At 70.9% G+C, this 53,427-nt stretch carries 55 protein-coding genes and 3 tRNA genes (1 of these 58 only partly in view); 26 read left to right on the forward strand and 32 right to left on the reverse strand.

The genetic code is table 11. The features are described 5' to 3' along the window. Window positions 1-94: 94 nt before the first annotated feature. The 7 genes from DEIPH_RS00870 to DEIPH_RS00900 form a co-directional block, all read right to left on the reverse strand. Entirely contained in the window at window positions 95-598 is a 504-nt protein-coding gene (locus tag DEIPH_RS00870; RefSeq protein ID WP_034352363.1) for a CarD family transcriptional regulator, read from the reverse strand. A gap of 295 nt (window positions 599-893) precedes the next feature. Further along, complete coding sequence (locus DEIPH_RS00875) at window positions 894-1,643, reverse strand: ABC transporter permease (RefSeq protein ID WP_034352366.1); 750 nt, start codon at window positions 1,641-1,643, stop codon at window positions 894-896. Continuing rightward, the gene (locus tag DEIPH_RS00880) at window positions 1,640-2,587 is read right to left on the reverse strand and encodes an ABC transporter ATP-binding protein (RefSeq protein ID WP_034352368.1); all 948 of its coding nucleotides are present in this window, start codon (window positions 2,585-2,587) and stop codon (window positions 1,640-1,642) included. The genes DEIPH_RS00875 and DEIPH_RS00880 overlap by 4 nt, the downstream gene beginning before the upstream one ends. Next, entirely contained in the window at window positions 2,584-3,774 is a 1,191-nt protein-coding gene (locus tag DEIPH_RS00885; protein WP_407636485.1) for an ABC transporter permease, read from the reverse strand. The genes DEIPH_RS00880 and DEIPH_RS00885 overlap by 4 nt, the downstream gene beginning before the upstream one ends. A 52-nt stretch (window positions 3,775-3,826) precedes the next feature. Then, the gene (locus DEIPH_RS00890) at window positions 3,827-4,729 is read right to left on the reverse strand and encodes an ABC transporter substrate-binding protein (RefSeq protein ID WP_034352371.1); all 903 of its coding nucleotides are present in this window, start codon (window positions 4,727-4,729) and stop codon (window positions 3,827-3,829) included. Between the two features lie 125 nt (window positions 4,730-4,854). Further along, window positions 4,855-5,235 (reverse strand): HU family DNA-binding protein, encoded by a 381-nt coding sequence (locus DEIPH_RS00895; RefSeq protein WP_034352373.1) that lies wholly within the window; start codon window positions 5,233-5,235, stop codon window positions 4,855-4,857. Between the two features lie 150 nt (window positions 5,236-5,385). Next, entirely contained in the window at window positions 5,386-6,123 is a 738-nt protein-coding gene (locus DEIPH_RS00900) for a HesA/MoeB/ThiF family protein (RefSeq protein ID WP_034352793.1), read from the reverse strand. A gap of 90 nt (window positions 6,124-6,213) precedes the next feature. On the opposite strand from DEIPH_RS00900, the gene DEIPH_RS00905 reads away from it, so the two are divergent. From DEIPH_RS00905 to DEIPH_RS00915, 3 genes are all read left to right on the forward strand, one after another. Beyond that, on the forward strand, window positions 6,214-6,780 hold the full coding sequence (locus tag DEIPH_RS00905) for a glycerol-3-phosphate acyltransferase (protein WP_034352374.1): 567 nt from the start codon (window positions 6,214-6,216) through the stop codon (window positions 6,778-6,780). Next, entirely contained in the window at window positions 6,777-8,912 is a 2,136-nt protein-coding gene (locus DEIPH_RS00910) for a hypothetical protein (protein ID WP_034352377.1), read from the forward strand. Before DEIPH_RS00905 ends, DEIPH_RS00910 begins: the two co-directional genes overlap by 4 nt. Before the next feature lie 113 nt (window positions 8,913-9,025). Next, complete coding sequence (locus tag DEIPH_RS00915; protein ID WP_034352380.1) at window positions 9,026-10,795, forward strand: stalk domain-containing protein; 1,770 nt, start codon at window positions 9,026-9,028, stop codon at window positions 10,793-10,795. A 61-nt stretch (window positions 10,796-10,856) separates the two neighbouring features. Here DEIPH_RS00915 and DEIPH_RS00920 read toward each other — a convergent pair whose 3' ends face one another. The 3 genes from DEIPH_RS00920 to DEIPH_RS00930 are packed head-to-tail and all read right to left on the reverse strand — an operon-like array spanning window position 10,857 to window position 13,000. Then, complete coding sequence (locus DEIPH_RS00920; protein ID WP_034352383.1) at window positions 10,857-11,726, reverse strand: 4-(cytidine 5'-diphospho)-2-C-methyl-D-erythritol kinase; 870 nt, start codon at window positions 11,724-11,726, stop codon at window positions 10,857-10,859. A 15-nt stretch (window positions 11,727-11,741) separates the two neighbouring features. Beyond that, complete coding sequence (gene ispD / locus DEIPH_RS00925) at window positions 11,742-12,425, reverse strand: 2-C-methyl-D-erythritol 4-phosphate cytidylyltransferase (protein ID WP_034352386.1); 684 nt, start codon at window positions 12,423-12,425, stop codon at window positions 11,742-11,744. Next, window positions 12,422-13,000: a UbiX family flavin prenyltransferase gene (locus DEIPH_RS00930; RefSeq protein ID WP_034352389.1), complete on the reverse strand. Its 579-nt coding sequence runs from the start codon at window positions 12,998-13,000 to the stop codon at window positions 12,422-12,424. Before DEIPH_RS00930 ends, ispD begins: the two co-directional genes overlap by 4 nt. A 44-nt stretch (window positions 13,001-13,044) precedes the next feature. On the opposite strand from DEIPH_RS00930, the gene DEIPH_RS00935 reads away from it, so the two are divergent. Then, window positions 13,045-14,286, forward strand: coding sequence for a cytochrome P450 (locus DEIPH_RS00935; RefSeq protein WP_034352391.1), 1,242 nt, complete (start codon window positions 13,045-13,047; stop codon window positions 14,284-14,286). A 16-nt stretch (window positions 14,287-14,302) separates the two neighbouring features. On the opposite strand, the gene DEIPH_RS00940 is transcribed toward DEIPH_RS00935, so the two are convergent. The 6 genes from DEIPH_RS00940 to DEIPH_RS00965 all read right to left on the reverse strand — a co-directional run bounded on the left by DEIPH_RS00940 (window position 14,303) and on the right by DEIPH_RS00965 (window position 18,774). Further along, a complete protein-coding gene (locus DEIPH_RS00940) occupies window positions 14,303-14,905 on the reverse strand; it encodes a response regulator transcription factor (RefSeq protein ID WP_034352394.1) in 603 nt (200 codons plus the stop codon). Beyond that, window positions 14,902-16,074 carry a sensor histidine kinase gene (locus DEIPH_RS00945; protein WP_051517050.1) on the reverse strand — a complete coding sequence of 391 codons (1,173 nt, stop codon included), beginning with the start codon at window positions 16,072-16,074 and terminating at the stop codon, window positions 14,902-14,904. Before DEIPH_RS00945 ends, DEIPH_RS00940 begins: the two co-directional genes overlap by 4 nt. A gap of 24 nt (window positions 16,075-16,098) precedes the next feature. After that, window positions 16,099-16,899, reverse strand: a complete 801-nt coding sequence (locus tag DEIPH_RS00950; protein WP_034352397.1) for an ABC transporter permease — start codon at window positions 16,897-16,899, stop codon at window positions 16,099-16,101. Between the two features lie 22 nt (window positions 16,900-16,921). Next, window positions 16,922-17,455 (reverse strand): hypothetical protein, encoded by a 534-nt coding sequence (locus tag DEIPH_RS00955; RefSeq protein WP_034352401.1) that lies wholly within the window; start codon window positions 17,453-17,455, stop codon window positions 16,922-16,924. Beyond that, complete coding sequence (locus DEIPH_RS00960; RefSeq protein WP_034352404.1) at window positions 17,452-18,360, reverse strand: ABC transporter ATP-binding protein; 909 nt, start codon at window positions 18,358-18,360, stop codon at window positions 17,452-17,454. The genes DEIPH_RS00955 and DEIPH_RS00960 overlap by 4 nt, the downstream gene beginning before the upstream one ends. Window positions 18,361-18,531: 171 nt before the next feature. Next, window positions 18,532-18,774, reverse strand: a complete 243-nt coding sequence (locus DEIPH_RS00965; protein ID WP_034352407.1) for a hypothetical protein — start codon at window positions 18,772-18,774, stop codon at window positions 18,532-18,534. A gap of 113 nt (window positions 18,775-18,887) precedes the next feature. On the opposite strand from DEIPH_RS00965, the gene DEIPH_RS00970 reads away from it, so the two are divergent. From DEIPH_RS00970 to DEIPH_RS00985, 4 genes are all read left to right on the forward strand, one after another. Next, window positions 18,888-19,490 carry a hypothetical protein gene (locus DEIPH_RS00970; protein WP_034352410.1) on the forward strand — a complete coding sequence of 201 codons (603 nt, stop codon included), beginning with the start codon at window positions 18,888-18,890 and terminating at the stop codon, window positions 19,488-19,490. Window positions 19,491-19,495: 5 nt separating this feature from the next. Next, complete coding sequence (locus tag DEIPH_RS00975; protein WP_034352413.1) at window positions 19,496-20,257, forward strand: metallophosphoesterase; 762 nt, start codon at window positions 19,496-19,498, stop codon at window positions 20,255-20,257. Between the two features lie 91 nt (window positions 20,258-20,348). Then, a tRNA-Asp gene (locus DEIPH_RS00980) sits at window positions 20,349-20,424 on the forward strand. Window positions 20,425-20,427: 3 nt separating this feature from the next. Then, window positions 20,428-20,503: transfer RNA gene (locus tag DEIPH_RS00985), tRNA-Phe, on the forward strand. A 414-nt stretch (window positions 20,504-20,917) separates the two neighbouring features. On the opposite strand, the gene DEIPH_RS00990 is transcribed toward DEIPH_RS00985, so the two are convergent. The 3 genes from DEIPH_RS00990 to DEIPH_RS01000 form a co-directional block, all read right to left on the reverse strand. Further along, a tRNA-Thr gene (locus tag DEIPH_RS00990) sits at window positions 20,918-20,992 on the reverse strand. A 157-nt stretch (window positions 20,993-21,149) separates the two neighbouring features. Continuing rightward, a complete protein-coding gene (locus tag DEIPH_RS00995; RefSeq protein WP_034352416.1) occupies window positions 21,150-21,644 on the reverse strand; it encodes a DUF4385 domain-containing protein in 495 nt (164 codons plus the stop codon). Between the two features lie 79 nt (window positions 21,645-21,723). Beyond that, a complete protein-coding gene (locus DEIPH_RS01000) occupies window positions 21,724-22,401 on the reverse strand; it encodes a Dps family protein (RefSeq protein ID WP_034352419.1) in 678 nt (225 codons plus the stop codon). A 100-nt stretch (window positions 22,402-22,501) separates the two neighbouring features. On the opposite strand from DEIPH_RS01000, the gene DEIPH_RS20055 reads away from it, so the two are divergent. After that, the gene (locus DEIPH_RS20055) at window positions 22,502-22,960 is read left to right on the forward strand and encodes a DUF6328 family protein (protein ID WP_034352422.1); all 459 of its coding nucleotides are present in this window, start codon (window positions 22,502-22,504) and stop codon (window positions 22,958-22,960) included. Window positions 22,961-23,136: 176 nt separating this feature from the next. On the opposite strand, the gene DEIPH_RS01010 is transcribed toward DEIPH_RS20055, so the two are convergent. After that, on the reverse strand, window positions 23,137-24,051 hold the full coding sequence (locus DEIPH_RS01010; RefSeq protein ID WP_034352425.1) for an MBL fold metallo-hydrolase: 915 nt from the start codon (window positions 24,049-24,051) through the stop codon (window positions 23,137-23,139). A gap of 67 nt (window positions 24,052-24,118) precedes the next feature. On the opposite strand from DEIPH_RS01010, the gene DEIPH_RS01015 reads away from it, so the two are divergent. The 3 genes from DEIPH_RS01015 to DEIPH_RS01025 all read left to right on the forward strand — a co-directional run bounded on the left by DEIPH_RS01015 (window position 24,119) and on the right by DEIPH_RS01025 (window position 28,298). Continuing rightward, a complete protein-coding gene (locus DEIPH_RS01015) occupies window positions 24,119-26,329 on the forward strand; it encodes an APC family permease (RefSeq protein ID WP_034352428.1) in 2,211 nt (736 codons plus the stop codon). A gap of 353 nt (window positions 26,330-26,682) precedes the next feature. Further along, window positions 26,683-27,897, forward strand: a complete 1,215-nt coding sequence (locus DEIPH_RS01020; protein ID WP_051517051.1) for an MFS transporter — start codon at window positions 26,683-26,685, stop codon at window positions 27,895-27,897. Window positions 27,898-27,905: 8 nt separating this feature from the next. Next, the gene (locus tag DEIPH_RS01025) at window positions 27,906-28,298 is read left to right on the forward strand and encodes a hypothetical protein (protein ID WP_034352431.1); all 393 of its coding nucleotides are present in this window, start codon (window positions 27,906-27,908) and stop codon (window positions 28,296-28,298) included. 19 nt (window positions 28,299-28,317) lie between these two features. Here the strand turns inward: DEIPH_RS01025 and DEIPH_RS01030 are convergent, their stop codons facing one another. After that, window positions 28,318-29,673 (reverse strand): S41 family peptidase, encoded by a 1,356-nt coding sequence (locus DEIPH_RS01030; RefSeq protein ID WP_034352434.1) that lies wholly within the window; start codon window positions 29,671-29,673, stop codon window positions 28,318-28,320. A gap of 100 nt (window positions 29,674-29,773) precedes the next feature. Further along, window positions 29,774-30,673, reverse strand: a complete 900-nt coding sequence (rocF, locus tag DEIPH_RS01035; RefSeq protein WP_034352437.1) for an arginase — start codon at window positions 30,671-30,673, stop codon at window positions 29,774-29,776. A gap of 213 nt (window positions 30,674-30,886) precedes the next feature. On the opposite strand from rocF, the gene DEIPH_RS01040 reads away from it, so the two are divergent. Both DEIPH_RS01040 and DEIPH_RS01045 read left to right on the forward strand, forming a co-directional pair. Continuing rightward, window positions 30,887-31,483, forward strand: coding sequence for a metallophosphoesterase family protein (locus DEIPH_RS01040; RefSeq protein ID WP_034352441.1), 597 nt, complete (start codon window positions 30,887-30,889; stop codon window positions 31,481-31,483). Between the two features lie 419 nt (window positions 31,484-31,902). Beyond that, a complete protein-coding gene (locus DEIPH_RS01045) occupies window positions 31,903-32,319 on the forward strand; it encodes a pyrophosphohydrolase domain-containing protein (protein ID WP_034352445.1) in 417 nt (138 codons plus the stop codon). Window positions 32,320-32,374: 55 nt separating this feature from the next. Here the strand turns inward: DEIPH_RS01045 and DEIPH_RS01050 are convergent, their stop codons facing one another. From DEIPH_RS01050 to DEIPH_RS01075, 6 genes are all read right to left on the reverse strand, one after another. Then, window positions 32,375-32,917: a single-stranded DNA-binding protein gene (locus tag DEIPH_RS01050; protein WP_034352450.1), complete on the reverse strand. Its 543-nt coding sequence runs from the start codon at window positions 32,915-32,917 to the stop codon at window positions 32,375-32,377. 54 nt (window positions 32,918-32,971) lie between these two features. Beyond that, window positions 32,972-33,469 (reverse strand): MarR family winged helix-turn-helix transcriptional regulator, encoded by a 498-nt coding sequence (locus tag DEIPH_RS01055; RefSeq protein ID WP_034352453.1) that lies wholly within the window; start codon window positions 33,467-33,469, stop codon window positions 32,972-32,974. Between the two features lie 10 nt (window positions 33,470-33,479). Beyond that, window positions 33,480-33,968: a DMT family transporter gene (locus DEIPH_RS01060; RefSeq protein WP_034352456.1), complete on the reverse strand. Its 489-nt coding sequence runs from the start codon at window positions 33,966-33,968 to the stop codon at window positions 33,480-33,482. Next, window positions 33,965-34,429: a DMT family transporter gene (locus DEIPH_RS01065; protein ID WP_034352459.1), complete on the reverse strand. Its 465-nt coding sequence runs from the start codon at window positions 34,427-34,429 to the stop codon at window positions 33,965-33,967. The genes DEIPH_RS01060 and DEIPH_RS01065 overlap by 4 nt, the downstream gene beginning before the upstream one ends. Before the next feature lie 65 nt (window positions 34,430-34,494). Beyond that, on the reverse strand, window positions 34,495-34,860 hold the full coding sequence (paaI, locus tag DEIPH_RS01070) for a hydroxyphenylacetyl-CoA thioesterase PaaI (RefSeq protein WP_034352462.1): 366 nt from the start codon (window positions 34,858-34,860) through the stop codon (window positions 34,495-34,497). 55 nt (window positions 34,861-34,915) lie between these two features. Beyond that, complete coding sequence (locus DEIPH_RS01075) at window positions 34,916-35,743, reverse strand: MerR family transcriptional regulator (RefSeq protein WP_034352465.1); 828 nt, start codon at window positions 35,741-35,743, stop codon at window positions 34,916-34,918. Between the two features lie 128 nt (window positions 35,744-35,871). Between DEIPH_RS01075 and DEIPH_RS01080 the strand changes: the two genes are divergently transcribed. The 4 genes from DEIPH_RS01080 (at window position 35,872) to DEIPH_RS01095 (ending at window position 40,309) form a co-directional block, all read left to right on the forward strand. After that, entirely contained in the window at window positions 35,872-36,945 is a 1,074-nt protein-coding gene (locus DEIPH_RS01080) for a M42 family metallopeptidase (RefSeq protein ID WP_051517053.1), read from the forward strand. Window positions 36,946-37,320: 375 nt separating this feature from the next. Next, window positions 37,321-38,430 (forward strand): bifunctional diaminohydroxyphosphoribosylaminopyrimidine deaminase/5-amino-6-(5-phosphoribosylamino)uracil reductase RibD, encoded by a 1,110-nt coding sequence (ribD, locus tag DEIPH_RS01085; protein WP_051517054.1) that lies wholly within the window; start codon window positions 37,321-37,323, stop codon window positions 38,428-38,430. Beyond that, window positions 38,430-39,077 (forward strand): riboflavin synthase, encoded by a 648-nt coding sequence (locus tag DEIPH_RS01090; RefSeq protein WP_034352472.1) that lies wholly within the window; start codon window positions 38,430-38,432, stop codon window positions 39,075-39,077. The genes ribD and DEIPH_RS01090 overlap by 1 nt, the downstream gene beginning before the upstream one ends. Then, window positions 39,074-40,309 carry a bifunctional 3,4-dihydroxy-2-butanone-4-phosphate synthase/GTP cyclohydrolase II gene (locus DEIPH_RS01095; protein WP_051517055.1) on the forward strand — a complete coding sequence of 412 codons (1,236 nt, stop codon included), beginning with the start codon at window positions 39,074-39,076 and terminating at the stop codon, window positions 40,307-40,309. Before DEIPH_RS01090 ends, DEIPH_RS01095 begins: the two co-directional genes overlap by 4 nt. A 59-nt stretch (window positions 40,310-40,368) precedes the next feature. Here DEIPH_RS01095 and DEIPH_RS01100 read toward each other — a convergent pair whose 3' ends face one another. Further along, on the reverse strand, window positions 40,369-41,886 hold the full coding sequence (locus tag DEIPH_RS01100; protein WP_034352475.1) for a carboxypeptidase M32: 1,518 nt from the start codon (window positions 41,884-41,886) through the stop codon (window positions 40,369-40,371). Between the two features lie 97 nt (window positions 41,887-41,983). On the opposite strand from DEIPH_RS01100, the gene DEIPH_RS01105 reads away from it, so the two are divergent. From DEIPH_RS01105 to mscL, 6 genes are all read left to right on the forward strand, one after another. After that, window positions 41,984-42,514, forward strand: coding sequence for an RNA 2'-phosphotransferase (locus DEIPH_RS01105; RefSeq protein ID WP_034352478.1), 531 nt, complete (start codon window positions 41,984-41,986; stop codon window positions 42,512-42,514). A 4-nt stretch (window positions 42,515-42,518) separates the two neighbouring features. Then, entirely contained in the window at window positions 42,519-43,256 is a 738-nt protein-coding gene (locus DEIPH_RS01110) for an SIR2 family NAD-dependent protein deacylase (protein ID WP_034352481.1), read from the forward strand. Window positions 43,257-43,363: 107 nt separating this feature from the next. Then, window positions 43,364-43,744, forward strand: coding sequence for an ArsR/SmtB family transcription factor (locus DEIPH_RS01115; RefSeq protein ID WP_051517056.1), 381 nt, complete (start codon window positions 43,364-43,366; stop codon window positions 43,742-43,744). Beyond that, window positions 43,741-44,268 carry an SRPBCC domain-containing protein gene (locus tag DEIPH_RS01120; protein WP_034352484.1) on the forward strand — a complete coding sequence of 176 codons (528 nt, stop codon included), beginning with the start codon at window positions 43,741-43,743 and terminating at the stop codon, window positions 44,266-44,268. Before DEIPH_RS01115 ends, DEIPH_RS01120 begins: the two co-directional genes overlap by 4 nt. Before the next feature lie 199 nt (window positions 44,269-44,467). Beyond that, window positions 44,468-45,934 (forward strand): DUF512 domain-containing protein, encoded by a 1,467-nt coding sequence (locus DEIPH_RS01125; protein WP_407636486.1) that lies wholly within the window; start codon window positions 44,468-44,470, stop codon window positions 45,932-45,934. 93 nt (window positions 45,935-46,027) lie between these two features. Next, window positions 46,028-46,438 (forward strand): large conductance mechanosensitive channel protein MscL, encoded by a 411-nt coding sequence (gene mscL / locus DEIPH_RS01130; protein WP_034352487.1) that lies wholly within the window; start codon window positions 46,028-46,030, stop codon window positions 46,436-46,438. Between the two features lie 259 nt (window positions 46,439-46,697). Here mscL and DEIPH_RS01135 read toward each other — a convergent pair whose 3' ends face one another. The 3 genes from DEIPH_RS01135 to fba all read right to left on the reverse strand — a co-directional run bounded on the left by DEIPH_RS01135 (window position 46,698) and on the right by fba (window position 51,272). After that, window positions 46,698-49,274 (reverse strand): S8 family peptidase, encoded by a 2,577-nt coding sequence (locus tag DEIPH_RS01135; protein ID WP_034352491.1) that lies wholly within the window; start codon window positions 49,272-49,274, stop codon window positions 46,698-46,700. 95 nt (window positions 49,275-49,369) lie between these two features. Continuing rightward, the gene (locus DEIPH_RS01140; protein WP_235183135.1) at window positions 49,370-50,092 is read right to left on the reverse strand and encodes a hypothetical protein; all 723 of its coding nucleotides are present in this window, start codon (window positions 50,090-50,092) and stop codon (window positions 49,370-49,372) included. 262 nt (window positions 50,093-50,354) lie between these two features. Then, window positions 50,355-51,272 carry a class II fructose-1,6-bisphosphate aldolase gene (fba, locus tag DEIPH_RS01145; protein WP_034352498.1) on the reverse strand — a complete coding sequence of 306 codons (918 nt, stop codon included), beginning with the start codon at window positions 51,270-51,272 and terminating at the stop codon, window positions 50,355-50,357. 90 nt (window positions 51,273-51,362) lie between these two features. On the opposite strand from fba, the gene DEIPH_RS01150 reads away from it, so the two are divergent. Further along, window positions 51,363-52,586, forward strand: a complete 1,224-nt coding sequence (locus DEIPH_RS01150) for an aminotransferase-like domain-containing protein (protein WP_034352500.1) — start codon at window positions 51,363-51,365, stop codon at window positions 52,584-52,586. Between the two features lie 68 nt (window positions 52,587-52,654). Then, on the forward strand, window positions 52,655-53,427 hold the 5' portion of the coding sequence (gene murI / locus DEIPH_RS01155; protein ID WP_034352503.1) for a glutamate racemase. The gene runs 40 nt beyond the window's last position; only the first 773 of its 813 coding nucleotides appear in the window; it begins with the start codon at window positions 52,655-52,657; the stop codon falls past the right edge of the window.

Below are 53,427 nucleotides of genomic sequence, written 5' to 3' on the forward strand. Positions count from 1 at the left end.
CACCCCCTGCATCTCCTGCCCCTTCACCCCCCGCCTCCCGCGGGGGGTGTGCGCGTTTGGGCTTCTGGACACGGCCCGCTGCCGGTTCTCGCCCTCAGGCGGGCGTCTCGTTCCAGGCATGGTCGAGCAGGCGCTGGACATCCTGGGCGTACTGGTCTTCCAGACCCCTGACTTCCTGTTCGAGGAGGCGGATGGCGCGGCGAAACGCCTGACGGTCCAGGTCAGGCAGGCCACGTTCATTGTTCCAGCGGCGCAGCTCACAGGTCAGCGTGGCCAGTTCGTAGGGGTCGCCGCCGACCAGAATCTCGGTCACGCGGCGGTGCCGGGCGGCCCACTGGCGGGGCAGGTTCAGTTCCCGGCTGATCTGGAGCCGCCTGAGCAGGTTCGGCATGTCGGCGGTCGTCAGTGCGGCGCGCATCCCGGTCCCCTGCGGGGCACTCACGGGGACAAAGGCGCGGCTGGCCGTGTTGGGAAAGTCCACCTGATAGTAGGCGTGGGTTTCCCCAGCGACCGGGCGCTGGCAGGTGCCCCTAACCACGCCGATCCCGTAGGGAGGCAGGACAACGCGATCACCGGGGCGGAAAGAAGTGCTTTTCACTGGGGTCACCTCTGCTGCGGCCGTGCAAGGGGGTGGGCCAAGTCGGGCTGAAAAGAGGACCACCGGGCGCTGTCCCACGGTCGGCGTGGGGCCGGGCCGGAGCCTCTCCCACTGAAATGAGCAGCGGCCCAGCGCAGGGCTGGGCCGGTAACACCTCAGGGGTGGGAAAGGTCAGGCAAAAAGGCCAGTGCGGGCCGGGGGTCATCGGATGAAGGTCCAGGCCGCATGATTCTCATCCTAGCAGCTCTCTATGAGAACTCCATCACAATAAACGTGGGGATGAGGCCGGTGCCCTTCACTCTGCTGGAGAGAGCGGGGAAGAGACCACCAGGCCCAGCAGTGCATCCAGGCTCAGGGCCAGGAGGGCCGCCAGCACGGCCCCGACCAGCACCAGACCCGGGTTCTGTTGCGAGAGGCCATTGATGATCGGCGCCCCCAGCCCACCGGCCCCCAGGGCCGCGCCGATCGTTGCGGTGCCGACGTTGTAGACCGTGCTGGTCCGCACGCCCGCCAGCAGAACGGGCAGGGCCAGCGGCAGTTCGACCCGCTGGAGCCGTTGCCACGGGGACATCCCCATGCCGCGTGCCGCGTCCAGCAGGTGCCCTTCCACGCTCAGCAGGCCCGCGACGCCGTTGCTGACCACGGGGACCAGCCCGTACACGATCAGCCCCAGGAGCGTGGGCGCCCAGCCGAAGCCCAGGGCGGGCACGGCCAACGCCAGGACCGCGAAGGTCGGCACCGTCTGTCCCAGGCCGACCAGGGTTTCGGTGAGGTGTCGCAGGGCTTCGCGGCCCGGGCGGGTCACCACCACCGCGAGGGGGACGCCGATCAGCAGCACCACCCCAGTGGCGAGCAGCACCAGCCCCAGATGCGTCAGCGTCAGTTGCCAGAGGGGCGGCTCGAAGGTCAGGCGTTCCCCCGCCGTCAGGGGCTGCACCAGCCGGGGGAGCACGCCGGGCAGCAGGCAGAAGGCCAGCAGCGCGGGCCACACGATCACGCCCCAGGGAACGCGGCTGGGGCGGCGCGAGGCGGGCACGCTGGTCACGCTTGGGCTTTCCGCGCCTGGGCTTCCCGGACGCGCAGGTCGTCCCAGCGCAGCACCCCCAGCGGAACACCCTCCCGCAGGACGGCCAGGGCGTCCGAACCCTCGCGCAGCATGACGCCCAGGGCGCTGCGGGCGTCCAGCGTGTCCGCGATCCTGGGCAGGCCAGCGGGGTCACCGGGCCGGACGAACTCGGCGGCGGCGCGGCCCGCGAGCTGGCGCAGCACGGCGTCCTCGCCCAGGAAGTGCCGCACGAAGGGGCTGGCGGGGCGGTGAATCAGGTCGTCCGGCGTGCCGAACTGGGCCAGCGTGCCCGCATGCATCAGGGCGATCCGGTCCCCCAGCCGCAGGGCCTCGTCGATGTCGTGGGTGACCAGCACGACTGTTTTTCTGAGGCGCTGCTGAATGTCCTTGAAGGCGTCTTGCAGGCGGTCACGGGCCAGGGGATCGAGGGCGCCGAACGGCTCGTCCATCAGCAGGACGGGCGGGTCCGCCGCGAGGGCACGCGCCACACCCACGCGCTGCGCCTGGCCGCCCGACAGCTCGCCCGGTTTCTTGGCCCGGTAGACGGCGGGATCGAGGCCCACCAGTTCCAGCAGGTCGTCCACCCGCCGGGCGGTTCGGCGGCGATCCCAGCCCAGCAGTTCGGGAACGGTCGCCACGTTCTGCGCGACCGTGAGGTGCGGGAACAGGCCGATCTGCTGGATCACGTACCCGAGACCCCGGCGCAGCTCCTCCGGGCGGAGGTCGCGGGTGTCGCGGCCCCCCAGCAGGACGCGGCCCGCACTCGGTTCGGTGAGGCGGTTGATCATCCGCAGCGTGGTCGTCTTGCCGCAGCCGGAGGGGCCGAGCAGCGCCGTGAGTTCGCCTTCCGGAAACTTCAGGTTCAGGTCACGGACGGCGTAGGCGTCGCCGTAGCGCCGCTCCAGATGTTGCAGTTCGATCAAGGCCCCCTCCCGAAGTGCCTGCCCAGCAGCCGTTCCAGCCCCCGCAGCGCCGCGTCCAGCCCCAGGGCGAGGAGGGCGGCGGGCACCGCGCCGAGCAGGATCAGGTCGGTGGCCGCGCTTTGCAGCCCCTTGAAGATGTAGGTGCCCAACCCGCCCGCGCCGATCAGGGCCGCCACCGCCGCCACACCGACCAGCAGCACGGCAGCCTGCCGGACGCCGCTCAGCCACACGGGCAGGGCCAGCGGCAGCCGCACGCGCCAGAACAGTTGCGCGGGGGTCATGCCCATGCCCCGCGCGGCGTCCAGGGTCCCGGACGGCACGCCCCGCAGCGCGACCACACCGTTTCGCAGGATGGGTAGCAGTGCGTACAGTGTCAGGGCCGTCAGGGCCGGGGCCACCCCGATGCCGCTGATCCCCAGTGCCCGGAGCGCGGGAAAGGCGTTGGCCAGGGCTGACAGCGGCGCGATCAGCAGGCCCAGCAGCGCGAGGCTGGGCAGGGTCTGCACCGCGTTCGCGGCGCCCAGGACGGTGCCCGCCGCCCGCTCGCGGCCCGAGGCCCACACCGCCAGCGGCACGCCGATCAGGAGGGCCAGGCCCAGCCCCTCTCCCACCAGCCGCAGGTGCTGCCCGAGTTCCTGCACCCAGCGCGGCCCCTCGCTGCGGCCCTCGATCAGCACCGACCAGGCGTTCAGGTGCCCGGACAGGAACAGCGCCGCGACGGGTGGCCCCCAGGCCCACGCCAGCCACCGCTCCGGGCGCGACCGGGTCAGAAGACCCGCGCCATACGTTGCGATGCCCGCGCCCAGCCAAAACAGCCACACCCCGCTTGCCGCACTCGCCCGCGCAAACGGGGCCTGGCCCGCCACCGCCGCCTGGGTTTGCGTTCCCAGCGCCCAGAAGCCGGCGACGACGGCCAGTGAGGCGGCCAGCCCGGTCAGGCGCGGGAACAGGCGGGCCGTGAGGAGGGGCAGCGCGGCCAGCAGCAGGCCGGCCCCCACCAGGGCAGGGGGCAGCCGCAGAGAGTCACCGGGGGCCAGCCGGTTGGGGCGCAGCAGCACCCAGGGCAGCAACGTGCCGGCCAGCATCGGCAGGGTGGCCAGCACCAGGACGGTGCCGGTGCCGCCGGGAACAGACCAGGGGGCGTAGGCCCCACGGACCCCGGCCCCCGGCTGGCCGGAAACGCTCACGCGAGGCGCTTGTCCCAGCGCGGGAAGAAGGCGCCCAGTTTTGCTGGAGAGGTCACCGGATCAGCCCTTTGCCCTTCAGGTAGCCCTCGGCGACGGCCTGCGCGGTGCGGCCCTCCAGCGCGACCTGGGCATTCAACCCCTGCAACGTGGTCTGGGTCAGGCCCGCGAACACCCTGTTCAGCAGCGCCGTGATCTGTGGATTGGCCTTCAGGACAGAGGTGCGGATGATCGGGGCGGGCTGGTACACCGCCTGCGCGCCTTTGGGGTCCTTCAGGGCCACCAGCTTCAGCGCAGCCAGGCTGCCGTCGGTGCCGTAGGCCATCGCGGCATTCACGCCGCTGGTGCCGTTCGCGGCGGCCTGCTGCGTCTGGGGCGGGGTGGCGCCCGCCAGCACCAGCTTCTGATCGGGCCGCAGCTTGAAGCCGTAGGCGGCCTCGAAGGCGGGCATGGTATCGGGGCGGTTGAAGAACTCGGGGCTACCCGCGATCTTGAACTTGCCGCCGCCCTTCAGGTACCGCGCGAGGTCGGCCACGCTGCTCAGCTTCTGGCCCTGCGCCAGCGTCTGCGGCACCGCGATCACCCAGGTGTTGTTCACGTTCGCGGGCTTCAGCCAGGTGATGCCGTTTTTCAGGTCCAGTTGCCGGGCGTAGCCGTAGATCTTGCCGGGATTGCCCGCCTCCTTCGCGCTGATTTTCGCCTGGGGAAAGAGGTACACGGCGTTCCCGGTGTACTCCGGGTACACGTCGATCTCGCCCGCCAGGATCGCCTTGCGGTTCACGCCCGTATCGCCCAGGTTGGTCCGGTCGGTGACCTCCAGCCCGGCGTTTTTCAGCGTCAGGACGATCATCTGACCGAGAATCTGCGCCTCGGGGTCGAGCTTGCTGCCCACCACGATGGGTTTGGCGGCGGCGCTGCCAACCAGCACGGCCAGCGAGAGACACAGGACGGTTTTCATCGTGAGGCTCAACGTACCCGCCCCCCGCCCGCCTCCGGGTAGGGCAGATTACAAACTCTGTCCAGGCAGCAGGCCGCCCCCCTGGAGCGGCCCGTTCAGAAACAGTCCCTTGTGAACGGTGCGGCTTAGAGGCTGCCCTTGAGAGGGGTGGCGAGCTTGAACCGGATCTTCTTGCCTGCGGGAATCTGGATGCGTTCGCTGGTGCCGGGGCGCACGCCGGTGCGGGCCGCCGTCGGCGTGACGCTGAGGGTGCCCAGGCCCGGCAGGCCCACGCTTTTGCCCTCGCGGAGGGCCTGCGTGACGGCGTTCAGCAGGGTCGCCACGGCCTCGCCCGCCTGCTTGCGGCTCAGGCCGGTGCGCTCAGCGACCTGCTCGATGATCTGCGTCTTGGCGATCTTGCCGCTGTCGGCGCGGCCCCCTTCTCTCTGTCCGGCTCCTGCGGCGGCGTCTCCGGCGTTGCGGCGGGCGGTTCCCCTGGGAGCGGCAGACTGGGTCGTTCTGGCCATGCATGGACCTCCGTGAGGTGGATTCGAGCTGAGTTGTTGGCTCAAATGCACAGTAACACACGTTTGGCGGGACGCCAGCCGGGAAACGTGCGCTGATGGGGGCTTTCCCCGGTTCTCCCGCCGGCCCCGCGAGGACGGCAGGCGGCAGTCTCAGCCTTCCCTGGCCGCGCCCCTCAGGTTCAGGACGCGGACGCGCCCGGTCAGGGCCTCGAAGGTCCACAGCCGGCCCCGCAGGGCCTCTCCCACGCCGCCCAGCACCTTGAGGGCCTCCAGCGCCATGACGCTGCCCACCACGTTCGGCAGCGGCCCCAGCACGCCCGCCTCGTTGCAGGACTCGGCCTCGCCGGGGTCGGGGAACACGTCGCGCAGGCCGAGGGCTGGCCCGAAGACGCTGACCAGTCCGCTGGTGCCGCTCGCCGCGCCCCACACCCACTCGCGGCCCGCCCGCTGACAGGCGTCGGCCAGGTTGTAGCGTGTCCCGAAATTGTCGGTGGCGTCCACGACGAGGTCCACCCCCCCGACCAGTTCGGCGGCGTTGTCGGCGGTCAGCCGGGCCGCGACCTCCACCCGCACGTGGGGATTGAGGGCCTGCGCGCGCGCGGCGGCCACCCCGGCCTTGGGCCGCCCCACGTCCGCCAGGCCGAACAGGGTCTGGCGGTGCAGGTTGCTGAGGTCCACCGTGTCGTCGTCGGCGATCACCAGCCGCCCGGTCCCGGCTCCGGCGAGCTGCGCGATCACCGGGCCGCCCAGGCCCCCCGCGCCGACCACCAGCACCGAGGCGGCCCGCACCCGTTCCTGCGCGCCCGCCTCCAGCCATTCGGGCACCAGCAGTTGCCGCGAGTAGCGCCGCAGTTCGGTCCGCGAGAGGGGAGCGGGTGGGGGCGTCATCATGCCGGGAGTCTAGAGTGCCGCCAGCCCGGGGGAGGCCCGCGCCCTGGCCGCACGCCGGGGCCGCCCGGCACTCTAGAATGCGCGCACATGCTCCTCCTGGTCGCGCTCGCCTCGTATCTGCTCGGTTCCCTCGTGGCGGGCGTGCTGTACTCGCGCGCGCGCGGCGCGGACATCCGTGACCGGGACCTGCCCGGGGGGAGCGGGACCTACCGGCAGCACGGGCTGGCAGCGGCGCTGCTGGTCACCGCCTGCGACGTCCTCAAGGGCGCGGCCGCCGTGCTGCTGGCGCACTGGCTCACGCCGGACTTCACCTGGGTGGCCACCCTGTTCGTGGTGCTGGGGCACTGCTATCCGGTGTTCTTCGGCTTTGCGGGCGGGGGCGGCATCGCGCCGCTGATGGGGGCGCTGCTGGTGGCCGCGCCGATCACGCTGGCGGGGATGCTGGCCGCCGGACTGGCGCTGATTCCCCTCTACCGGGCGACCTTGCAGGCCCGCCTGGGGCTGAATGCCGTGCCCTTTGCCACCGCTGTGGCCGTGCCGCTGGGCGTGCTGCTGGCCCTGCGCTACGGGGGCCTGCCCGACCTGCTGGCGGGAGGCGCGGCGATGGCGGCGCGCGCCCTGCACCTGCTGACCGCACAGAAGCGGCCCGCATGAGGCGGACGGAGCGCTGCGTGGTGCGGCTGGTGCTGGTGACGTTGGCTGCCCTGCTGGGAACAGCGGGGGCCGACGCCGTGCTGGAGGGCCGCACGCTGCGCTACGAGGACGGCGCGAACCTCCGCTGGTCGCGCAGCTACCCCGCCGCACTGGGCGACCTGACCGGCCCGGTCACGCTGGGAAAGACCACCTATCTGGGGGTCGGCCCGGTGGTGTACGCGCTGGGGGGAGCAGGAACCTTGCAGGCCCGCTACGACCTGCCGGGAGCCGTCACCTCCCTCGACGCGACGGGCGGCACGCTGCGGGTCAGCACGCGGGGCGAAGGCTACACCGAACGTTTCACGCTGGGGGACCCGCAGGGCGGCGGGCGCGTGCAGGAACGGGTGGTCTTTCCCCCTGACCCGGAGGTGACCGGGTGGCTGGCCCGGGCCGCCAGCCTGGTGCCGCCGGAGGACCTGGCCCGGGCGGCGCGGGAAGACCCGCTCAATCCCTTCCTGACGCTGCGGGAGGCGCAGCAGGCGGGGCGGGGCGGCGACCGCTACGCTGCCCTGAATGCGCTGCGGCGCACGCTGGGCAATGACTTGCCCTTTCCGGTCTGGGTGCAGCTGGCGGCGGCGCTGGACGCCGGCGGGTTCCCTGCCGCCGCCGATCTGGCGCTCGACCGTGCCCGCCGCGACGCCGCCGCGCGCGGCTACGACCCCGAGGTCAGCGTGAGCCGGGAGGCGCTGTTTGCCTACGGGAACCCCAGCGGGTACGTGGGCACGCTGCTCGACCAGGGCCGCCTGGGGCGGGCAGAGGCGTGGATGCGCTACCTGCGCGACCTGCATCCCCGCTTCGAGGGTGGGGGGGCGCTGTACCTCCGCTACGCGCAACTGCTCGACACGCAGGGCCGCAGCGGTGAGGCGGAGGAGTGGCGGCAGTTTGCCCGTGGGCTGCGGGCCGGGACGCTCTACAACCTGGGGCCGGAAGCGCCGCGCCGGGTCCGCGACGCCATGCGGCTGGTCACGCTGGCGCTGCTGCTGGCGCTGGGGGCGGCGCTGCTGGCCATGACCGTCCGGGCCTGGCGCGTGCAGGGCGAGGACACCCGCCCGCTGGGAGGCCGCTGGGCCGCCTGGCTGCGGCACCCGCTGGCCCGGATGCGCCGGGCCGCCGTCCTGTACGCCCCCGTGGGAGAGCGGCTGGGGCTGGTGGCGCTGGCCGCCGGGCTGGTCGTCAGCGTGGTGGGGTGGCAGTGGGCCAACACCACCGCCGCCCGGCTGGCCGCCCCCGCCCTGAACATCGGCACCTACGGGGGGGGGTGGTACGCGGCCCGCCTGGACGACCTGGACCTGCGCCCCACGCCCGATACCGCGCTGCTGGCGGGGCTGGCCGCGCAGCTTGACGGCGACGACAGCGCCGCCCGCGACCGCTACGCCCGCGCCCCCGGCGACGCCTGCGCGCTGAACAATCTGGGGGTGATCGCGCAGGAACGCGGCGACGCCCCGCAGGCGCGCGAGCAGTACCGCGCCGCGCTGGCGGCCCGGCCCGATCTGACCGCCGCCGCCTACAACCTGGGGCTGAACCCGGGCACTCCCGGCAGCGCCTTCCAGCGCAGCTACCGGCCCGGGGAACCCCGGCTGTGTTACCCCGACGACCGCAGTCTGGCCCGCGCGGTGAACGGCGACCTCAGCGTCACGCTGGCCCGCGACCTGCGCGATCCCCTCGCCGCCCTGACCCCGGCGGCCGGTCCGGGCGTGCAGACCGGCAGCGTGCGGCTGGGGTGGGCCTTCCTGGGTGCCCTCGCCTTGCTGACGTTGCTGGCCCTGTCGCTGCTGATCCCCCGCCCGGCCAGCGCCGCCCGGCAGGGCCGCCCGGCCGGTTACCGGCTGGCCGCGCTGCTGCTGCCGGGGACCGCCCTGCTGGAAGGGGCCTGGGGCGGCGTGTTGCTGCTGGCCTGGGCCGCTGCCCTGGCGGGCCTGGCCCCGCTGGCCGGGCTGACGCGTTTCGGCACGCCCCTCGACCCCACGCAGCCCGGCACCCGCACCGCCCTGCTGACGCTGCTCGCCGTGACCTACGCCCTGAACACCGCCGCGTTCATCGGCGCGGAACTGCGCCGGACCAGGTGGCGGCGGCGCGAGGGGACAGGGGGCTAGGGCGGCAGCAACGGGGCGGGCCAGCTCCGCCTCCTCACGCCGCCTTCATCGTCAGGCGGAACAGGGACAACCGGGGGCAGACAGCGGTCAGGTTGGGCGGGCATACTTCACGGATGTCTGTGCCCGCCCTGCCTGTTGTTCTGTCCCGTGCGGCCCGCCGAAGGTGGCGTGCCGGTGGCCGGGCGCTGCTCGCCGCGCTGGCCCTCGGCCTGGCGGCCGTGCCCGCCTCGGCCCTGGGGGCCGTTCAGCTCTCGTTCTCGCCCGACCAGACCGCCGCCTACGTGAACGGCGAGGCGGCCCAGTACCTCGCCCCGCCGCGTGTGGTGAACGGCCGGACCCTGCTGCCGCTGCGCGAGACGGCGGCGCTGCTGGGCCAGACGCTGACCGAGGCGGGCGGGCAGGTGCAGCTGGGCCGCCTGACGGTGGACACCGCCCGCAACGTCGCCTTTCTGGCCGGTGCCGCGCAGCCCGACGGGAGCGCCCTCCTGATCGGAACCACCCTGTACGTCAACGTCCGGTTGCTGGCCGACGCGCTGAACGCGAACCTGACGGTGGAAGAGGGGGGCCGCACCCTCACCCTCACGGCGCTGCGCGAGGGCGGCAATCCGCTGGCCCCGCAGGCGCGCTTCTCGACCGACAAGACCACCTATGCGCCCGGCGAGCGGGTCATCTTTACCGACTACCCCTTCGACCCCGACGGCGCGGACATCGTCAGCCGCAAGTGGACGAACCGCCAGGACGTGTACTTTCAGCCGGGCACCTATACCGTGTCGCTTCAGGTCACCAACAGCCGGGGCCTCCAGAGCCAGCCCTTTTCGCGCACCATCCGGGTGGAGGGGGCGGCGGTGGACACGCCGCTGAGCTACGCCCTGAAGTACGCCGAACCCGGCGACCGTTTTCCCGACCCGCTGGTGACCGGCTACCCCGCCGTGACGGCGCTCGCGGTGCCCAGCGCCAGCTCGCCGCTGCTGTTCAGTGACAGCCCGGAAGCCCCGGCCCAGAGCGGCGTGCTGTATCAGGACAGCGTGTCGGGGCGGGCGCGGCTGCTGGCGTACCATCTCAACGCGCTCGGCCGGCCCGCGCGGCTCTATGTCCTGGCCCGCAATCTCGAAGCCCGCGCCGTCGAGGTCCGCACCGAGCGTCTGGGCGAGACGGCCCCCACCCGCATCGAGGGCCTGCTGGGTCAGGTCACGCTGCTGGACTATTTCGCCAGCACGGGTGGGCACGTCCTGACCCTCGCGCCCGGCCAGAGCGCCGCCGTGTATGCCAGCCCCACGCTGGGCGTGGGCAGCGGCGTGAACGTGATGCAGGACCTGATCACCTCGGGCCGGGTGGAGCTGACCTTCGTGATGCTGGAAGACGCCCTGCCGCCCACCGCGCAGGTCGTGCAGCAGCTGCCCTACCTCCAGCCCGATGGCCGCCACGTGCGCGGCACCTTCCCGAACGCGGTGCGGTCGCTGCGCGTGAACCTGAGCACCCTGCCCGCCCGCATCGTGATCGGGGACGGGCAGGTGGACCCCGCCCTCACGGGCACCGACATGCTGACGGGCCGCCCCCAGCGCCTCAGCGGCAACTACGGCGTGCTGTACGACCTGGAGGTCAGCGGCGTGGCCGGGACCGCCGTCGCCCTCAGCCCGCGCGGCGGCCTCTACCGGGGCGCGATGAATGTCGAGGACGGGCCGATCAGCCAGACCATCAAGCTGCCCCGCAGCGGCAATGCCCTCACGCCCGACCAGCCCGTGCTGCTGTGGCGGCCCCGCACCGACCGCCTGAACATCGACTTTGTGCCCGCCAGTGGCAGCAATCTGCCGATCAGTCTGGTGTTCTACCGCACCGGGCTGTCTGCCGGGTTCGGCGGGGTGCTGAAGACGTACCAGCCCTGAAGGGGTGCGGAGAGCGGAAGGCAGCGGGCAAAGAACTTTTTCTGCCCGCTGCCTTCCGCCCCTACAGCGTGCAGGTCGCCGTCACCCACCACCCCGGATGGCGGCTCTGGAGAGTCCGGGCCGCGTCGTGGGCCTGATCGTCGCTGGCGGCCAGGGCGAAGCAGGTGGCCCCGCTGCCGCTCATCAGGGGCGAGCGCAGGCCCGCGCCGGACAGGGCGGCCAGCGTCTCGCGGACCGGCGCGTGGCGGGCCGCCACCGGCCCTTCCAGGGCGTTGAGGTACGGCACGGCCCGCCCGTCGGTGAGCGCGGCGAGGACGGCCTCCACGTCCAGTTTGGGGGTGAAGGCTTCCTCCTCGTCCAGCCAGGTGTAGGCGTCCCGGGCGCTGACCTCCACGCCGGGGTTCACCAGCACCAGCGGCACGCGCGGCACCGGCAGCGGCGTCAGCACTTCCCCGACGCCCTGCGCCAGCGCCGCCTGTCCCAGCAGGAAAAACGGCACGTCCGCGCCGAGCGTCAGGGCCAGCGCCCCCAGGTTCACGCCTGAGGGGTACAGCCGCGCCAGGGCCATCAGCGTGGTCGCGGCGTCGCTGCTGCCGCCGCCCAGGCCGGACGCCAGCGGAAGCCGCTTGCGGAGGGTGATCGTGGCCCCGCCGCCCACGCCCGCCGCCTCCAGATAGGCCCGCGCCGCCCGGTAGACCAGGTTGCGTTCGTCGGTGGGGAGGTCCGCGCCCTCCACCCGCAGCGTCAGCGTGTCGGCGGGCGCGATGTCCAGCTCGTCACCCACCATCAGCGGCACCATCACCGAGTGCAGCTCGTGATAGCCGTCGGCGCGCAGGCCGCGCACGCTGAGGCCCAGGTTGACCTTGGCGGGGGCGAAATAGGTGGCGGGGGCGGCGGCTGGAAGCGTGCGGGTCGGGGAGTCTAGGGGCATCGGGCACCTCGGCGCTCAGGTGGCATCCCGCCCAGCATCCCACATCGCGGCCACCGCCTGCGCGAGGGCCAGGTCGCCGGGGGCCGTGACCTTGAACAGCCGCGCGTCCCCGGGCACCAGCGTCACGGGCAGGCCCAGCCGGGCGACCAGCCCCGCGTCGTCCGTGGCCGTGTGGCCTCCCGCCTGCGCCGCCGCGTGTGCCCGCAGCAGCACTTCCCGGCGAAAGCCCTGCGGGGTCTGCACCGCCCAGAGGCCGTCGCGGGCCACGGGGTCCGCCCAGCGGCCCGCCGCTCCCCGCACCAGGGTATCCGCGACGGGCAGGGCGGCGGTGGCCGCGCCCGTCTCGGGAATGGCCTCCAGCAGCGCGTGAACCACCTGCGCAGGCAGAAAAGGCCGCGCCGCATCATGCACCAGAACCACCTCTGCCGTGGTCGCCCGCAGCAGGCGCCGCACACTTTCCTGCCGCGTCGCGCCGCCCCCGATGGCGCGCGCGGGGACGCCCTCCGGCAAGGTCAACCCCTCCGGGAGCGCCACCAGCACCTCGTCCACCAGCGGGGCGAGGGCCGCCACGCTGCGGGCCAGCAGGCTTTTCCCCGCCACCTCCACGAAGGCTTTCGGTCCCCGGCCCAGGCGGGTGCCCGACCCGGCGGCGGGAATCAGGGCGGCGGTGCGGCCCGCCAGGAAGCACAGGCCCGTCACGACGCCTCTTCCTTCCAGCGCCGGAAGCCCGGCACGTCCAGCCCGAACTGGTCCAGCACGCGGGCGGTGACGAAGTGCAGCAGTTCGTCCACCGTGTCCGGCGCGTGGTAGAAGCCGGGACTGGCGGTCATGACGGTCGCGCCCGCGTCATGGGCGGCCAGCATGTTGGTCAGCATCGGGCGGGGGAGGGGGTCTTCGCGCAGCACCAGCACCAGCCGCCGCCGTTCCTTGAGGGTGACGTGCGCGGCCCGGGCCAGCAGGTTGTCGGCAAAGCCGCCCGCCACCTTCGCCAGTGTTCCGGCGCTGCACGGCACGATCAGCATCCCGCCGGTCCGGAAGCTGCCGCTGGCGACGCTGGCCGCGAGGTCGCGGTCATCGTGGGTGACGTGCGCGAGGGCGGTCAGGTCCGCGAGTTGCGGGCCGCGCTCGGCCGTCATCACGCGCTTGGCCCCGCTGCTCACGATCAGGTGCGTCTCCACGTCCAGCGCCCGGAGGGCCCGCAACACCGACAACGCGTAAGGCATCCCGCTTCCGCCACTGACGCCCACCACCAGCCGCCCCACGCCCGCCGACATAGGGGGCAGGGTAGCAGGCCCGCGCCCCGGGAGTAGGCTGGAGCATGACCGCGACCGCCGCTGACGCCGCCGCGCTGCTGCAAGGGTACTGGCAGGGCGCGCACCTGGCCGACCCGCCCGCGTATCTGGACCGGATGCGCGCCGTTTCCCCCGTGCTGTACGCCCCCGGCGCGGGCTTCGCCCTGCTGAGCGGGCACGCGGAGGTCGCTGCGGCCCTGAAAAGTCCCCACGTCCGGACGGGCAAGTACGACGGTGATCCCGCCTTCCAGGCCACCGCCAGTCACGCGCTGATGTCCCCGATGATGCTGTTTCACGACGGCCCCTCGCACACCCGGCTGCGTTCGCTGGCGCAGCGGGCGTTCACGCCGCGTGTGCTGGAGGAAAGCCGCGAGTTCATCACCGGGCTGACCGATGAGCTGCTGGACGGGGCGGCCCGGCAGGCCCGCGCGGGCGGGGGAGAGGTGGACGCCGTGCGCGCCCTGGCCGTGCCGCTCCCCGTGTCGGTCATCGTGCAGATGCTGGGCCTCCAAGGGACCGACGCCGACCGCTTCAAGACCTGGGCGGGCAGTGTGGCCGATCTGCTGGGCGGCCTCAACGTCACCCTCGAACGCTGGGCACAGGTGGAGGCCGACGCCGCCGCCATGCGCGCCTACTTCCGCACCCTGGCCGACGACCTGCGCGCGCACCCCCAGCCGGGCCTGCTCTCGGCCCTGGCCGCCGCGGAGGCCAGCCCCGAGGAAGGGGGCGGACGGCTCAGCGGCGAGGAACTGCTCGCCAACGCCGTGCTGTTGCTGGTCGCCGGGCACGAGACCACCAGCAACCTGATTTCCGGCAGCCTGCACGCGCTGCACGAGTGGCCGCAGGAGCGCGTCTGGCTGGCGGCGGACCCCGAACACCGCGCCGCGAACGCGGTCGAGGAACTGCTGCGCTTCGTGTCGCCCGTGCAGGGGACCGGGCGCTTCACCACCACGCCCCTGACGCTGGGCGGGGTGGAGCTGCCCGCCGGGCTGCACCTGGGCCTCAGCCTGGCCGGGGCGAACCGCGACCCACGCGTGTATGACGACCCGCACCGCCTGAACCTGGCCCGCGAGAACGCCCGCACCCACCTGAGTTTCGCGGCGGGGGCGCATTACTGCCTGGGCGCGAGCCTCGCGCGGATGGAGGCGGCGATTTTCCTGACGCGCTTCCTGGGCCGGTTTCCAGAGTACGGCGTCCCCGAGCAGTCCCTCGCCTACCTGCCGAACTTCACGTTGCGGGGGCTGCGGGAGTTGCGGGTGCGGCTGTAGCGGCCTACCGCTCCCCCTACAGCCACCCCCGCTCCCGCGCCTGCCGCGCCGCCTCTACCCGGCCCCGCGCCCCCAGTTTCCCGATGGCCTCCGACAGGTAATTCCGCACGGTGCCCTCCGAGAGCTTCAGGGCGCGGGCGATGTCGGCGGTCGAGGCCCCCGTCTCGGCCTCGCGCAGCACCTGCCGCTCGCGGTCGGTCAGAGGGCTGCGGTCCCCCCACGCCTCCGCCGCGAGGCCCGCGTCTACCGCGCGGCCCCCGGCCTGGACCCGGCGGATGGCGTCCGCGAGGTCGGCGGCGGGGGCGTCCTTGAGGAGGTAGCCGCGCGCCCCCACGTCCAGCGCGCGGCGCAGATACCCGGCGCGGGCGAAGGTCGTCACGATCACTACCCGGACCTCCGGGCACGTCTCCCGCAGGCGCTCGGCCAGGTCCAGCCCACTCAGGCGCGGCATCTCGATATCGGTCACCAGCACGTCGGGGCGCAGGTCGCCGGCCAGCCGCAGGGCCGAGGCGCCGTCCGCCGCCGTGCCCACCACCTCCAGGTCATCTTCCAGCGACAGCAGCGCCGCGAGCGCCCCCAGCACCAGCGTCTGGTCCTCGGCCAGCAGGACGCGGATCATTCGGGCCTCCCGCCCGCCACCGGCCTGACCGGCAACGTTCCGCCGGGGGGGGCGGCGGGCAGGGGGCGGGGGCCTCTCAGGCTCTCTGTGTCGGGGAAACTGGCCACCAGCCTCGTTCCCCGCGTCCCGTCCCGCGTGAACTCGCCGCCCAGGGCACGCACCCGCTCACGCATGGAGGTCAGGCCGGTGCCTTCCGGAGCCTCCCCGCCCACGCCGTCGTCCGAGATGTCCAGGCGGTAGCCGCCGCCCTCCTGGGTGATCGCCACCCGGCACTCCTTGGCGCGGGCGTGGCGGACCACGTTGGTCACGGCCTCGCGCAGCAGCAGGCCCATGCTGTGTTCCACCGCCGGGGGTAGGGGGCCGGGCTGGCCGCCGTAGTCCAGGCGCACGCCCGCCGCGTCCAGCGCCACTTTCGCGCGGGCGAGTTCCGAGCGCAGGCCGCTGCCCCGGTAGCCGCTGACTGCCGCCCGGACCTCCGAGAGGGCGTCGCGGCTGATGCGCTCCACCTCGCGGATTTCCTGTGCGGCGCGGGCCGGGTCGCGCCCCGCCAGTTTGCTGGCCAGTTCGCTTTTCAGCACGATGACGCTGAGGGTATGCCCCAGCAGGTCGTGCAGGTCGCGCGCGATGCGTTCGCGTTCGGCGTCGGCGGCCAGCAGCTCCTTTTCGGCCTGCACCTGCGCGAGGCGGCGACTGGTGACGCGCTGGCGGTAGCTGGCGTGGTTGGCATAGGCAGCGACCAGCGTGAAGATCATGTTCGGCACCAGCCAGCCCAGGTCACCCCCCTGATACTGCCCCGTCCAGAAGGGCAGGGCCATGACGGCACTGTTCAGGAGGGCCAGCCAGAGCGCCAGGGAAATGCGGGGCTGCACGCCGACCAGGCTGCCGCCGTAGACCAGAAAGGTGCCCGCCGTCCCGCCGATCAGCGGATACAGCACCAGGTAGGCCAGCAGCGTGTATGCCCACCCCGGCAAGGCCCAGCGTTCCGGGTCCGGCCGCAGGAAGACCCGCCAGTACAGTCCCAGAAAGCCCGCCAGCACGCCCCAGAACAGCGCCCCCTGCGCGGCGGTGCGCGCCTCCCCGAAAAAGGCCATGAGCGGAAAGGCCAGGAACACCAGCCACAACAGCGGGAACACGTCCCAGACGGTGATACGTGGTCTGAACCCCTTCATGCGCGTCCTCCTGCCTGCGGCGGCCTACTGCCCGCGTGCCTCGTCGCGGCGGTAGGCCCAGGCCGCCACCAGGCCGAAGACCAGCGTATACCCGGCCAGCCAGACCCAGTGGACGGCGTCCCCGCGCGCCTGCCCGCTCACGGCGTTCCAGCCCAACTGCGCGAGGTGGTAGCTGGGCAGGAACGGCGCGAGCGCCTGCATGAACTTCGGCAACTGGTCCAGCGGCACGAACAGCCCCGACCCGAAGGACACGATCACGCTGAGAATGTTCGCCAGGACGCTGGCGCTGGCCGGACTGGCGAGAAAGCCGATGCACAGGCCCAGCGCGATCAGCGGGATCATGCCCAGCAGCAGCTTGAGGCCGGTCAGCAGCCCCGTACCCGCAGGAAACGTCACGCCGCCCGCAAGGTGCGCGAACAGGGACAGCAGCGACAGGCTCAGGGCGCTGAACAGCAGCGCGGCGATGATCTTCGCGGCCAGGTACAGCGGCGCGGGCAGCGGGGAGGCGCGCAGCAGCCGCAGCCAGCCGCCCATGCGCTCGGTCGCCACCGCCGCCCCGAACGAGAACATCGCCACCGACAGCAGCGAGTAGGTGCCGAAACTGACCAGGATGTACTGGCCGGCATTCGCCCCGGACTCCGTCGTCTGATGGACGGCGGGCAGCCCGAACAGCGCGAAGAACATGATGGGAAAGCCCAGCGTGCCGATGGCGAACATCGGGTTGCGAACCAGTCGGCGCAGTTCGGCCAGCACGAGTCCGGCCAGCAGGGGCGGCACGGGAGCGCGGCGGGTCGGGGCGGCAGCGGTCGGGGTCAGGGTGGTCATGGGGGAACCTCCTCGGGGGACTTCAGACGAGTCGGGGCTTGCGGGCCGCGCGCAGCACCAGCCAGGAATAAGCCGTCTGATACGCCACGAACACCAGAAAGAGGCCGGTGGTCAGCGGACTGCCGCCCGCGAAGCCGGCGGGGTCGAACCCCGGCGCCCCCTGCACCTGGCCGGTCAGGAAGGGCCACAGCCGCCACAGCAGCCGCAGCACGAACAGCAGGAACACGCCGCCGCCGATCCAGGCATTGGGGACATAGCGCGTGGCGGACCCGTCCGCGCCGTACTCGAAGCGGGTGTGGTGCGCCGACCAGAGGGCCAGCCCTGCGCCGCTCACCGCACCCAGCAGCGCCGCGCCGTAACCCGCCAGCGTGTGCGGCGCAAGCAGCACCAGCCCCGCGAGGACCAGCAGGATGACCGGGCGGCGGCTCAGGCGGAGGCGGCCCCGCCCGTCCAGTGCCTGGGGCGTGGCGAACCGCTGGAAGCGGCGCAGCAGCGTCAGCCCCATGAAGGTCAGGCCCAGCAGGGACGGCACCAGCGCCGGATGCGCGGCCGTCATGCGGACACCGCCGCCGGGGAAGCCTGGGCCGTCAGGCTCAGGAAGGCGTCTTCCAGGCTGGCCCGCGTGACCTCCAGCTCGCGGAAGGGCGTGCCGGACTGCACCAGCGCCGCGACCAGGGCCTCGGGCGTGCGGGTGGTCAGGGCCGCGTGCCCCCGCTCGTCCACCCCGGCGGCCTCCACGCCCGGCAGGTGCCGCAGTTCGGCCAGCACGAGGTCCGACGTGAAGCGCACGCGGGAGGTGGCGACGCGCGCCCGCAGGCTCTCCGGCGTCCCGTCGGCCAGGAGGTGGCCCGCGTTCATCACGATCACGCGGTCGGCGGTCCGTTCGGCTTCTTCCAGATAGTGGGTGGTGAGCAGGATGGTCCTGCCCGCAGCCTTCATGCGCTCTGCCGCCGCCCAGAACGCCTGACGGCTCCCGGCGTCCATGCCGGTCGTCGGCTCGTCCAGGTACAGCACCGCCGGATTTCCCACCACCGCCAGCGCAAAGGCCAGCCGCCGCGCCTGCCCGCCCGAGAGCGCCCCCGCCCGGCGACCCGCGAGCGGCAGCAGGTCGGCCAGCGCCAGTGCCTCTGTCACCGGGAGCGGTGCGGGGTACATGCGCGCAAACAGCGTGACGGCCTCGCGCACCGTCAGCGCCCCCGGCAGCGCGCTCTCCTGGGGCATCGCGCCCACCTGTGTCCGCGTGCGTGCCTCGCGCGGGTCGCCCCCCAGCACACGCACGGTCCCCGCCGTCGGCTGCAAGAGGCCCAGCATCAGCCCGATGGCGGTCGTCTTGCCCGCGCCGTTCGGCCCCAGCAGCGCGGTGAGTTCCCCGGCCCGGATGGTCAGGTTCAGGTCGTGGAGGGCCTGAACCCGACCAAACGTCTTGCCCACCCCCCGCAGTTCAATGGCCGTTCCGTTCATGCCCCCAGCGTGCGCCCCGGTGCGCCTCTTCCCCAGTGGGGGCTGTCAGGTGGGCGGGATGACAACTGTCAGGTGAGGCAGGCGAAAAGGAGGCCGGTCCAACCGGGGCAGGTGCTGGAAGGGCAAGGGTCCTGACCGCTGGTCGCCACTGAAGCTCGCGGCTGGCCCGCTTCAGCCCTGGCCGTGGGCGGCCTTCACCCCCGCATCGTCGGCCCCCAGTTCAAGGCCGTGGTTCTGGGCCGCCGCCTGCTGTCTGGCTGCCGCAGTCTCGAAGCTGGTCTGGGCGATGCGGGCGGCGGCATTGCGCACATGTGCCCCGTCCTGGATGGGCAGGGGGCGACCGCCCTGCCGGTCGATGGACGCGAACGGCTGGTCTGTCAGCCGCTCCCGCTGCCTGTCGGTCCGTTCGCTCACGGTTCTTCCAGGCGGCCGGGTGGGGCTGAGGCGCGGGGTCCGGTTGGGTCAAGAAAGCCTCAGCGTGTGGGCCGCGTACCGGTGGCGGCCCGGCCCGGTAGACTCGGGGCTATATGGCCGACCCTGACCGCATTCGTGAGGCCCTGCGTGCCAGCCTGACCGCCTGGGCGGTGGCCGAGGTGCGCGGCGACCAGGCCCGCGTGACCCTGTCGCCCGCCCCGGAGGCGCTCGCCCTGCATCTGGAGCGCGTGGACCCGGGGTGGTCGCTGACCTGGGCCTGCGACAGCGTGGCGCCGCCCGTCGTGCGTGCCCGCCTGGACGTCCTGGGGGCGACCCGCGAAGGTGTGGGGACGGGCCACACCTTGCAGGACGCCAAGCTGCGCGCCCTGGCCGACGCCGCCCGCTTCTTCGGCGTACCGGCGCCCGAGGCGCGTTGGGTGGAGTACGACCCGGAAGACGGCCCCAACACCGCCGAATTGGACGCCGAGGCCGAGGGGGTGGCCGCGCCCGCTGTCCGCCCCACGCCCCTGCCCCCCGAGCCGCCCCGCGACCCCCAGATGGACAAGGCCCGCCGCCATATCGAGGACCTCCTGGAGCAGCTCAAGGCCGCCGGAAAGGGCGGTGAGGCCACCCGGGTGCTGCTGCGCGGCTACGGCGAGACGGTGGAGGAAAGCCGCGCGATCTACAAGGAACTCCAGGCGATTTTGAAAGGCTAGGGCGCGTGCAGAAGTTCATCGCGGTGGGTGACGTTCATGCCGACTGGGCCGGACTGTGGTCGGCCTTGCGGGCGGCGAGCTGTGCGGACGCCGACTTCCGCCCCACGCCGCCCGTGCAGGCGGGGCTGTACCAGGTGATTCTGATCGGTGACCTGGTCCACCCGAAAAACGAGCGGGATTACGCCCGACTGGCCGGCCTGGACCGCTTCGACCCACGCAGCCGTGACCACCTCTTTCTCGCCGCGCGCGAGCAGGTGAGGCACCTGGAGCGGCTGCGCGCCTACCAGGCCGCTGCCCCCCACGCCGTTCATATTCTGCTGGGCAACCACGACGACGCGGTGCTCGATCCCCGGTACGTGCTGGGCACCAGCGGCGGCCTGGTTCATGTGGAGTTCGACCCCGCGCATGGGGGCGTGCATCTGCCCGAGCATCTGCGCGTCTGGATGCACGGCTTTCCGCGTGAGCTGCGGGTCGGCACCGTGCAGTTCGCCCACGTTTCCCCGCTGCCCGCCCACACGTACTATGACGACCTGTTCTATGCCGACCCCAGTGCCAAACGCTGGTTCCGCGACACCCCCGACTACGTGCAGATGGCGGGCCTGAGTTTTGGTGTCTACGGCCATACCCAGCTTGAGGGCGGCATCCTGCTCGACGAGGAGGCGGGTCTCGCCATGATCGACGCCCTGCATGACCGTGAGTATCTGGAATTGCTCCTCGACCCCACACGGCCGAACCCGGTTCTGAGTGCGCGCGCCGTCCCGTTCTGACCTGGGGTCTCAAGTGTGGCCAGGTTGACAAGGCGCAGGGACGCGGCTATCCTTAACCCCGCTGCTTTTTGTGGCGACATTGTACCAGTGGGGTCCGGTAGTGTAGCGGTTAGCATAACTGCCTGTCACGCAGTAGGTCGCGGGTTCAAATCCCGTCCGGACCGCCATTCGGCTAGGTAGCTCAGCTGGTAGAGCAAACGACTGAAAATCGTTGGGTCGCCGGTTCAAGTCCGGCCCTGGCCACCAAGAAGAACCCCGTCTCAGGCGGGGTTTTTTCTATGTTCCGGCGCAGACCCAACCATACCTTCGGGGCTGCATGGCCCATATGTACCGGCAGACTTTTCCACCTCGTTTTCCGTCTGCATTTCTTGAGAGGTGGAGCGCTGAATACAACTTCGGAAGGTATGCCGGAGGGGAGCCTTCCCCGCCGCGTTGCTGTTGAACACGGTTCAGAAGCCGTAGATCACCCAAAGCGTTCTTGAAGCCATGCACCCCGAATCACCGCCGCTCTTGTCCACGAACAACATCTTTGGACGGAAAGTCAGGGGAAAATTGATCCCACTGCGCCCCGTGCGGCCCAGTCCCAGCAGGGCGTTGAACACTACCCGTAACGGCAGGTATAAAAAAAGCCCTCCCGAACGAACTGGAGGACTTTTCTTCTGGAGCCAGAGGTCGGATTTGAACCGACGACCTACTGATTACGAATCAGTTGCTCTACCCCTGAGCTACACTGGCGGGTTTTGCGGGCAGTTGCGCGGCGAAGAGAACTCGCCCGGACGAAAATACTGCACGCACAAGGGTAGACGATGAACCGGGGCTTGTCAAACCCTCTGGACCGAAAAGAGGCTTTTCTCTCAGGGGCGTCGCGGGCCGGCGAGGGGGTCGCCGCTTTCTACCCATACCGGGCCTGGTGTTCTTTCTTCAGCCGGGCGTAGCGCTCGTCGGCTTCCGCCTCGTCCCATTTCGCCTTGAAGATGCGGGCGGATTCGGCCTTGACGGGGTCCTCGGGGGTGCGGGGCAGCTCGGGCCGGCCATGGGCACCGCTCTGGCCCTTCTTGTCTGCGGGAACAGGTCCGGCATACTTCTTGCCGCCCTTGTGGTTGGCGTACCGCCGCGCGCGGGTAAACCCCATCTGGAGGAACTTGCGGGCCATGTCCGCCCCCACGAAGTCCCCGGCCCCGAGATAGGCGAGGAACATGCCGTAGATCGTCTCGCTGCTCGCCCGGGCGGCCTCCGGGGTGGCGAAGCGCCAGTGGGGCAGAAGCTCAGCCTTGTAGGGCTGCACGAGCAGCACCCCCTGTTCCCCCACACCCACCCGGTACAGCTCGGGGTGTGCGCGCAGGTCGAGGTGGGCGTAATCGAGGGTGTAGTCGAACCTGGGGGACATGGGGGCCTCTGGGAAAGAAGAGAGAGCAACGTGCAGAGGACCTTTCCGCTTCTGGCCCTCTGCACGCCGCTCTCCGGCCTCAGTTCATCCGGTCGTCGTCCATCATCGCATTCAGCATCCAGCGGATCTTGTCGATGGTGGCGGCGTAGCCGTTGTACATGTCGGCGGTGGCGGGGTCGTTGGCCTCGTCCACGGTCTGCGAGTCGTCGCGGTAGCCCTTGCCCACGCGGGTCAGGTCGTTTACCAGATCGGCGACCTGGGTGCGGGCGTCCCGGACCGTCTCGGTGGGCACCTGCACGATGCTGAAGCGGTCGATGTCGGCGGGCGCGGCGACGGGACTGCCGCCCAGGGCCACCAGCCGCTCGGCCTGCTCGTCGATGCTGGGGAAGATTTCCGCGATGAACTCGTCGTAGGCGAGGTGCAGGTCGCGGAAAAAGCGGCCCCGGATGTCCCAGTGGTACTTCTTGAACTTCAGGTACAGGCTGATGGTGGTGGCGAGGTTGCGTTGCAGCGTCTCACTGACGGTGCCGAACTCCTCCTCGGAGAGGTAGCCATGGTCCACCAGCTGGTTATTCACCGTGTCCAGGTGCGCGGCGTCGGCCTTGGCCTCGCCCTCGGCGGGCACGCCCTGGACCGTTTCCTGGTTCAGCTGCTCCTGGCTGGTCCAGTCCTGGGAGGTCTGGTCGTTGTCGGCCTTCTTGCGCGTCCCGCCCGTCTTGCCGCCAGTTTTGGGGGCTGCCTTGCTCTTCTGTGTCATGCGCCCAAGCTACGCCGCCCCCGGAAAGGTGCCCATACGGGGTTCCTTCACGCTTGGCCCAGAGTGGCGGGCGCAGCCGGGTGGGTATGCTGAGCCTCTCATGGCCGAGACGCCGGACACCGACAGACTGCCTTCCCTGCTGGGCGAGCTGCGGATTCTGCTTCAGGGCGCGCAGGTCCTCACGAGTTTCCTGATCATTCTGCCGTTCAATGCCAGTTTCGGGACGCTGGCGACCTCCGAACGCTGGGTGTATGCCGCGACGTTCCTCTGCTCGCTGGTCAGCCTGATCCTGCTCAGCGCCCCGGCCCTGCACCACTATCTGCGCCGCCCGCTGCGGCACCCCGAACAGTTCAAGGGGGTCACCACCACCCTGGTCCGGCTCGGTGCGGTCTTCATCTCGCTGGCGCTGGTGCTGGCGACCCGGCTGGTGGCGGCGCAGGTGCTGCCCGGCCCCTTCGGCTGGCTGGCTCCCGGCGTGATCGCCCTCCTGCTGCTCGGCGTCTGGTGGGCGTTGCCCCTGCGGCACGAACGCCGGACGTACGGTGGGCGCAAGTCCTGAGACGAACGCCGATGGAATCGTTGACGGAGTGATGCCATCCGAGCGGGAAGAGCAGCGTCCTCATGGGCGTCTGTTCGCGACGACGCGAGAAGGAGGAAAGACGGGTTCCGGGAGATGGATGGACTTCCGGCGCTGTCCCGGAAGGAAAGGAAGGGGACGGAATCCGTCTGAGAGTGTCAGGCGGACAGCGGCGAGGCGCGGAACAGCAGGCGGTTGTCCTCCACGGTCAGGCTCACGGCCCCCGCCTCCAGCAGCTCGGTCAGGTGGGCGCTTAGCACTGCGCGGTTCAGCACCACCGCCCCGGCATTCGCCATCTGCACCCCCAGGGCGCCGCACACCCGGGCGAGCAGGTCGTCGATGGGGGCCGCGCCCGCCCGCACCGCGTCCAGCACGGCCCGCGTCGTGCGGTCGTAGGCGGCCAGATTGACCGCGACCAGGCCGGCGAGGTCGTCCGCCGGGTCGCCGTGGCCGGGCAGCACCACACGCACCCCCTCCAGCGTCCCCAGCCGGGCGGCGGCCTCCTTCTGCTGGCGGGCATCGGCACAGAAGGTCAGCGGGTGCTTGGCCAGCGCGTCCGGGCCGAACAGGGCGTCGGCGGCGTACAGCACGTCTCCGGCGCGCACGGCGTACATCTGGGCCGCGTGGCCGGATACCTCCAGCAACTCCAGTTCCACGCCGCCGAGGCGCACGGGGCCAGTGTCCGGCAGGGGCCGGGCGGGGCTGGCCGGCGCGAGCAGGAATCTGGTCTGGAGGTCGCGGGGAGGCCGCGCCCCGAACAGCGACAGGGGTTCGAGGACGGGGTGGCGGATGATCGCGGCTTCCAGCGGGGGCGCGAAGACCTCCAGGTCCGGGAAGCGGTTCAGGATAAAGGCGTTTCCGCCGTGATGGTCGGCGTGGCTGTGGGTATTCAGGATGGCGGTGGGCCGCAGCCCCGCGCCCGCCAGCGCCCGCAGCAGTTTGCGCGCCTGGGCGTCGTCCAGACCGGTATCCACCAGCAGCGCGCCGCCGTGGCCGCCCTCCAGCACCACGCTGTTGACTGCGCCCGGCAGGAAGTGCACACCCGGCGCGAGGGTCAGGAGTTCAGGGGCCATGACAGACAGGGTAACCGGGCCGGGAAGGTAAAGGTGGGCGGGTGGGGGAGAGGAGTACGCTACGCCAATGCCCTCTTCGGAGCAGCCTCTTTCGCACCGCAACGCCTTCAGCCGCTGGTTTCTGGAAACCGAACCCCCCGCCAGCGACCACGAGGGTTTTTACGAGGGCGAGCAGGCGGCGCAGGCGCAGCAGCACAAGCACCCCTGGTGGCAGGTGATGTGCCTGACCGGCGTGGACTACTTTTCCAGCCTGGGCTACGCGCCGGGCATCGCCTTTCTGGCGGCGGGGGCGCTCTCGCCCATCGCCACGCTGGTGCTGGTGGCCGTGATGCTGTTCGGTGCCCTGCCGATGTACCGCCGGGTCGCCTTCGAGAGTCCCAACGGGGACGGCTCACTGAGCATGCTCGAACGGTTGTTGGCCTACTGGCCCAGCAAGCTACTGGTGCTGGCGCTGCTGGGCTTTGTCGCCACGGGCTTCGTGATCACGATCACCCTGTCGGCGGCGGACGCGGGGGCGCACCTGGTCGAGAATCCCTTTCTCAAGGACGCGCTGGCCGGCAAGCAGGTCGTCATCACGCTGGGGCTGCTGGCACTGCTGGGCGCGGTGTTCCTCAAGGGCTTCCAGGAGGCTATCGGGATCGCGGTGGCGCTGGTGGTGCTGTACCTGGGCCTGAACGTGGTCCTGATCGGGCGCGGGCTGGCCGAGGTCATCACCCATCCCGGCGTGGTGGGCGACTGGTGGACGGGTCTGCGGCACACCTATTTCTCGCCGCTGGCGCTGATCGGCGCGGCGCTGCTGGTGTTTCCCCGGCTGGCGCTGGGCATGAGCGGCTTCGAGACGGGCGTGCTGGTGATGCCGCTGGTGCGGGGCAACCCCGGCGACACCCCCGAGCGCCCGCTGGGCCGCATTCAGAATGCCCGCAAGCTGCTGACCACCGCCGCCCTGATCATGAGTACGCTGCTGCTCACCTCGTCGGTGGTGAGCACCACGCTGACGCCCGCCGCGGCCTTCTGGCCCGCCCTCACCTACACGCACGGCGTGAACCTGAACGACCTCGCGCGGGGCAGCGCGGCCGTGAACGTGCCGCTGGACGACCCGGACAGCCCCCGGCAGTTCTACACGCTGAAGCTGCCCGCCAGCACCGCGGCCGGGCCGCAGAGCTTCAATGTCCGGGCCCAGACGGCGGGCGGCCCGGTGCCCCTCGCGGTGACCGTCACGCCCACCTCGCCCGGCTCGGCCACGGTGACGGTGAACAAACCGGCGGGCGAGGCGAACGGGCGTGCGCTGGCCTACCTGGCGCACCGGCTGATGGGCGAGGGCTTCGGCACCCTCTACGACATCAGCACCATCCTGATCCTGTGGTTCGCGGGGGCCAGCGCCATGACGGGGCTGCTGAACATCGTGCCGCGCTTCCTGCCGCGCTACGGCATGGCCCCCGAGTGGACCCGCGCCACCCGGCCCCTGGTGGTGCTGTTCATCGGCATCTGTTTTCTGGTCACGCTGATTTTCCGCGCCAACGTGGACGCGCAGGGCGGGGCCTACGCGACCGGCGTGCTGGCGATGATGACCTCGGCGGCAGTGGCCGTCTTCCTGACCGAGCTGAAGCGGGGGCATAAGGCGGCGTCCCTCTTTTTCGGCGTCATCAGCGCCATTTTCATCTACGCCATCAGCGTCACGATGCTGGGGCAGCCCCAGGGCCTCTACATCGCCCTGATTTTCGTGGCGGCGATTCTGGTGATCAGCGTGGCCTCGCGCGTGAGCCGCTCGACCGAGCTGCGCGTGCAGCAGGTCAACTTCGACGAGGAGGCTACCCGCCTGCTGCGCGAGACGGCGGGGCGCGGCCTGCCCCTGCGCTTTATCGCCAACCGCCTGAACGCCGGCAATACCCGCGAGTACCGCTTCAAGGAACTGGAAGTGCGGCTGGACACCCACCTGCCCCAGGGTGAACCGGCCCTGTTTCTGGAAGTGGCCGTGACCGACCCCAGCAACTTCAGCGACACCGTGACCGTCACGGGGGCGCAGGTGGGGCGCTACGCCATCCTGCGCGCGCGGGGCAACAGCGTGCCCAACACGATTGCCGCCGTGCTGCTGCACATCCGCGACCGCACCGGCGTGCCGCCCCACGTCTACTTCGAGTGGAGCGAGAAAGGCCCCGCCGGCAACGCCCTGCGCTTCCTGCTGGCGGGCGAGGGCGATATCCCGCCCCTCACGCACGAGGTCCTGCGCCTGGCCGAACCCGAGCATGTCCGCCGCCCGGTGGTGCATGTGGGGGGATAGCAGAAGAAAACCCCCAGCGGGGGGTGGGAGAGCTTGACCAACGTGTGGCTCAGCTCTGCAAGAGCACCAATCTTTCAGTGACCCCTGCGTGCCTTCAACACGTGGGGTTGCTCCTTTTTGGAGCGGTGGTCACCCCTGGTGGGTGACCACGGGCAAGGTCATCCCTCTCTTTCTGGGATGCCCTGCCCGTTCACCCCCCCCCGACCTCCCCCCTTGAGGGCGAGGAGCAAAAAGAGATGCCTACATATCTCTGTGGTCGTCCACTGGCCTACCTGACCTGTCCAGCGGCGCGCCCCGCTGGACAGAGGGAGGCCAACGGCACCTGCCCCTCCCCCGGGTGTAGCCTCTCTCCCGTGTCCGTGCCTGCCGCTGCCCCTCCCTTCCGACTCTCGCCCGCGCAGCTGGGCCTGATCGCGGCGAACTTCCTGATGTGGGGCGGGTTTTTCGCGGTCATTCCGCTGGTGACGGTGCATTTCGTGGACGGGCGGGGGTGGGCGGCAGCCAGCGTGGGGCTGGTGCTGGGCCTGCGGCAACTGACGCAGCAGGGGCTGACCGTCTTCGGCGGGGCCTGGGCCGACCAGATCGGGCCGAAACCGCTGATTCTGGCCGGGTGCCTGATCCGCACGCTGGGCTTCATGTGGATGGGGTTCGCGGACACGCTGCCGGTCCTGCTGGCCGCGTCGGTGCTGGCGGGCATCGGCGGCGGCCTGTTCGATGCGCCCAAGAACGCGGCGATCACGGCGGTCACCCGGCCCGAATACCGGGCGCGGATGTTCAGCCTGACCAGCATTTCCGGCAACCTGGGCATGGTGACGGGGCCGCTGATCGGGGCCGCGCTGCTCGGCCTGGGCTTCCGCACGGCGGCGCTGGGGGCGGGCAGCGTGTACCTGCTGGCCTGCGCGCTGCTGGCCGCGACGTTGCCGCACCTGCGCCCCGAACGCGCGGTGGGCAGCGGCCTCTCGGGCCTGAAGATCGCCGCCCAGGACCGCCGCTTCCGCCGCTTCACGCTGGTGCTGGTGGGGTATTTCCTGCTCAGCACGCAGCTCAACGTGGTGGTGACCCTCAAGGCGGTGGCGCTGGCGGGGCCGGGGGCGACCGGGCCGCTGTACGGGCTGTCGGCGGGGCTGGCGGTGGTGCTGCAATACCCGCTGCTGAAGTTCGTGGAGGCGCGGGTGCGGACGCGGGTGGCCCTGGTCGCGGCGGTCCTGACGGTCGGCCTGAGCCTGGGCCTGATGGGCCTGGCGGTGACCTTTGGGCAACTGCTGGCCTGCGTGGCGCTGTACAGCCTGGGCACCATGCTGGTGTACCCCACCCAGCAGACGCTGACGGCGCGGCTGGCCCCGCCGGGCCTGACCGGCAGCTACTTCGGTTTCAGCGCCATCAGCCTGGGTCTGGGCGGCGCGGTCGGCAACGTGGTGGGCGGCCTGCTGCTCGATGCGGGCGAGCGGCTCGGCACGCCGCTGCTGCCCTGGCTCACGCTGATGGGCGTCGGGCTGCTCACCGCGCTCGGCCTGCGCTGGGCGCTGAAGGAGGTCCCCACGCGCGAGGAGGCCGAGCGGCAGGGGTAGACTTTCCTATGGCCTGGGTCAACGTCTTCATGCTGCTGCTGGTCGCGCTGCTGCTGGGCTGGGTGCCGGTGCTGGGGCCGCTGCTGCTGGGCGTTCTGGCGGGCCGGGCCGAAAAGGGGCCGCGGGCCGTGCTGGTGCTGTTGCCCGCCCTGGTCCTGCAAACCCTGGGGCTGCTGGGCGTGCGCTGGCTGGAAAACGCCGTGGAGGCGCGCGGTCTGGACGGCTGGCTCTGGACGGCGCTGGCGTGGCTGGGCAGTCCGCTCGCCGCCGCGCTGGGCCGGCCCCTGGGCAACGTGATCGGAGACAGCGACCTGACGGGCTTTCTGCTGCTGTTCACGCTGCCCGCCGTGCTGGGCCTGGTGCTGCGCTGGGTCACCGCCCGGCCCTCCCGGCGACTCTGAGGCGCGGGGCCGCGCGGCTTCAGGGTCGGGCGCGGTCCTGCGTGAGGGTCGGCGCGGTGGCGAGCGCCTGCACGCCCAGCGTCAGCAGAATGTCCTGTCCGCGCGTGAGCTGCCGGAGGTCTTCCTCGCTGGAGGCGTGCAGCCGGTCGGGGGTCACGTGGACCGGGTAGGGCTGGCCGCCCGGCTTGGTGTAGTGCAGGATCGTGAGCTGCACGGCGGCGTCCTCGCCCACCGGAAAGACCCGCGTGGCCGTGTTGCCCACGCCCGCCGTCGCCTCCCCAATCACGGGGCCGCGCCCGGCGTACTGGACCTCGTAGGCAAAGAACTCGCTGCACGAGGCGCTGCTCTGATCGACCAGCACCGCCAGCGGCCCCGTCCACAGTTGCGGGTTCCGCACAGCCCCGGCGTTGCGCCCGTTCTCCATGCGCACGCCCTGCCGGACCAGCGTGGACAGGTCCCCGTCGGCGGTGCGCGCCACCCGCGTGAAGGTGGGGACAAACGCGCTCACGGCGCTGTCGCAGTCGGCCAGACTGCCGCCCGGATTGCCCCGCAGGTCCACGATGATGCCCTGCACGCCGCGCTGCCTCGCCTCGCCCACCAGGTCGTGGATGCGCTGCGCGACGCTGCCGCTGGGCAGGAAGCTGGGAATCCGCAGCACCGCGACCGTGTTCTGCGGTCCGGTGAAACTCAGCCGGGGCAGGTCGAGGGTGCTGCTGTCGCGCGAGGACAGGTTGACCGTCAGCGGCTGCCCGGCCCGGTCCACGCCCAGGGTAATGCCGCGCCCCGCCAGCCGCGCGTCCCGCAGCGCGTCATACGTGTAGGGCTGGCCGTCCAGGGTCAGCAGCACGTCGCCGCGCGCCAGCCCCGCCTCCTCGGCGGCACTTTGCGGCACGACCTCCAGCACGACGCGGTTCTGGCCGTCGAGCTGCGCGAGCTTGACCCCGAACTGTTTGCGGTTGCCGCCGGTGGCGTTCGCCACGAAGTCCCGGAAGTCTTCCGGCGTCTCGAAGAAGCTGTGCTCATCGCCCAGCGCCGTGAGTTCGGCCTCCAGCACCGGGTAGGCCTTCTCGACCGGGCAGGTGACCGGCGTGGGCGCACAGACGGCGTTCAGCCGCCCCTGATACTCCCGCGACAGCGCCGCGCGGTCCACCGTGGACAGCCCGCCGTAGGCGTCCCGCAGCAGGAGATTCACCTGATCGAAGATGGCCTGCGCGGGCGACGCGGCCACGGCTGCCTGGGCCGACTCCACCGGCCCCGTGCCCTGGGCGAGTGCCCCGGAACCGCCCAGCCCTGCCGACCACAGGGCCGCGACGAAAAGAGACACACGGTGGGCCGACAGGCGGAAAGCCGGAGCGCGGCGCGGGGTGGCGTTCATGGGTCTTCTTATTCTGCTGGGAACAGATGGGAAATTGGTGGGCCAGAAAAGCCGTTTGGATCGCAATTTCAGGCCGGAAGGCGGGCCGCGCCTCCGCCCCTCAGAGGATGCGCTGGCCCAGCAGGCTGGCGGCCATGCCGACCATCACCTCGGCGGTCTGGTTGCGGGTGTCCAGCACCGGGTTCACCTCCACGATGTCCAGGCTGGTCACGCGGCCCGACTCGCTGAGCAGTTCCATCAGCAGGTGGCCCTCACGGTAGGTCAGGCCGCCGGGGACCGGGGTGCCCACGCCGGGCGCGACGGCGGGGTCGAGCGCGTCGGCGTCGAAGGACACGTGCAGCCGCTTCACGCCCGAGAGCCGCTCCAGCGTCTCCTCGGTGATGCGGGTGATGCCGAGCTGGTCCACCTCCTTCATGGTGTATGCCTGGATACCCGCCTCACGCAGCAGGTCGCGCTCGAAGGCGTCCACACTGCGGATGCCGATCATCACGATGTCCTCGGGGCGCAGCGTCCAGCCGCCGCCCAGGTCCGCGAGCCTGGGGTCGCCCAGACCGGTCAGGTGCGCCACGGGCATGCCGTGGATGTTCCCGCTGGGGCTGCTCTGGGGCGTGTTGTAGTCGGTGTGGGCGTCCACCCAGATCAGGCCGGTGCGCTCCCCCGGTCCCCCGCCGCGCAGCGCGTTCCCGGTCACGGTGCCCATGCTGACCGAGTGGTCTCCCCCCAGCGTGATGGGAAACACGTCCTCCGGCAGCGCCGCGAGCCGCTGGGCCGCGCTGCGGCAGGCTTCCAGAATCGGGTCCAGAAACACCAGCCCGGCGCTGGCGTGCTTGTCGAGCGTCTCGGGCAGCGCCACGTCCACGTCGCCGAGGTCCTGCACCGTATGCCCCAGGTTCCGCAGCGCGGCGGCCAGGTGGGCGTTTCGCAGGGCCGAGGGACCCATGTCCACGCCGCGCCGCCCCGCGCCCAGGTCCATCGGAATGCCCAGAATATTCACGTTCATAGGCCCCAGAGTAGGGCCGCAAAGGGGCTATGCCTCAGCCCTGCAAGAATATGATTCGTGTGGCGCGGGGAATGCGGCTGGCAGATATACAGGTGAATATTCATAAGGCCCCGGCCTCTCCCGTCCGGCGAACAGGCACTCTAGACTCTGCGGACGCTGCCGCCTGACCTGCCTGCCCCCACCGCTTCCGCCTCACCCCGCCCCCGGCGACTGCTGGTGGTGTCCGACCATGTCCATCCCTTCGTGTACCGCGCGGGCTTTCCGCAGGGGCTGCCCGCCGTGGACCTGGTGCTGGCGGCGGGCGACCTGCCCGGGTCCTACCTGGAATTCCTGGCGACGACCCTGCCCGTGCCGGTCGTGTATGTCCACGGCAACCACGCGAACGAGGCGGTCAGCGAGGGAGAGGAGCGCGTGCCGCCGCGCGGGGTGATCGCCGCGCATGGCCGGGTGGTCACGGCGGCCGGGCTGCGGATCGCGGGCTGGGGCGGCGTGCCCCGCTACCGCCCGGACGGTCCCGGACAGTACACCGGCGCGCAGGCCCGCTGGGGTCTGGGGCAGTTGGCGTGGCGGGCGCGGGGGGGCGTGGACATCCTGCTGACCCACGCGCCGCCCAGCGGACCGCACGCGGGCAGCGACTACGCGCACCGGGGCTGCGAGGCCATCCGCCGCTTCATGGTCCGCCGCCGCCCACGCCTGGTGGTCCACGGCCACATCCACGAGTACGAGGGCCGCAAGCCGGACTACACCGACCCCGCGAGCGGCGCGCGCGTCGTGAACGCCTACGGCTACCGCGTGATCGAGCTGGCGTGAGCTGGACCGGGCTGGGGGCCGCTCGGTCACCTCCTCCGCCACTTGTCTTAAGACTCCCTGGCCAGATGGCACACGAAGTTCTGACACGGGCGGGGCATACTCCACTCTGGCGCTGAGGACGCAGGGTTCACACGCCGGAGGGAGACGCCCACCTCTCATCAAACGGGCGCGCGAGCGGGCCGGAAGTAGGCCGCTGATGGGTTCGAGGCCCGTCACCCGCACCACCAGGGGAAGTCCACCGGGGCTTCCTCTTTTTCCTTGTGCCTCCCGGTTCTCCCGGGCCGGAGATAGAAAGAGGCGGTCCTGACCAGCGTCTTTTTGCCTGTGCAGGGCGGTTCAAGTTCGCCGGGCGGGATGGACTCGCTCGGGCTGCCGTTCTCCACCTGGCGTCGTTCGGAAAAGGGGCTTAGCATTGGGCGATGGCCGAGCCACCCTCCACCAACGCCGCCCGCGTGCGCGAGTTTCATCAGGCCTTTGATCTCACGGCCCCCGGACGGCCCACCGTGCCGGGGCCTGACCTCCTCGCGCTGCGCCGCACCCTAATCCGGGAGGAGGCGGGCGAGGTCGACGCGGAGTGTGTGGCCCTGGCGGCCCGCCTGGACGCGGGCGAGAACGTCCCCGCCGCCGACCTCGCCCCCCTGGCCCACGAACTCGCGGACCTGCTGTACGTGACCTACGGGGCGCTCACGGCCCTGGGCATCGACGCCGACGCCGTCTTGGCCGAGGTCCACCGCGCCAACATGGGCAAGCTCGGCGGCCCCAGACGCGCCGACGGCAAGCTGCTCAAGCCCGGGGGCTGGCAGCCTGCCGACGTGCGGGGGGTGCTGGGGGTGTAGGCCGTGGGGTGGAGGTTGTGGGAGAAGACCGCCTACAACCTCCACCCCAAGACCTTCAGAACGGCGTTTCCTCGTCCTGTGCCGGGGCGGGGGCGGGACGGGCGGCGGGCTGGGGCCGGGCCGCCGGACGGGTGGGGGCGCTCGCCTGCGCGGGGGCGCGGTTGCCGCCGGGCACCGCGAAGCGTTCCTGGCGCTTGCCGCCCCGGAAAATCGCCAGCGTCACGTATTCGAACTCGCCGTCGGCCTTCTCGCGCACGTGGTCGGGGTCGGTGTTCTTGGCGCCCCGGCTGTACTTGACGGCGGCGGGGAGCTTCATCTTGCGGCTGTCCACGGCTTCGAGTTCGCGGCGGCGGTAGGCGTGGCCCCGGTGAAGAATCATGTCCTCGCCTTCGGGGTTGGTCCACTTCCTGGCCCCGATCAGCGTCCAGTCGAAGTCGGCCTCGTTGTCGTGCGGAAACTGGTAGCCGCCCGTGGGAATCTCGCCGCTGGTCCAGCCCAGCCGCCCGTACTGACGCTGAATGTCGAGCAGCTTGTCGGCGCTCTCCACGTCCACCGTGACGCGCGCCCCCAGATCCGTGATGAATTCGATGTGTAGCATTCGTGTCTCCTTACGTAAATAACATAACACAAAGAGAGGGCGGCGGTCTGTGGTTCAGGTCGGCCCGGTCGGGGCGGGAAGGCGACCGAGGAGCGCCCGGAGGGTGGCCCGCTCGGGGGGGGTGAGGGTGCGCAGCAACGCTTCCTCGTGGGCGATATGGTCGGCCAGCAGGCTGTCCACGGCCACGCGGCCCTCGGGGGTCAGGGCGGCCCGGACGGTGCGGCGGTCGCGCGGGTCGGTACACCTGACCACCCAGCCCCGGCGTTCCAGGCCGTCCATGCGCTTGGTCATGGCCGGAGGCGTGATGGCCATGCACTGGGCGAGTTCCCCCAGGGTCAGCCCTTCCGGGGGCGAGGATCGGCGCAGGGTCGCCAGCACGTCAAATGCCGAGGGCGTCAGGTCATGCCGCGCAAAGAAGGTTTCCAGCGCCGTCTGAAGGGCCTGGCTGGCCCGCTGCACGGCAATCACCGTCAGCATCGGGTCCGGATTCACGTCGGGCCGTGCAGCGCGCCAGTCCCGTTCGATCTGCGCCAGCAGCGTGGGGGTATCCATCCTTCCCGTTTTACCCGGTTTGTCCATCCGGAAGGCCCGCCGCCGGACGGGCGGCCACCTTCTGCCGCTCCGAGGCCAGCAGGGCCACCGCGGCCGCCAGCAGGGCCGCGCTGATCAGCCCGCTCGCTGAGGGGAGCTGCCGCGTCTGCCCCAGCCAGCCCAGCGCCGGAATCACCAGGGCGCCCAGCAGCTGTCCCAGGGTCACGGCCACGGTGCTGACGCCGACGCCCAGCCGCGCCGCCCCCACCAGGCTGAGGGTCACGTAGGCCGCGCCCAGCAGTCCCCCGGTCAGCATCCAGCCAGGGGGCGGCTGGGTGGGCCGCGCACCGTCCAGCCCCAGCGTCCACAGTGCGGCCATCAGCACCCCCCCGACCAGAAAGTTCACCAGAGTCGCCGCGAGGGGACTGCTCAGAACGCCCGACAGCCGCACGCTGAAGGCCAGCCCGGCGGCCAGGCCGACCCCCGCCCCCAGCGTGCCCAGCAGCACCGCGAGGCTCACGCCGCCCCCCAGAGCCGCACCCCAAGCGCCGCGAGGACCAGGACCAGCGCCGTGGCCCGCGCCCGGTTCACGGGCCGCCGCTCCAGGCCCAGCACGCCCAGGTGGTCGAGCAGGATGGCCGTCACGACCTGGGCGGCGATCACCAGGGTGGTGGCCAGGGCCGCACCCAGCGCCCGCGTCAGCAGCACGCTGCCCACCACGTAGGCACTTCCGACCACACCGCCCAGCCAGACCCAGCGCGGCGCGTGCCGGGCGGCCGCCCAGTCGGGGCGGCTCCGGCTCAGCAGCAGCAGCAAGGCGAGACCGGCGGTTCCGGCGGCGTAGGACACGGCCGCCGTCAGCGTCACGGAATGCAGCTGACCTGCCAGGGCACCATTCACGGCAAACTGCACCGGCAACAGGCTTCCGGCCAGGATTGCCAGGAGCAGGGGAAGGACTGCTGGGGGAGAACGAACAGGCATAGAACCTCCTTGTTCACCAGTAAACAGTTTACTGGTAAAATAATCAAGGCTGACTGCTGCTGTCTCTACGGCTGATGCTCGCGCCGCGACACCGTCCCCAGGAACAGCGCCAGCACTTCCCCCTCCTCCCCGCGCCGCACTTCCACCCGGTACGTCGCCAGCGTGCGGCCCACCCGCTCGGGTGTGGCGACCGCGACCAGTTCGTCGCCTGCCCGCGCGGCGCGGAAGAAACTCAGGTGCGTTTCGGCCGCGACCGCCTGCGCCTCCAGATTGCTGATGACGGCGAACGCCTCGTCCGCCAGGCTGAACAGCAGGCCGCCGTGCGCGGTGCCGTGCATGTTCAGGCCGCCCCCATCGACGGTCAGGGCGACGCGTGTGCGCTGCGGCGAGGCTTCCAGCACGGTCATGCCCAGCAGTTCGGCGTAGCTCATGGCGGCAGCGTACAGCCCCCAGCCCAGGCCGGCCGGGGGCGGGAAGCGGAGAGCTTCAGCCGCGCGGCACGAACGGCCAGGCCACGTCGCCCGCCGGGTCGTTTCCGGCCAGGCCGGACCAGGGCACCGGGTACACCTCGCGGGGACCCAGGTTCGCCGGGGTGCCGTGCGCCTGGGCGTATTCGCCCGCAGCGTCATAGGCACGCAGAATGTCCGGGAACACGAACTGCGCCCGCGTCAGCGTCACGAAGGCCTCGTGGTGGGCCGGTTCCTCGCGCACCGCCACGCCCTCCGGCACCGTCAGGCTGCCGGTAAAGGGCACGCAGACCTCCACCGGGCCGTCGCTGTCGGCGTTGACCTCGCCGTGGTAGATCACGAAGGCCGCGCCCGCCGTCTGCTGGCCGGTCAGGGCGACCAGCCTGCCGCCCGCTTCCCCGATAAAGCCTTCCAGGTCGGCCACGTACAGCCGCCGGGTGAGGGTCGCCACCCGCTGGGCGGGCACGAACCTCGTCTGAACGTCGAAGGGGTCGGTCATGTTCGTCTCTCCTTGCAGCTTCTGGATGAGGTACTGCGCCACGCCGCGCCGCCGCCCGTGTTCCCGCTCGACCCGCGCCCAGAGCCGCGTGAGCTGCGCCGCCCGCGCCAGGGCCGGCGCGTCCAGTACCTCCCGCACTTCGGCCAGCGGCAGGCCCAGTTGCCGCAGCAGGCCGATCAGGTGCGCGGTACCCAGCTGGTCGGGCGAGTAGAAGCGGTAGCCGGTTGCCCCATCCACACGGGCGGGCGGGAGCAGGCCCAGGTCGTCGTAGAGCCGCAGCGCCTTGATGCTCAGGCGCGAGGCGCGCGAGAACGCGCCGATCGTCAGGGTTGCTTCCGTGTCCGCCACGCTGCCCTCCGGGGGTCCAGTCCTCCAGGTGGGGGCAGTCTGCGGCCCGCCCCAGGGGGAGAGTCAAGGGGCGCATTGGGCGTCGGCCCGCCGTGTGCCCCGGGGCAGGGGTGGCTATGATGCCCGGCATGACCGTCCCGCCTGTCCCGACCTCCGCCGCGCTTTCCACGGGCTTCGATCTGGCCTTCACCACCACGCTGCTGCTGCGCCTGCTGAACACGCCCAGCCCGACCGGCTTCACCGACGCCGCCGTGCGCCTGCTGGAAGGCGAGCTGGACGCGCTGGGGCTGAGCCACACCCGCAGCAAGAAGGGGGCGCTGACCTGGGAGGTCGCGGGGACGGCGGCCTCACCGCACACGACCTTCAGCGGCCATGTGGACACCCTTGGCGCGATGGTCAAGGAGATCAAGGAAAATGGGCGGCTGCGCCTCGCCATGCTGGGTGGCTACGACTGGGCCACCATCGAGGGCGCGTATGTGCAGGTTCACCCCCAGGCGGGCGGTGTCCTCACCGGGACGGTCGTGAACACGCACCAGAGCACCCACGTCCACGGCCCGGCCCTGCGCGACCTGAAGCGCGAGCAGGCCGTGATGGAAGTCCGCCTGGACGCCTCCACCACCAGCGACGCCGGGACGCGGGCGCTGGGGCTGGAGGTGGGCGATTTCGTGAGCTTCGAGCCGCGCGCGGTCCTGACGGACGCCGGCTACCTCAAGAGCCGCCACCTCGACAACAAGGCGGCGGTGGCGATTTTTCTGGGCGTGACCCGCGCGCTGCTGGGCCAGCCGCCCGTCCACACCGTCGCCTTTCACGTCACCACCTACGAGGAGGTCGGGCACGGGGCCGCGACCGGTATTCCAGCCCACACCGACGAACTGATCGCCGTGGACATGGCGGCGGTCGGGGAAGGCCAGACCAGCAGCGAGCATCACGTGACCCTCTGCGTGGCCGACAGCGGGGGGCCGTATGACCACGCGCTCGGCAACCGCCTGCGCGCGGCGGCGCGGCGGGCGGGCCTGGACCTGAAGGTGGACCTCTATCCCTACTACGCCAGCGACGGCACGGCGGCCTGGCGTGCGGGCGGCGATTACCCCGTCGCCCTGATCGGCCCCGGCGTGGACGCCAGCCACGCCTACGAGCGCACCCATCTGGACGCCCTCCGGGCCACCGCCGAGCTGATGCTGGCGCACGTGCGCCAGGGCTGAAGGGCTGAAAAGAAAGCTGAAAAGACAGCGGACGGCTGTCCGGCCTGGGTGGACCTTTCGCCCACGCGGCCCAGGGGCGGCGCGCTAGCATCTGTCCCGGCCCTCCCACCCGGGCGGGCCACCTCTTTCGGGGCGGGGTGAGACTCCCCACCGGCGGTGATCCGGTCCTGTGCCACGCAGCCCAGGCCGGTCAGCCCGCGAAGCCCGCGCAAACTGCTCAGCGCGCGAGGCCCGATCCCGGTGCGATTCCGGAGCCGACGGTAAGAGGGACGCGGGGAGGCGGCGACGCCCGCCCGGCCGCGTCCCGAAGTCCGGATGGAAGAAGGAGGCCGCTTTGCTCGCCACCCCGGCGGGCGGCGTCAACGTATGTCTGGAATGAACAGTCCCGGGAGGGCCACGCGGCCGCTTCCGGAAGATGAGACCTTCATGGCCCTCGCCCTGGAGGAGGCGGCCAGAGGTCTGGGGCGCACCGCCCCGAATCCCCCGGTGGGGTGCGTGCTGGTGCGCGGCGGCGCGGTGGTGGGCCGCGGCTTTCATCCGGCAGCGGGGGAACCTCATGCCGAGGTGTTCGCCCTGCGGGAGGCCGGAGAGCAGGCTCGCGGCGCGGCGGCGTATGTGACGCTGGAGCCGTGCAGCCACCTGGGCCGCACGCCCCCCTGCGTGGCCGCACTGATCGCGGCGGGCGTCTCGCGCGTCGTCGTGGCCGCGCTCGACCCGAATCCGCGCGTGGCCGGGCGGGGGGTCGGCCGCCTCCGCGCCGCCGGGACCGAGGTCGTGGTGGGCGTGCGGGAGGCCGAGGCCGTGCGCCAGCAGGCGGGCTTCCGCGCCCTGATTACGCGCGGGCGGCCCTGGGTGGTCTACAAGTACGCGGTGACGCTGGACGGCAAGGTGGCCGCGAGGGGCGAGGGGAACGGTGCCGTCACCGCCGCCGGGGCCAGGGCGCGCGTCATGCGCTGGCGCAACGAACTGGACGCCGTCGCGGTCGGCGTGGGCACGGTCCTGGCCGACGACCCCCGGCTGACCACGCGGGGCGTGGCGGGGGGCCGTGATCCCCGCCCCGTGATTTTCGACCGCCGTGCCCGCACCCCGCTGTCGGCCCGGGCGCTGCGCCCTGGCACCGTCGTCGTGACCGCGCCGGACACCGACACGGCCCCTCTGGAAGACGCGGGGGCGACCATCGTGCGGGCCGCCACGCTGCCGGGTGCCCTACGTGGGCTGGGCCAGCTTCACCTCTCCAGCCTGCTGCTGGAAGGCGGTCCCACCCTCGCCAGCGCTTTTTTTGCGGAGGGACTGGTGGACGAGGTGCGCGCCCTGATCGCGCCGAAGCTGCTCGGCGCGGGCCTTGCTCCCCTGAACGGTCCCCCACGCGGCATGGCGGACGCGGCGGCCCTGCGCGCCGTCCAACTCGAATCCCTCGGCCCGGACGTGCTGGTCACGGGCCTGCTGAACGACATTCCGCGCCTGGGCGCGGCAGGAGACCTCTGATGTTCACCGGAATCGTGGAACAGGTCGGGCGCGTGACGCGCGTGACGGAACAGGGCGGCCCTCTCACCCTCACCATTCAGCCCGCGCGGATGTGGCCCGACCTGGCGCTGGGCGAGAGCGTCGCCTGCTCCGGCACCTGCCTGACGGTGACGGGCCAGGACGGGGCGGGCTTCACGGTGGACCTCTCGCGCGAGACAGTCGCCAAGACCGCGCCGCACTGGCACGCCGGGGCGCGGCTGAACCTGGAACGGGCCATGACTGCCGGGGGCCGCTTCGGGGGCCACGTCGTCAGCGGGCACGTGGACGGCACCGGCGAGATTCTGGACCGGTGCGAGGAACCCGGCGCGTACACCCTGACGGTCCGCGCCGCCCCTCAGCTCGCCCGCTACCTCGTGCCCAAAGGCAGCGTGACCGTGGACGGGGTGAGCCTGACCGTCGTGGACACGGGGGGTCCCGGCGGCAGCCGCACCGACCTGAAGCCGGACGAGTTCACCCTCTGGCTGGTGCCGCATACCCTGGAGGTGACGACGCTGGGCGGCTGGCGGCCCGGCACCCGCGTCAATCTGGAGGCCGACCAGATGGCGAAATACGTGGAACGGCTGCTGCTGCTGAGGGAAGCGGCCAGCGGCAGGGAGGTGGCCCGGTGACCTCCCCGAGCCGCCCGCCACGGGCCACGGGTGCCCTCGCCTCTGTCCCCGAGCTGCTGGCCGAACTGCGCGCGGGCCGCCCGGTCATTCTGGTGGACGACGAGGGCCGCGAGAATGAGGGCGACCTGCTGATGCCCGCCGCCACCGCCACGCCCGCATGGATCAATTTCATGGCGCGCGAGGGGCGCGGGCTGATCTGCGTGACGCTGACGCCGGAGCGGGCGCGGCACCTCGGTCTCACGCCGATGGTGGGGGCCGGAACTTTTGGAGCAGGCACCGACCCCAACGGCACGGCCTTCACCGTCAGCGTGGACCATGTCAGCAACGCCACCGGCATCAGCGCCTTCGACCGCGCGGCGACGGTGGCGGCGCTGATCGACCCGGACGCGGCCCCCGCCGATTTCCGCCGTCCCGGTCATATTTTCCCGCTGGTCGCGCGGCCCGGCGGGGTGCTGCGCCGCGCCGGACACACCGAGGCCGGGTGCGACCTCGCCCGGCTGGCCGGCTTCGAAAGTGCCGGAGTGATCTGCGAGATCATGGGGGACGACGGCGAGATGAGCCGCCTGCCGGACCTGCTGGCCTTCGGGCAGCGGCATGGCCTGAAAGTCGGCTCCATCGAGGCGCTGATCGCCCACCGGCTGGAACACGACCCCTTTCTGCGCGCAGTGGCCGCAGCCCACCTTCCCACCGAGTACGGCGAGTTCCGCCTCGTCGGATTCGAGGACACCCTCAGCGGCGCGGAGCATGTGGCCCTGGTGATGGGCGAAGTGACGCCCGAACCGCTGCTGGTGCGCGTGCATTCCGAGTGCCTGACCGGGGACACCTTTCACAGCCTGCGCTGCGACTGCGGTCCCCAGCGGGACGCGGCCCTGCGCGCGATTGCCGGGGAAGGCCGGGGCGTCCTGGTCTACCTGCGGCAGGAGGGGCGCGGCATCGGCCTGCTGAACAAGATTCGCGCGTATCACCTGCAAGACGGCGGGGCGGACACCGTCGAGGCGAACCTACGGCTCGGCTTTCCCGCCGACGCCCGCGACTTCGGGATCGGCGCGCAGATGCTGCACCTGCTGGGCGCGCGGCAGCTCCGGGTGCTCACCAACAATCCCCGCAAGCTGCACAGTCTCGGCGGCTTCGGGCTGGAGGTCGTGGAGCGGGTGCCGCTGCGGGTGGGCGAAAACGCGCACAACGCCGGCTACCTGCGGGCGAAGGCCGCGAAGCTGGGGCACCTGGAGTAGACCAGGGCGAGGGGGCGGCGCATGACTGGTTCGCCGCCCCCCCCGCCCTGGCCTGAGCGTTACAGCGTCACGCCGTACAGTTCCCCGTATTTTTCCCGCAGGTACTTCAGGTAGGGCTGGGCCGTCATGGCCTCCCCGGTCGCCCGCTCGACCAGTTCGTTCGGGGTATAGCGGCGGCCATGCGCGTACACGTTCTCGCGCAGCCAGCCGTGCAGGCGGCGGAAGTCGGCGCGTTCGATGTCGCCGGTCAGACCGGGATTCGCCCGCTCGGCGGCGGCATAGAACTGCGCGCTCAGCACGTTGCCCAGCGTGTAGCCCTGGAACGCCCCGCCGATGTTGCCGAAGTACCAGTGAACGTCCTGCAACGCGCCGTTCACGTCGCTGGGCGCGCGCAGGCCCAGATTCTGCTCGTAGGCGGCGTGCCAGGCGTCGGCCAGGTCGCGCACGGCCAGCCGGCCCGCCAGCAGCTCGCGTTCCAGCTCGAAGCGGATGATGACGTGCAGGTTATAGGTCAGCTCGTCGGCGTCGGTGCGGATCAGCGAGCGGGCCACCGTGTTCACGGCGCGGTGCAGCTCCTCTTCCGTCACGTCCCGGAGCTGCGCCGGAAAAGCGTCCCGGAGCCGGCCGAAATACGCGGCCCAGAAAGCGCGGCTGCGGCCCACCAGGTTCTCCCACAGCCGCGACTGGCTCTCGTGGACGCCCGCGCTGACGCCGCTCCCCAGCGGGGTGCCCAGCAACTCCTCCGCGACGCCCTGCTCGTACATCGCGTGCCCCGCCTCGTGCAGGGTGGAATACAGCGCCTCGGTCAGGTCGTTCTCCTTGACGCGGGTGGTGATTCTCAGGTCGTGGCTGCCCAGGCGGGTCATGAAGGGATGGTGCGTGAGGTCCTGCCGCCCGCGCGTGAAGTCGTACCCGTAGTCGCGGATCACCGCCTCTCCGAACGTCAGTTGCGCGCTGCCCGGATAGGGGCGGAACAGAAAATCGGTACGGGGCGCAGGCGCGGCGGTCACCGCCTCCACCATCGGCACCAGGGCCGTGCGGAGGGCCGCGAAGAGGTCGCCGACCTGCGCCGCCGTCATCCCCTCGTCCGACTGGTCGATGAAGTAGTCCATCGGATCGCTGAACTCCGGGAAGTAACTGGCCGCCTGTCGGCTCAGGTCGAGGGTCTTTTCCAGATAGGGCACCATCAGCGCGAAGTCGTTCGCGGGCCGCGCCTGCGTCCAGGCGGCGTAGCTCTCGCCCGTGTGCCCGCTGAACTCGGCGACGAAGCGGGCGGGAAAGCGGGTGGCTTCCCCGAAGTCCTTGCGCGCGGCGGCCACCATGCGCGTCTGCACCGGCGAAAGGTCGTCCCGCTTCGCGAGGTCGTCGAGCAGTCGCCCGTAAGCCGGATCGGTGGCCCGCTCGTGCCGCAGACGCGACAGCAGGGCCTGTTGCCGCGCCCGCCCACCCGCCGCGCCGGCCGGAAGGTAGGTGCTCTGGTCCCACCCCAGCAGCGCCCCTATCCCGCCCAGGTCCGCGAGTTCCTGAAAGTGGGTCTGGAGGTCCGCCCAGGCCGCGCCCGTCTCCGTTGTGGTCATGGCGGCAGGCTAGCGCGTCCGGCCAGGACATGCCTCCGCGTGCGGGCAGATGCGGGCGGCGGGCCGAACCGCAAGACTGGATTGCAAGACTGGGAGCATGACCGACGAGCAGCTTTCCCGCCGCCTGGCCTACCTGCTGCGCCACGCACCCGGCGATCTGGGCGTGACCTTGGAACCTGGGGGGTGGGTCCCCGTGCGGGCCGTCCTGCGCCACCTGCGTATCTCACGGGAGCAACTGGCCCGGGTGGTGGCGACGAACCACAAGCAACGCTACACGCTGGACGGCGAGCGCATCCGGGCCAACCAGGGGCACAGCGTTCCTGTCGAACTGGACCTCGCGCCCGCCGTGCCGCCGGCCCAGCTGTATCACGGCACGCACCCGGCGGCGCTGCCCGCCATCCGCCGCGAGGGGCTGCGAACAATGGGGCGGCATCACGTCCACCTCTCGCCCGACCCGCAGACGGCCCGCCGCGTGGGGGCACGGCGCGGGACCCCGGTGGTCCTGACCGTGGAAGCCGGGGCCATGCACGCCGCCGGGCACGTCTTTTATCTCAGCACGAACGGCGTGTGGCTGACCGACGCCGTGCCGCCGGGCTTCCTCGTTCTTCCCCCGGGGCTGTTACCCTGACCCCATGAACCTCGCCGAGGCCCGCACCGCCCTGGGGAACGCCCGCCGCGTGGCCGTCCTGACCGGCGCAGGCGTGAGTGCCGAGAGCGGCATTCCCACCTTCCGGGATGCCCAGACCGGCCACTGGGCGCGCTTCCGCCCCGAAGACCTCGCCAGCCCGGAGGCGTACCGCCGCGACCCCGAGACGGTCTGGCAGTGGTACGCGGGCCGCTACGCCGACGTGACGCGCGCCCGACCCAACGGGGCACACCGTCTCCTAGCCGGACTGGAACGCGCGAAGGGGGACGGCTTTTTCCTTGCCACCCAGAACGTGGACGGTCTGCACACCCGCGCTGGCAGCGAACACCTGGCCGAGCTGCACGGCAACCTCACCACCGCCCGTTGTGAGGGCTGCGGCACCGTCACGCCCCTGCCCCAGCCGGAGGCCTTCACCCCGCCCCCCGTCTGCCCCGGCTGCGGCCACCGGATGCGCCCCAACATCGTCTGGTTCGGGGAGTTCCTGCCCGAGGAGGCGCTGGAAGCCGCCACCCGCGCCTTTCAGGATGCGGACGTGGCCCTGATCGTCGGCACCAGCGGCATGGTGTACCCAGCGGCGGGCCTCGCCCTGGAAACCCGGCGCGAGGGCGGCGTGGTGATCGAGATGAACCCCGAGGAAACCGAACTCACGCCGTACATGGACTTCAGCCTGCGGGACGTTGCCTCAAAGGGGCTGGCGGCGCTGGTGGGGGAGGCGCCTGCCTGACAGGGGGTACAGGCTGACTTCAGCACAAGTATTCCTTGTCAGGAATATTCCTGTTGGAGTATATTTAAGCCACCAACGGCCCTGCGGTCGGAAAGGAGGAGCCTTCCTTGAAGGCCACCACATTCAGTGCTCTGGCCGAACCGAATCGTCTGCATATCGTCGAACTGCTGGCCCGGCAGCCTCTGACCATCGGTGAACTCGCCGCCCGTCTCCAGCTCCGTCAGCCCCAGGTGTCCAAGCATGTACGCATCCTGAGCGAGGCGGGCATCGTCGAGGTCGAGGCGGTCGCCAACCGGCGCATCTGCACCCTGCGGGCCGAGCCTTTCGAGGAACTCGACGGCTGGCTACGCACCTACCGGCAGCTCTGGGAAGACCGCTTCGACCGGCTCGGCGACTACCTGCAACAGCTTCAGCACGACGCCAGCGACCCTTCACCGACGGATAAGGCAGACACGTCCACCCACCCCGACCAGGAGGAATCCCCATGACCGGCACCGCAGCGTCCCCGATGGTTTCGAGAGTCGAAGCAGGCCAAGTTCTCGTCCTTGAGCGCGTTTTCCCGGCACCGCGCGCGCTGGTCTTCGGCGCGTTCACCCAGGCCGAGCAGCTCCGCCGGTGGTGGGGCCCCCATGGCTGGGAAGTTCCCTTCTGCACCGTCGATCTCCGCCCCGGCGGCCGGTGGCACTACTGCATGAAATGCGTGGACAGGACTCAGGGTGAGTTTTACGGCATGGAATCCTGGGGTCTGGGGATCTATGGGGAGATCGACGCTCCGGAACGCCTCGTCTACACGGATTATTTCTCGGACGCGGACGCCAACATCAACGAGAACATGCCGCCTACCCGGGTGACCCTGACGTTCGAGGAAGTCGAGGGCGGAACGAAAGTGACCAACCGTGCCAGCTACGGTTCCGAGGAAGCGCTGAAGACCGTTCTGGAGATGGGCATGTTGCAGGGCATGACCGAGACGTGGGAGCGCCTGGCCGAGTATCTGGACTCGCCGCAGGACTGAGCCGCCTTCCGTCTGTTTCGCTCCCACGCCGGGGACGGCCCGGGCGGGCGAAACAGACGGGCCTGGCCTTGCCCCACCGCCTGCTCGCCCGAACCGCAACCCCCCTCACACCCTCTCCGCCGCGCGCCTGTTAAGCTGCCCTGTTTGAACGGGGCCGCGCGTGTCCCGCAAGGGAGAGAACGTGACAGCAGCCGAACAGATGCAGACGGTTCAGCCCCAGGAGGAGCAGGTTTTTCCTGCCCCCATCAAGACGGTCGAGGCCGGGAGTCCCGCCGAGCGTGCGGGCGTGCGCCCCGGCGACCTCCTCCTTCGCGTGAACGGCGTCCCGGTGACCGACGTGCTGGCCTACCGCCACAGGCTCTCGCAGGGGCGGGCCACGCTGGAGATCAGCCGCCCGGTCGAGCGCCCCAGCGTGCTGACGGGTGTGCTGGGCACGCTGCAAGACCACCACCGCCTCGCCTACGACCCGGCGGCCCCCACCTTCCGCTTCGATGTGGAATGGGAAGACCCCGGCCTGGAGTTCGAGGAAGTGCTGTTCGACGGCATCAAGAAGTGCGCCAACAAGTGCGACTTCTGCTACGTCCACCAGATGCCGCGCGGCTTTCGCAAGAGCCTCTACATCATGGACGACGACTACCGCCTGTCCTTTCTGTACGGCTCTTTCGTGACCCTCACGAACCTGACTGAAGGCGACATTAACCGGATTCTCGACGAGAACCTCTCGCCGCTGTACGTGTCGGTCCACACGGCGAATCAGGATCTGCGCCAGGACCTGATGAAGTGGTGGAAGCTGAAGGTCAAGGACCCCCAGGCCGTGCAGATCCGCAGCATGATCGAGCGGCTCGAAAGCATCGACCTCTACACCCAGATCGTGCTGGTGCCGGGCCGCAACGACGGCGAGCATCTGGACGAGACGGTGGAGTACCTCAGCAGCCGCCCCAACGTGATCTCAGCGGCGGTGGTGCCCATCGGCCTGACTGGGCACCGCACCAACCTCCCCGACGTGCGGACCTTTTCGCGCGAGGAGGCGCAGGACACGCTGACCCGCCTGAACCGCTGGCGCCGGCAGTTTCTCGCGGAGCGCGGCACCCGCTTCGTGTTCCCCTCCGACGAACTGTATCTGCTGGCCGGGGAACCCCTGCCCACCGAGGAGGAATACGAGGGCTTCCCGATGCTCGAAAACGGCGTCGGCATGATCCGCGACTTTCTCACCGAAAGCCTGCCGGAGCTGCCCGCCGCCCTGCCCGCGCCCCGCCGGGTGATTCTGGGGACGGGCCTGCTGTTCGCGGAGTCGCTGGACCGCGCGGTGGAACCCCTGCGCGCCATCGGGGGCCTGGAACTGGAGGTCCGTGCCGTCGAGAACAAGACCTTCGGCCGGGTGACGACCGTCGCGGGACTGCTGACCGGGCGCTGCTTCCGCCACGCCGTCAAGCCGGGTGAGGCCGACCTCCTGATCGTTCCGCCGACCACCCTGCGCTACGGCACCGAGCTGATGCTCGACGACACCAGCCTGGGTGACCTGCGGGCCGAGTTCCGCATGGACGTGCGGGCGGGCGGCGCGACACTGGGCGAACTGGCCCGCGTCATTCTGGAAGGCGTGCAGAGCAGCGGCCACCAGTGGGGCCTGAGTGCCCACGCGGTCAAGGAGCAACGCGGCCAGGCCTGACCGGGAACCCGGGCGGGAGGCCACCTGCGAAGACGCCGGGCCAGGCTGCTGCCATCAAACGTGACGCTCTGAACAAAGTGCGACAATCCTGCCATGCTCAAGGGATTTCGGAATTTTGTTCTGCGCGGGAATGTCGTCGATCTGGCCGTCGGTGTGGTGATCGGGGCGGCCTTCAGTGGGGTGGTGACGGCCTTTACCCGGGCCTTTCTCGACCCGGTCGTCAAGCTGGTCACGGGCGGTGCGGTCGCCGGCGCCATCGTCCTGCGGCGGGCCAGCCCCGGCGTCGATGCCATCGTGCTGGATTACGGCAGCTTCATCACGGCACTGATCAACTTCCTGCTCACGGCCCTGGTGCTGTACCTGTTCGTGGTAACGCCCGCGAACGCCCTGATGGCCCGCCTCAAGCGCGAGGAAAAACCCGCCGTGGCCGAACCCAGCAACGAGGAAAAGCTGCTGGCCGAGATCCGCGACGAACTGCGCCGCCGTCCCGGCCCGCCGGTTTAGAGCATGGCTCTACCTGGATTCCGGGGAGCTGGGTAGCAGGGAGGGGGCACTGTTACCGTCTAGGGGCCAGAGAATCGCACCTGAGCTGCCTGGGTCGAAGAGAGTGGGTTTTCCGCCCTGCACTGCACATGCTTCCCCTCCCTCCCCACCTCTCGGTAGCTCCCTGAAACGCAGGAAGAGCCTTTGACCAATGCTCTAAAACCGGGACAGGGGGACGTGGAAGCCAATTCCACGTCCCCCTGTCCCGTTCGCCGTGTGCTCAGCGCATCAGCCAGTCGAAGCTAGTCTTCATCAGCACGCTGCGGCTGTTGGGGGTCAGGCCCTCCAGGCCGAAGCCCATGGTCACCGTGCGGTACTTGCCCGCGTCGTTGATCACGATGGCCCCGGCGTTCTCGCCCGCGTTCTGCGCGGTCACGCGGGGACGCTGCGTCTGCGGCTGACCGCCGAACACCTGATTCAGAATGCCGCCGATCACGTTGGCGGCGAGGCGCTCGACCAGTCCCCGCGGGTCCTGGACCTTCTGCTGGGCGCGGCCCTTGTTGGGGTCCACCCGGATGCTCTGGGCGGTGATGGTGCCCGCGTTGGCGTTCGCGCTGCCCCAGGACGCGACCACCTGTGAGCCGTTCAGGTCGGCGATCACGTCGGGGTAGTACTGGTTTCCGGCGCTGCCCTGGGCGTTGAGGGTAAAGGCGGTGTTGCCGAACGCGCCGCTCGTGACGAGCTTGGGCGTGCCGCTGCTGTCCGCCACGAAGCGGGTCTTGAGGGTGCTGCGGTAGAAGTCGCCTGCCCCGATGTCGTAGCCGATGTCCTGGCCGGTCAGCAGCAGGCGCCCGCCGCCGGCGAGGTACTGCCGCAGCGTGTTCTGATCCGCCGCCGTGAGGGTGTTCTGGTACTGCTCGCCGGTCGCCCAGACCACGATGTCGGCCCGCTGCATCTCGCTGAGGGGCACGGCGCCCATCGTCTGCGTGTTCCAGACGAAGGCCCCGCCGCTGGCCGCGTTCGCCTTGATGGCGTCGCGCAGCGCGCCGGTCACGTCCGCGCCCTGGCCCATGTCGTCATCGACCAGCAGGACGGTGGGTTTCTTGCTGCCGCTGGGGGCGGGGGTCGGCGTGGGGGCCGGAGCCGGTGTTGGGGCCGGGGCGGGTGCAGGCGTGCCCGCCGAGTTCTTGACGAAGCAGCCCTTCGTCACGCCTTTGGCCGGGTCGTTGTTGCCCCACTCCTGGACCGTGCAGACCAGGTTGGGCGAGGCGTCGTTGGTGCCGTAGACGTAGCGCCCCGCCGTCCCGAAGGCCACCGCCTTGTTGGCGACGTTGGTGCAGGTGCCGCCCTCCACCGCGCAGAGGGTATAGCCGCTCGGCCCCGTGGGTTGTGCGGCGGGAGGGGTGGGGGCTGGGGTTGGCGTGGGGGCCGGAGTGGGCTTGGGCGCAGGCGCTGGAGTTGGGGCAGGCGCCGGGGTGGGCGTGGGCGCTGGTGTGGGGGCAGGTGCCGGGGTCGGCGCAGGTGTGGGCTGGCTGCCCCCCGCGTTCACCCCGAGTTTGCCCAGCGCGCCGGGCACGCTGATCAGCCCGTAGCCGACGTTGTTGTTCTTGCTGCCGGCGTTGCTGGCACTGGTGTACAGCGCGTTCTTGATCGCGTCCACGCCCGTGCCCGGCTTGGCGCTGAGCAGCAGGGCCACCGCACCCGCCGCGATGGGGCTGGCCTGGCTGCTGCCGCTGAGCGCGCCGTACTGCCCGTTCGGGAAGGTGCTGGTGATGGCGACACCGGGTGCGGCGATGTCGGGCTTCACGAACACGCCGTTGATCTGGCCCTGCCACGCGACCGGCCCCCGGCTGCTGAAGCTGGCCACCTGCCCATTCTGGTCCACCGCGCCCACGCCGATGGCGTCGGGGAGGTTACCGGGGCTGCCGGTGCTGGCGCTGCTCGGCCCGAAGTTGCCGATGGCGAAGACTGGCACCACGCCCGCCTTGATCATGTTCTGCACGGGCACGATGAACTCGTCGTAGGTGCCGGGAATGCCCAGGCTCATGTTCACCACGTCCGCGCCGTCGTCGGTGTCGGCGTTGTTGTCGGGGTCCAGCACGTACTGCATGCCCGCGATCACCTGCGCGAAGGTGCCCTCGTTGTTGGGCAGCACCAGCGCGCTGATCAGCTTGGCCTCGGGCGCCATGCCGACGTTCTTGCCGACCAGCAGGCCCGCCGTGTGGGTGCCGTGATTGACCGTGTCGTGGGGCTGGCTCTGCACGCGGTCGCCGTCCGCGTTGAACTCGGCGTAGGCGGCCAGCCGTCCGGCGAGTTCGGGGTGGTTCGGGTCGATCCCGGTGTCCAGGTGCCCGATGCGGATATTCTGGCCCCGGAAGCCCGCCGCCCAGGCCGCAGGCGCGCCGACTTTCTGGAGGTGCCAGGGTGTTCCGGCAGGTGCACTGGCCGCACTCAGGGCCACCGCGCGCGGCACCTGCACCTTGAAGTTCTCGAAGATGGATTCCACGAAGGGCAGCGTCGCCAGCACCCGCGCCTGCACCGGCGTCATGGGCAGGAAGATGCTCTGGTCGAGCCACAGCTGCGTGGCCTTGCCCGAGTTGACCGCCTGGGTGATGAACCCGCCCGCCGGGCCGAGCTGCGCGAGCCGTGAGGAAAGCTGCTGGCGGGCCGTCTTGAACAGCGCCCGCCCGCGCGCGTCGTTGGCGAACTTGAAGCGCACGATCACGCCGACGGTGCTCTGATCCCCGCGTTTGGCACGCTCCAGCAGGGTCGGTGACAGCACCGCCGCGCCCGCCGTGGTCGCGCTCCCCAGCGTGAGGGCCGCACCGAGAAGCAAGATGGCCTTTGTTCTCTTCATGCCCCGCAGCCTAACGGGCCGTCCGTGACGCCCCCTGAAGGAGACGTGAGGAAGCCTTGAGGTGAGGTCAGGGGGTCGTCAGGCTGGTGGGGGGGTCAGCGGGCATAGCTGAAGATGATGGTGCCGTCGCTGATGACGCCGCGCAGCATGCTGAAGTGGGTGTACGTGAACACCACCTGATTGCCCGGAAGTTGCAGGAGCTGCAACTGGCTCTTGACGCCGTTCTGGGTCACGGGGCTGTTCCCCTTCACGTTCCACTCGAAGCCGCCGCGAATGTCGAGCGTGCGGTCGGGGGCCGTGCCGGGCGACACGGCGCGCGGCTTGCTGCCGAAGCCCTCGGGCGTGCGCAGTTCGCCGCTGTTCAGGTCCAGCACCAGCCCACGCAGCGTGCCGTTCAGGCCGGGCGCGTCCCCGAACTTCAGCAGGTTGCCTTCACGGACCACGTTGAGGCGGGCCGTCTTGCCGGTCGGCGTCAGGACAGGACGGAACACCACGTAGCGCCGGAACTCCTCCTGGGTGATGCCCAGCCGCGCGTCGTATTCCAGCGGCTCGCCCTTGGCGGCGCTGAGCATCAAGGCGCGCAGGGCGTCGCGGCTGCCGCCCACCGTCGTGACCCGCTGCTGCAACTCCACGAAAGCCAGGCTGGGCCGCTGTTCCATCAGCTGCACGACCTGTCCCGGCTGGGGCAGCAGGGCCGCCAGCCTGCCCTGCCAGCCGGGCGAGAGTGTGGCGGCGAGCGGCGTCGCGGTGGACCTGTCCATCACGCCTACTCCGCCAACAGCGAGCAGGGTCAGGAGGGGAGCGCGCAGGGCCTTCATGCCGAGCGTGAGCATACGGCGGGCGGGTGAGAATTCCCCGTTTCCCGCCTGACGCCCGCTGAGAAAGGCGTCAGGTGCCCGTCACGTTCTGGCGGGCACCCGGGGGCAGAGCGGGGAAAGGTTAGAGCATTTGTCCGAATTACACCGTTGGAGGGAAAGCGCCTCCAACGGTTCCATTCTCCCAAACGCTCTCCCTATTGCACTCGCTCCGCTCGGTCAAAAAGTAAGGTCTCTTTTTGACAAATGCTCTAGGCCTGAGGGGTTACGCCTTGCCGACGCTCCCCAGCACGCGCAGCTTGTGCTCGATGACCTGACTCATCAGGTCGCGGGCGGGGCCGAAGATCTTGCGGGGGTCGAACTCCTTGGGGTTTTTTTGCAGCACCTCGCGCACGCCGGTCGTCATGGCGAGGCGCAGGTCGGTGTCCACGTTCACCTTGGCGATGCCGAACTGGGCGGCCTGTTGCAGGTCCTCGTCGGCGATGCCCGCCGCGTCCCCGATCTCGCCGCCCGCCGCGCGGAAGCGCTGCACGATCTCGGCAGGCACGCCGCTGCTGCCGTGCGCGACCAGCGGGATGGGGAGCAGCTCACTGATGCGCTTGATGCGCGCGTGGTCGATAAAGGGCCGCCCCTTGCCCTTGTACGCCCCGTGGCTGGTCCCGATGGCGATGGCGAGGTAGTCGGTGCCGGTCTGTTCCACGAACTGCACGGCCTCCTCGGGATCGGTCAGGAAGGCGTCCTTCTCGTCCACCACGACGTGTTCCTCGATGCCGCCCAGGCGACCGAGTTCGGCCTCCACGCTGATGCCCATCGCGTGCGCGGCCTCGACCACCCGGCGCGTCTCGTGGACGTTCTCCTCGAAGGGATGGTGCGAGGCGTCGATCATCACGCTGGTAAAGCCCATCTTGATGGCCCCCAGCGCACTGTCGTAGCTCGACCCGTGGTCGAGGTGCAGCGCGACAGGCACGGTGGCGCGCTGGGCCAGATCGATCACGATGTCGGCCAGGTCCTGCCCGCCGTACTTGATGGCCCCCTCGCTCATCTGCACCATCACGGGCGACCGCAGCCGCTCGGCGGTGTGGATGATGGCCTGGGTGATCTCCATGTTGTTGGTGTTGAACGAACCGACGGCGTACTTGCCCGCGCGGGCGGGAATCAGGATGTCGTTACCGGTGACGAGCATGGTGGAGCCTCCTTTGACGGGTCCCACTTTACCCAAAAGGGTCCGGGCAGAGCGCCCGCCGCCCAGGCGGGCCGGGGGTAGGATGACGGCATGACGACTTCTGCCCCCGTCCTGCCCCCGGTGGACTTCACGGCGCGTCTGGCGGGCCGGGCGCAGCGCATGACGGCCAGCGCCATCCGCGAGATCCTGAAAATCACCCAGGAACCCGACGTGATCTCCTTCGCGGGCGGCCTCCCGGCCCCGGAGCTGTTTCCGCTGGAGGACGTGCGCCGCGCGACCGACACGGTCCTGACGCGCTACGGCCCGGCGGCCCTGCAATACTCCACCACCGAGGGGCACCTGCCACTGCGCGAGTGGATCGCGGCCCGCGCGGGGATCACGCCCGCGCACGTGCAGATCGTGACCGGCAGCCAGCAGGGGCTGGACCTGCTGGGCAAGATCCTGATCGACGAGGGCGACGTGGTGCTGGTCGAGGCCCCCACCTACCTGGGCGCGCTGCAATCCTTCCAGCCCTACGGCCCGCGCTACGTCGAATTGCCCACCGACGAGCACGGCATCGACACGGACGCGCTCGAAGAGGTGCTGCAAAGCCAGCCGGCCAAGCTGCTGTATGCCGTGCCCAATTTCCAGAACCCCACCGGGCGCACCCTCAGCCTGGAACGCCGCCGCCGGTTGCTGGAACTGACCGCGCAGTACGGCGTGCTGGTGCTGGAGGACGACCCCTACGGCAAGCTGCGCTTCACGGGCGAGGACCTGCCCAGCCTGTACGAACTCGGCCTGGAGCGGGCGGGCGGCGACCCCGAGCGCAGCCACGTCATCTACTCCAGCTCCTTTTCCAAGACGCTGGTGCCGGGCCTGCGTGACGCCTGGGTGCAGGCCGCCCGCCCCCTCATCGAGAAGCTGGTGCAGGCCAAGCAGGGGGCCGACCTGCACACGCCGACCCTGAACCAGATGATCGTCGCGGAACTGGTCCAGGACGTGCTGCCGCGCCAGATCGAGACGGTCAAGCGGGCCTACGGCGAGCGGGCGCGGGACATGGTAGCCCGCATTCAGGAACATTTTCCGCCCGAAGTGAGCTTTACCACCCCCGAGGGCGGCATGTTCCTGTGGGTGACGGTGCCGGAGGGCCTCGACACGGTGCCCCTGCTGGCGCAGGCGGTGGCGCGCAAGGTGGCCTTTGTGCCCGGAAGCCCCTTCTACGCGCTGGGCGGCGGCGCGAACACCATGCGCCTGAGCTATTCCAGCGCCACGCCGGAGCAGATCGGCACCGGCATCCGGGCACTGGGGGAGACGATCCGGGCGGCGATGGATTGAGGGGAAGCGGGGCGTGGGACGCAGGAAAGAATCCTTTGGCCGTCCCCCGCGTACTATCATCTCCCCCGATGATCCCTGAAGCCCCCCTGGGCGTGTTCGACACTGGTGTGGGCGGCCTGAGCGTGCTGGCCGAATTGCGGCGCAGTCTGCCCCATGAGAGCTTCCTGTATCTGGCCGACACCGCCCACGTCCCTTACGGCGCGCGGACGGACGAGGACATCCGTTCGCTCACGGCCCGGGCGGTGGCGGCACTGCACGCGCGGGGCGCGAAGGGCGTGGTGGTGGCCTGCAACACGGCCAGCGCCTTCAGCCTGACGCACCTGCGGGAGCGGTACCCCGACATGCCGATCATCGGGCTGGTGCCTGCGGTCAAGCCGGCGGTGGCCGCCACCCGCTCGGGCGTGGTGGGCGTGCTGGCGACGCCGGGCACCCTGCGCGGCACCCTGCTGCACGACGTGATTCGCCAGTGGGCCGAGCCGGCCGGGGTGCGCGTGCTGACCCAGGTGAGCGCCGAACTGGTGCCGCTGGTGGAGGCGGGGCAGGCGAACAGCGGGCGGGCGCGGGCCGTGCTGCGGGAGGTGCTGACGCCGCTGGCGGAGGCCGGCGCCGATCAACTGGTGCTGGGTTGCACGCACTATCCCTTTCTGGCGGACAGCATCCGCGCGGCGTTCGGGGACACGTTCGCGCTGGTGGACAGCGGCGCGGCGGTCGCCCGGCATACCCGCAACGTGTTGCAAGGGGCGAACCTGCTGCGCGGGGAAGGAGGGCCGGGCGGCGTCACCTACCTCGTGACGGGGGACCCGGCCGCCGCGTGCCCGGTGATCGCCACCCTGACCGGCGT

The organism is Deinococcus phoenicis (assembly GCF_000599865.1).
Classification (GTDB): domain Bacteria; phylum Deinococcota; class Deinococci; order Deinococcales; family Deinococcaceae; genus Deinococcus; species Deinococcus phoenicis.

Bases quoted from the DNA above. Each gene is read 5' to 3' on its own strand.
- DEIPH_RS00960 (WP_034352404.1), bottom strand. From the start codon at position 18,360: ATGAACGGAACGGCCATTGAACTGCGGGGGGTGGGCAAGACGTTTGGT.
- DEIPH_RS01030 (WP_034352434.1), bottom strand. From the start codon at position 29,673: ATGAACGCCACCCCGCGCCGCGCTCCGGCTTTCCGCCTGTCGGCCCAC.
- DEIPH_RS01000 (WP_034352419.1), bottom strand. From the start codon at position 22,401: ATGACACAGAAGAGCAAGGCAGCCCCCAAAACTGGCGGCAAGACGGGC.
- DEIPH_RS01055 (WP_034352453.1), bottom strand. From the start codon at position 33,469: ATGGATACCCCCACGCTGCTGGCGCAGATCGAACGGGACTGGCGCGCT.
- DEIPH_RS01105 (WP_034352478.1), top strand. From the start codon at position 41,984: ATGACCGACGAGCAGCTTTCCCGCCGCCTGGCCTACCTGCTGCGCCAC.
- DEIPH_RS00970 (WP_034352410.1), top strand. From the start codon at position 18,888: ATGGCCGACCCTGACCGCATTCGTGAGGCCCTGCGTGCCAGCCTGACC.
- DEIPH_RS01135 (WP_034352491.1), bottom strand. From the start codon at position 49,274: ATGAAGAGAACAAAGGCCATCTTGCTTCTCGGTGCGGCCCTCACGCTG.
- mscL (WP_034352487.1), top strand. From the start codon at position 46,028: ATGCTCAAGGGATTTCGGAATTTTGTTCTGCGCGGGAATGTCGTCGAT.
- DEIPH_RS01045 (WP_034352445.1), top strand. From the start codon at position 31,903: ATGGCCGAGCCACCCTCCACCAACGCCGCCCGCGTGCGCGAGTTTCAT.
- ribD (WP_051517054.1), top strand. From the start codon at position 37,321: ATGAACAGTCCCGGGAGGGCCACGCGGCCGCTTCCGGAAGATGAGACC.
- DEIPH_RS00935 (WP_034352391.1), top strand. From the start codon at position 13,045: ATGACCGCGACCGCCGCTGACGCCGCCGCGCTGCTGCAAGGGTACTGG.
- DEIPH_RS00940 (WP_034352394.1), bottom strand. From the start codon at position 14,905: ATGATCCGCGTCCTGCTGGCCGAGGACCAGACGCTGGTGCTGGGGGCG.
- DEIPH_RS00905 (WP_034352374.1), top strand. From the start codon at position 6,214: ATGCTCCTCCTGGTCGCGCTCGCCTCGTATCTGCTCGGTTCCCTCGTG.
- DEIPH_RS00945 (WP_051517050.1), bottom strand. From the start codon at position 16,074: ATGAAGGGGTTCAGACCACGTATCACCGTCTGGGACGTGTTCCCGCTG.
- rocF (WP_034352437.1), bottom strand. From the start codon at position 30,673: ATGAACGTGAATATTCTGGGCATTCCGATGGACCTGGGCGCGGGGCGG.
- DEIPH_RS01110 (WP_034352481.1), top strand. From the start codon at position 42,519: ATGAACCTCGCCGAGGCCCGCACCGCCCTGGGGAACGCCCGCCGCGTG.
- DEIPH_RS01090 (WP_034352472.1), top strand. From the start codon at position 38,430: ATGTTCACCGGAATCGTGGAACAGGTCGGGCGCGTGACGCGCGTGACG.
- DEIPH_RS01015 (WP_034352428.1), top strand. From the start codon at position 24,119: ATGCCCTCTTCGGAGCAGCCTCTTTCGCACCGCAACGCCTTCAGCCGC.
- DEIPH_RS01050 (WP_034352450.1), bottom strand. From the start codon at position 32,917: ATGCTACACATCGAATTCATCACGGATCTGGGGGCGCGCGTCACGGTG.
- DEIPH_RS00895 (WP_034352373.1), bottom strand. From the start codon at position 5,235: ATGGCCAGAACGACCCAGTCTGCCGCTCCCAGGGGAACCGCCCGCCGC.
- DEIPH_RS00910 (WP_034352377.1), top strand. From the start codon at position 6,777: ATGAGGCGGACGGAGCGCTGCGTGGTGCGGCTGGTGCTGGTGACGTTG.
- paaI (WP_034352462.1), bottom strand. From the start codon at position 34,860: ATGAGCTACGCCGAACTGCTGGGCATGACCGTGCTGGAAGCCTCGCCG.
- DEIPH_RS01100 (WP_034352475.1), bottom strand. From the start codon at position 41,886: ATGACCACAACGGAGACGGGCGCGGCCTGGGCGGACCTCCAGACCCAC.
- DEIPH_RS00995 (WP_034352416.1), bottom strand. From the start codon at position 21,644: ATGTCCCCCAGGTTCGACTACACCCTCGATTACGCCCACCTCGACCTG.
- DEIPH_RS01025 (WP_034352431.1), top strand. From the start codon at position 27,906: ATGGCCTGGGTCAACGTCTTCATGCTGCTGCTGGTCGCGCTGCTGCTG.
- DEIPH_RS00930 (WP_034352389.1), bottom strand. From the start codon at position 13,000: ATGTCGGCGGGCGTGGGGCGGCTGGTGGTGGGCGTCAGTGGCGGAAGC.
- DEIPH_RS01140 (WP_235183135.1), bottom strand. From the start codon at position 50,092: ATGAAGGCCCTGCGCGCTCCCCTCCTGACCCTGCTCGCTGTTGGCGGA.
- DEIPH_RS00915 (WP_034352380.1), top strand. From the start codon at position 9,026: ATGTCTGTGCCCGCCCTGCCTGTTGTTCTGTCCCGTGCGGCCCGCCGA.
- fba (WP_034352498.1), bottom strand. From the start codon at position 51,272: ATGCTCGTCACCGGTAACGACATCCTGATTCCCGCCCGCGCGGGCAAG.
- DEIPH_RS01120 (WP_034352484.1), top strand. From the start codon at position 43,741: ATGACCGGCACCGCAGCGTCCCCGATGGTTTCGAGAGTCGAAGCAGGC.
- DEIPH_RS01125 (WP_407636486.1), top strand. From the start codon at position 44,468: ATGCAGACGGTTCAGCCCCAGGAGGAGCAGGTTTTTCCTGCCCCCATC.
- DEIPH_RS01065 (WP_034352459.1), bottom strand. From the start codon at position 34,429: ATGCCTGTTCGTTCTCCCCCAGCAGTCCTTCCCCTGCTCCTGGCAATC.
- DEIPH_RS01080 (WP_051517053.1), top strand. From the start codon at position 35,872: ATGACCGTCCCGCCTGTCCCGACCTCCGCCGCGCTTTCCACGGGCTTC.
- DEIPH_RS00900 (WP_034352793.1), bottom strand. From the start codon at position 6,123: ATGACGCCCCCACCCGCTCCCCTCTCGCGGACCGAACTGCGGCGCTAC.
- DEIPH_RS01150 (WP_034352500.1), top strand. From the start codon at position 51,363: ATGACGACTTCTGCCCCCGTCCTGCCCCCGGTGGACTTCACGGCGCGT.
- DEIPH_RS01010 (WP_034352425.1), bottom strand. From the start codon at position 24,051: ATGGCCCCTGAACTCCTGACCCTCGCGCCGGGTGTGCACTTCCTGCCG.
- DEIPH_RS00920 (WP_034352383.1), bottom strand. From the start codon at position 11,726: ATGCCCCTAGACTCCCCGACCCGCACGCTTCCAGCCGCCGCCCCCGCC.
- DEIPH_RS00950 (WP_034352397.1), bottom strand. From the start codon at position 16,899: ATGACCACCCTGACCCCGACCGCTGCCGCCCCGACCCGCCGCGCTCCC.
- DEIPH_RS20055 (WP_034352422.1), top strand. From the start codon at position 22,502: ATGGCCGAGACGCCGGACACCGACAGACTGCCTTCCCTGCTGGGCGAG.
- DEIPH_RS00955 (WP_034352401.1), bottom strand. From the start codon at position 17,455: ATGACGGCCGCGCATCCGGCGCTGGTGCCGTCCCTGCTGGGCCTGACC.
- DEIPH_RS00890 (WP_034352371.1), bottom strand. From the start codon at position 4,729: ATGAAAACCGTCCTGTGTCTCTCGCTGGCCGTGCTGGTTGGCAGCGCC.